We start from the raw sequence: 57,509 nt of genomic DNA, 5'->3' as shown, positions 1-57,509 counted from the left end.
GAATGCGCAAACCACACAGCGTCCAATTCGAAAACCCGTGCGCACACATATTGCGCCCACAAATGGTTCGTATCTGTGCGAAGTCCCGATAGTTGGCTAAGGTCGTGGGCAACAAGAGTCGCGTCACGCAATTGGGGAGGGCGCTGCTCATCACAGGGGAAGCCACAAGGCCATGAGAGAACTCTTCCAAACCGCGACGCGCATTGTCGCGTTCATCGCCCTTGCATTCGGCATGGGACTTACTTCGGCTGCCAGCGCGCAGGACAATGAAAAAAGTGCGCTTTCATCGCTTCCCTTGCGATTGATCGGGCCGGGCTATGTCTCGGGGCGGATTTCGGACTTTGCCTTCTTTGAAGGCGGCTCGCACCATTACATTGTCGCCACCGCTTCGGGTGGCCTCTGGATGACGAAGGATGCCGGCACTACCTGGACTCCGATTTTCGATCGAGAGGGATCGTATTCCATCGGTGTTGTCGAAATTGCCCCTTCAGATGAAAATGTCATCTGGGTCGGCACAGGCGAAAACAACGCTCAGCGTTCGGTCGCCTTTGGTGACGGCGTTTACAAATCGACCGATGGCGGAAAATCGTGGACCAACATGGGGCTGAAAGAATCAGGCCACATCTCGCAGATATGGATCAATCCCGAAGACGCAGACCACGTTCTTGTCGCAGCACAAGGCCCGCTGTGGTCGGCAGGCGGAGATCGCGGGCTTTATAAGACAAAAAATGGTGGGGAGAGCTGGGAGCTGATCCTCGAGATCGACGAGCACACCGGTATCAACGAATTCGTCGTTCACCCCGACAATTACGACAAGATCACCGCATCGTCGTATCAGCGTCGCCGCCATGTTTGGGTTCTGATCAATGGTGGACCGGGCTCTGGCATTCACCGTTCCAGCGACGGCGGCGAAAGCTGGAAAAAGGTGACGGCGGGCTTGCCCGGTAAAGACGATGTGGGCCGCATCGGATTGGCTATGGCGCCATCAGCGCCAAACACCCTTTATGCAATTATCGAAGCGCAGGACGATGAGAAAGGCGTCTATCGCTCTACCGATTTCGGGCAAAGCTGGACCAAGCGGTCCTCGCACATGACCACTAGCCCGCAATATTATAACGAGATCGTGGTCGATCCGAAGAACCCCGATATCCTCTATTCGCTCGATACGTTTTCAAAGCGCTCGACCGACGGAGGAAAGACCTTCTCGGATATGAGCAATGCGACCCGCCACGTCGATGACCACGCGCTGTGGATTGATGAGAACAACACGAGCCACATGATCATCGGCGGCGATGGCGGGGTTTATGAAACATGGGATGGTGGCCAGAAATGGCGCCACTTCCAGAACCTGCCGATTGTGCAGTTCTATCGCGTACAGCCCGATAATGCCGCGCCGTTCTATAACGTGTGCGGGGGGACGCAGGACAACAACTCGCTGTGCGGTCCGTCGCGCACCACCGTTGTCCACGGCATAACCAATTCCGATTGGCACATCGTGCTGGGCGGGGATGGCTACAAACCACAGATTGACCCGCGCGACCCCAATATCGTCTATACGCAGTATCAGTATGGCGGCCTTGCGCGTTACGACCGGCGCACTCAGGAGCGGGTGTTCCTCACCCCGCAACCCGAAGCTGGCGAACCCGCTTACAAATGGAACTGGAACACGCCGCTGCTCATCAGTCCGCACAATCCCGACCGCATTTACTATGCGGCGGAATACCTCTTCGCCTCTAACGACCGCGGCAATTCGTGGGAGAAGATCAGCCCAGATCTCACCCGCCAGATTGACCGCAACGCCTTGGAGGTGATGGGCCGTGTGTGGAGCGTGGATGCGATTGCGAAGAACGATTCCACCTCGATTTACGGCGCAGCCATTGCGCTGAGCGAGAGCCCGCTTGTCGAAGGGCTTATCTATGTCGGCACCGATGACGGGGTCATTTCGGTCACTGAAAACAACGGCGCGAACTGGCGCAGGCTGACAAGCGTTCGCGGTGTGCCGGATATGACGCTGGTTGAAGACATCGTCTCCTCCAACCACAACCCAGACGTCGCCTATGCCGTGTTCGACAACCATAAGCGCGGCGATGATGCGCCTTACGTCTACCGCACGAATGACCGTGGCCGCACGTGGCAATCCATCTCGGGCAATCTGCCTTCGAAGGGGTCGGCTCACACTATCGCCGAAGATCATGTTGATCCAAATCTCTTGTTCGTGGGCACAGAGTTTGGCCTGTTCTATTCGCAAAACGGCGGAGGCAGTTGGCATCAGCTGAAGGCGAATTTCCCAACCATCAACGTGCGCGATCTGGAGATCCAGCGGCGTGAAAACGACCTGGTCGTGGGCACCTTCGGGCGCGGCGTCTATATTCTCGACGACTATTCGGCGCTTCGAACGAACGCCGCGAGCGTTGCTGCGAACGAGGCAACGCTGTTCCCCGTGCGCGATCCCTGGTTGTATATTGAAGGCGATCTTTGGGGCACTTATGGCAGCGCGCAGGCGTCCAATGGAGACAACTTCTGGTACGCGGAAAACCCGCCCTTTGGCGCGGTTTTCACCTATACCCTTCGCGACGGTCTCGAAACGCGCGCTCAGGCCCGACGCCAGGCTGAGCGCGAGATTGAAAAGCAAGGGGGCGATACGCCGTATCCATCATGGGAGGCGCTTCGTGCAGAGGACCGCGAGGATGCGCCCGCGATCGTATTCACTATCACTGATGCAAGCGGCCAGATCGTGCGCCGCATGACCGGTCCGCACACCAAGGGCCTGCACCGGGTCGCTTGGGACCTGCGCTATCCTGCGCCGAACCCTGCGAGCCTCGCTCCGCCCAGCTCCAGCATCTTTTCGAGCGCGCCAACGGGTCCGCTGGTGCTTCCGGGTGAGTACACTGTGCAGATGGGCAAGCGGGTGAACGGGGTTTTGACACCACTGGGCAACCCGCAAAGCTTTACCGTCAAGGAGCTCGACAACAGCCCTGAGATCGCAGACGATCGCGCCGCTGTACTCGCTTTCCAAAACGAAACCGCCGAACTGTCCAAAGCGGTATCCGGCGCAAGCGCGGCCTCAAGAGAGCTTCGCAACCGGGTGGAACTGATGAAGGTCGCAGTTGAGGCCCTGCCTCAGCCAAACGATGCGCAGCGAAGCTCGATCCAGCAGATCGAAAGCCTGCTCGACAATGCCGATATGGCGTTGTTTGGCGACCGCACGGTGGCTGGCCGCGACGAACCGGCACCGTTCTCCATCAACCAGCGGATCGGGCAAATCCGTGGCTGGGGCTGGAGCCATCAGTCGCCGGTCACGGGCTCGGACAAAACAGCGTTCGAAATCGCCAAGTCCGAGTTCCAAGAGGTCCTTGGCCAGCTTCGCGATGTCGAACTTCGCGTAGAGGCGCTGGAAGATGAACTGGCCGCGATGGGCGCACCTTATACGCCGGGGAGCGGGGTTCCCGTTTACCCGGGCTAAACGCCGGTCACCCGCAAAAAAGGGGCGGACAGGTTGAACCCATCCGCCCCTTTTTGTTTCTCTGCTACTTGGCTTACGCCTCGGCAAGTGATCCCGGATCACCGGCCGCCACTGCCATCCGTTTGCGTGTCCTGATCGAACCGCCACGACGCGAAACATAGTCCATCGTCTTGTATTCGGTCGTCCATTGGTCACGCGTCACCTCGCAGATGGAATACCCGCGCTGTGCATTGTGCCATTTCAGGCAGTCGTTCTCTTTCTGGATCAAGGCGGTGTCGGATCGCTCGTCAACCCCGTCCCCGCCCGAGGTGATCGAGGTGGTTACGAATTCGGTCGCAATCGGCCTTGCGCCGGGGCGTTGCCCATCAAGATGAAGCTGGCCCGCATAGTTCTGGTGCTCATCACCGGTCAGCACGATAACGCTGTCTTTGCCAAGTTCCTGCACCTGCGCCAGCACGCGGTCGCGCGGCGTTTCATAACCGCCCCAGCTATCGACATTGCGCCCTTCGCCTTCGCCAATGCGGCGGTCGAGGTCCATCATCATGATTTGCTGAGCAAGCACCTGCCACTGCGCTTTGGAGGATTTCAGCTTGTCGAACAGCCAGTCCTCCTGAACTTTGCCGAGAACCTGAGCATCGCGGCTCTTTACTTCATCGCACATCTGCGCCCAGCGGTCATCGCATGGCTGATCGGTGCGGTATTGGCGCGTGTCGAGAAGGTTCAGATCGAGCAAATCGCCAAAGCGTTGCTGACGGTAAATTTGCATCCGATTGCCCAGCGGCATGGATGAAGCCCGCAGCGGCATATGCTCGTAATATGCCTGCATCGCCATCTGCTGTCGAAGCGCAAAAATGGAGGCTGGCGTGCCGTCCTGATCAAGATCGCTGACCCAGTTGTTGTCGATCTCATGGTCGTCCCACGTCACGAACCACGGCGCAGAGGCGTGGGCCGCCTGAAGGTCGGGGTCCATTTTATACTGCGCATACCGGCGGCGGTAATCCTCGATAGTTTGGACTTCCTGCCCATAGTGCGGGCGGACATTTTCGGTGACTTCGCCGTTCCATTGGGCGCGCATCCGGTCGCCGCGGTATTCATAAATGTAATCGCCGTAGCAGAAGATGAAGTCAGCCTCTTCCGCTGCTAGATAACGGTGCGCGGTGTAAAAGCCTTCTTCGTAGTTCTGGCAGCCAGCCACGCCGAACCGAAGTTTGTCAATCGGTTGACCCAGGGCAGGGGTTGTTTTCGCACGGCCAATGCCGCTTCTCTCGCGACCGGAATAGAAGCGGTAGAAATAAGGGCGATTGGGTTCCAGTCCTGCGACCTCGACGTGGACTGCATGGCCAAGCTCGGGGCGGGCAATCGCGGTTCCTTCGGCAACCTTGTTTTGCATCCGCTCATCACTTGCCACCTCCCAGCGCACTTCGACAGGCGCCGGCAACATGCCATAACCAGGCTCGAAGGGCTGCGGGGCGAGCCTTGTCCAAATGACGAAGCCGTCTGCCTCCGGCTCCCCTGATGCGATGCCCAGCTGAAACGGATATTGGCGGAATACGGGCGATGCGATCGCGCCGCCGGCACTCAATAGAGAGAGGCCGGTGATCGCCGATGCACCAAAGGATTTGAGAGCAAAGCGCCGGCTGAGTTCAAGGCGCCGTGATCGGGTGTCTGTCATTTGTGATCGGTTCCGTGTGGTTAAGCTGATCGCCCTTTTGCGATGGCTGTGTGTCAGCTTGATTGCGTAGCGAGAAGCCTTTTACACCAGACAAAAGAAAAGGGCAGACCCTGTGACAAGGGCCTGCCCGTTTTCCGCGACGCTCGAAGCGTTGCTGTCAGGTCGGGATCAGAAGCGGTAGCCCACTTCTACCCCGACCAAACGCCGTGCACCCGGCGAAATGAAAGAACCGCCAAACTCGATCGCCGGAATAACCTCGTTCAGATATTCGCGGTTCAACGCGTTTTCGGCAAAGACGGCAGCGGTGAAGTTACCAACTTCTACTCCGGCGCGAAGGTTCAGAACGCCGAAGGCTTCGCGCTCCGCGACGCTGTAGTCGGCATTGCCGACTTCCGCCGGAAGCGCGAGCGCGGAGATCGGGAGGAGCCCGGAAAACAGAGTTGGCGATGTTTGATCCTGGAAGGAGTGGAACCACGTTGGTCCGGTGATCCGATAGTCTGCCCGAAGGATCAGATCCATGCTGTCATTCAGAGGTGTGTCGATCTCTGTCCCGAGGTTGATCGTATAGTCGGCGGTGTATGGCGACTTGTTACCAACTGTCGATGGACGCGAGCTGTTCGCCTTGATCTCGCTTTCGGTGATGTTCACCGCGCCAAAGATTTTCCACCCATCAACGATTTCCGCCGCTGTGTTGAACTCAAGGCCGTAGACCTCGACTTCGTCGATATTGGAAACGACGCGCAGCAATCCGAACGAGCCCACGAAGAACTCGAAGAACTGCATATCGTCGATTTCGGTGTAGTAGCCTGCGAGATCGAATGTGATAGCGCCGTTCGCAATCTCGCCTTTCAGACCCACTTCAAAGGCGGAGGAGACTTCCTTGTCATAAACATCGGCAATGGTCACATCCGCGCCCAGCGCCTGAACGAAGTTGGCGTCGATGATCGCGGCGGAACCCTGATTGTTGAAGCCGCCCGACTTAAACCCGATGCCCCAGTTGGCGTAGAGGTTGAAATCGGGTGACGGCTGCCAGCTGAAGCTCAACTTGGGTTGCAGCTGCTTGAAGGTTTCCGAAACGGGCGTAAACGCGCCAAACGCGAGGCCCGGATTGATCGGTCCGCCGGTGAAAGGGTCAAGCGCATCTGTCGGGACGAGTGAGGTGGACGAACGATCCTCGATGTCATAGCGCAGTGCCAGGCCGAGCGTGACGGTGTCGAATTCATATTCCGCATTGCCAAAAATGGCATAGACCGAGGTGTCGAATTCATCGTTCAAAAGCAGGCTGGTCGGGTTGGAACTGTCCGGTGCGTTGAACAACGCCTCTGAAACGCCAGCACCCGTGTCACCGCCGATAGAGACGCCCGTTTCACGGTCGATATTGAGGAAATAGCCACCCAGCTGCCAGCTCAACGGACCGCCATCATTGGACGCAAGCCGGATTTCCGCACTGATGTCGGATTGTTTGCGGATTTGTAGCTGAGTGCCGTCGCAGGTGGTCGGGCTGTACGCGCCAAATGTGGAGCCATTGGCAGGCGCAAAGATAAATGGCACCGGAATTTCGCCGATAAAGCCGGGCTGCGCGACGGGGAAGCCGGTCAACTGCGCGGTGGTGGCAAAGCAGCTATCGACGACGCCTTGTGCAGCCGGATCAGCGGCGCCGATAAAGCGAGCGAAATCGGCGCTGGTCCCGTCGGCGGTCAGCAATTGGTCAACGTCGGAATAAAGTGCCCAAGCGGTAAGCGTGACGCCGTCGAAATCATGCTCGATCTTGGCGGAGATGTCGAAGCTGTCTTGTTCGTTCGTGGGACGGATATTGCCGTTGTAGACGAAGGGGTGCTCGTTCACGTCCTCGAAAAAGGCGGGGTTGGTCGCGCCAAATGCGGGGATGTGGAAAGAGGAGTTGAAGTTGATCGACGCACCACGAAGCTGTGAATAGCGTGCCTTTACATCAAGTTCGGTCGCCTCGCCCAAACCGACGACGAGGCGGCCGTCCACTGACCAGACCTCCTGATCATCGACGACGTCGTCGTTGAGAAATTCGTTGAAGAAGAACCCATCTGTGGTGCGGTAATAGCCGGATGCAACGATGCCAAGGTTCTCGCCAAGCGGGCTGGAGACATAGCCGGTGGCCTCGAAAGTGCTCTCGTTGGCGTAAGAGGCGCGCACCGCCCCTTCGACAATATCACTTGGTTTGGCGGTTTGCAGGACGATTGCGCCAGCAGCCGCGTTGCGGCCATAGAGCGCGCCTTGCGGGCCCTTGAGGATTTCTACTTGGCGCAGCGTGCCCTGGTTCTGGTTGAGCTGGGCGGTGTTGGTTTTAAGGATGCCATCGACCACCAGCGCGACCGAGCTTTCCGCATCGCGCGCGCCATTGATGCCGCGGATGTTGATCTGCGTATCACCAGCCTCGGCCGTACCGGTTACGATGGTGACACCGGGGGTAAGCTGTGAAAAATCGGAAGCGTTTGTCGCGCCCGTTTTCTGAAGTGCGTCGGCTGTCAGAACGGAGACTGAGGCGGGCACATCTTGCAAACGTTCATTCTGGCGACGCGCGGTCACGATGATCGCTGTATCGTCTTCTTGCGCCTCATCAGCCGTCGTGACTGTCTGGGCGTGGGATGGAGCTGCAACCGCTAGCGCGATGAATGAAGCCGCACTCAACATAGAAACGTGACGCATGTGAATTCCCTTTTCTGGATCGCGCGCCAATTGCCGAACGATCGTCTCTTCCATCTGTTGGTCTGCACGCGGCCCGAAAACACCAGACTGACCATCACAGTCCATTGCCTTGCAGCCCGGTGGATCCCGCCACTGTCACCCAAGCCGACTCTTTTCTTCGTCTTGCGTTGGCTGAGCTTTATTGTATACAATTAATCCAAGTCAAGGGGCGTGCCCCCGGTCCCAATTTTTGAGAAGCCAGCCATGACCAAAGCGTCTGACCGCGCCTATGATACAATCAGGAGTATGATCCTCTCCGGCGAGCTTTCCTCGGGTGATGCCCTGCGTGAGGAGGCTTTGGCGCAAGTTTGCGGCGTGTCACGCACTCCGGTTCGCGAGGCGTTGAGGCAGCTTGAGGCTGACCTTCTCGTGCGCCGGACCGAGTCGCAAAGAAGTTATGTCGCCGATTGGTCGCTGGACGATGTCTCTGACGCGTTTGAGCTTCGCGCAATGCTCGAAGGGCACGCCGCGAAACGGGCGGCAGAGCGAATGACGGATGAGGTAATCCGCGAGCTTACGTCCTGTAATAAAGCGATTTTTGCGGCAATTTCGAAGTCTCCTCCTGATGTGGCGACTTTCCTCGACCGTAACCGGGAATTTCACGCATTGGTGCTCGACACTGCGGGGTCGCGCCGGCTGACGGGACTTTTGACAGCGCTCATCGAGCAGCCCGTGGTGTGGCGCACCGCGCAGCATTATGACCCCGAAGCTTTCGAGTGTTCGTACCGCGAGCATGCCGATCTCGTGGCGGCGTTTGAGCGGCGCGATGGTGCTTGGGCCCAGAGCGTGATGGCCGGTCACATCAGGCGCGCATTTCACGCCTATGCCGATGCTCACAAGGGGTTGAACAAGGGGCAGGCCGAGCCTGAAAGGGGTGCGGCTTAATGGCAGCAGTGTATACAAAAACGGTCGAGATCGTCGAAGTTAGCCCCCGCGACGGGCTCCAGAACGAGAAGGTGGAGGTGAGTACGGCAGAAAAGCTGGAGCTCATTTCCAAGGCAATCGATGCTGGCGTCAGGCGCATCGAGGTAACAAGTTTCGTCAATCCGCGCGCAGTGCCACAGATGGCGGATGCAGATGCGGTTTGCGAAAGGTTGCCGGAACGAGACGATGTGACTTTCATCGGGCTCGTAATGAATCAGCGCGGCGCCGATCGCGCTCTTGCGACGGGCCGGATCGACCAGCTGGGCGCAGTGTGTGTTGCCACAGATACATTCGCCATGCGTAATCAGGGTCAGACTTCGGACGGCTCGGTCGAAGCGGCCAAGGCGATTATCGAGACAGCAAAAGCGGCTGGCAAGACCGCGCAAGCGACAATTGCGGCAAGCTTTGGTTGCCCGTTTGAAGGCGAGGTCAGTGAAGCGCGCGTCATAGAGATGGCGAAGGCCGTGGCTGAGGCCGGTCCGGTCGAGATCGCGCTTGCCGATACCATCGGGGTGGGCAATCCTGCGCATGTCACCCGCCTGATTGAGGGTGTGAGAGATGCGGTGGGCAACGTGCCGATCAGGATGCATTTTCATAACACGCGCGGCACCGGACTTGCCAATGTCTGGGCCGCGATTGAGGCGGGCGCTTCGACTATTGACGCTTCTATCGGCGGGCTGGGCGGTTGTCCCTTCGCGCCGGGGGCGGCGGGCAATGTTGCCACCGAAGACGTCGCCTACATGCTGGAGCGTGCCGGCATCAATACCGGTCTATCGCTCTCGAAACTCATTGATACCAACGCGTGGCTCAGCCCAATCATGGGCAAGGATTTGCCTGCGATGGTTGCCAAATCGGGCGGATTTCCCGCCCCTCAATCAGAGAAAAAGGAACTCGCCTGATGCGCTATCGTCTTGGAGTGGACGTCGGGGGGACGTTCACCGACCTACTGTTGTTTGATCAGACAAGCGGTGCATTCTGGCGGCACAAGACGCCTTCGACCCCGCATGACAGCTCGGAAGGCATCCTGAATGGTGTGCTGGCGATTACCAAAGAGGCCGAAGTCGATCCCGGCGATATCGAGTTTTTCCTTCACGGCACGACGGTTGCGACCAATGCGGTGTTGCAAAACAAGGGTGCACGGGTCGGCCTTATTACGACCGAAGGCTACCGGGACATCATGCAGATCGCGCGTAGTTTTGTGCCGGGAGGCCTCGCTGCCTGGATCGTCTGGCCAAAACCTCAGCCTCTGGCCGCGCTCGAGGACACGCTCACCGTCGGCGGGCGGATGGATGCCGATGGCAACGAAGTGCGCCCAGTCGACGAGGCGGGAGCACGAGAAGCTCTCGAAAAGCTCAAAAAACAAGGCGTCGAAGCGATCACGATTAGCCTCATCAATGCCTATGTAAACGGCGCGCATGAAAAGCAGATCGGCGCGATTGCCGAAAAAGTGTTTGGCGCAGATGTGCCCATCTCGCTCAGCCACGAAGTGCTGCCCGAAATGCAGGAATATGAGCGCACGCTCTCGACCGTCGCCAACGCCGCCGTGCGTCCGGTGGTTGGCAATTACGTCTCGAAACTTCGCGACAAGCTCAAGGCAGCGGGCGTGAAGGGCAAGCTTTCGCTGCTGCGATCGGATGGCGGCCTGATGAGCAGCCAGAAGGCGGAAGAGCATCCGGTGAATATCCTGATGTCGGGCCCTGCTGGCGGGGTGACGGGCGCTGTTTGGGTGGCGAAAAACGCCGGGCTCAAGAACATTCTCACACTTGATGTGGGCGGAACCTCAACCGACGTTGCGCTCATCGAGAACTTGGAGCCGCGCCGCGTGCGCACCACCGAAGTTGGCCACTTGTCGGTGCGTGCTTCGGCTTTGGACGTAAAGACCGTTGGCGCAGGCGGGGGCTCTATCGCCCACGTGCCAGAGCTTACCGGCGCGCTTCGCGTCGGGCCGGAAAGCGCGGGTGCTGTGCCGGGGCCGGTGGCCTATTCCAAGGGTGGCGAACTCCCCACGGTGACCGATGCCAATGTGGTCCTGGGCTATCTTCCCGAAGATCTGCTTGGCGGCTCGTTCAAGCTGGACCGCGAGGGCGCAAAGAATGCGGTGCAGACCATCGCCGATGCGCTTGGCGTTTCACTTATGGATGCAGCGCGCGGGATCATCGATATCGTCAATGAAAACATGTTTGGCGCGCTTCGCATGATCAGTGTCCAGCAAGGATATGACCCGCGTCACTTTGCGCTCATGGGATTTGGCGGCGCAGGGCCGCTTCATGTGAATGCGGTTGCGAAGCTCATGGGGTCATGGCCTGCCGTGTCGCCGGTTTCACCAGGCGTTCTTTGCGCACTTGGCGATGCGACAACGCGGATGCGGACGGAAACTGCGCGGTCTTTCAGCAAGCTTGCTGATCAGACCGATGTGAATGACCTCGTCGCACTGCTCGATGAAATGGCAGCGCAAACCCGCGCCGAGCTTGAGGCTGATGGCATTCCCTCTGACACCATTACAAGCGAGTTCGAAGTCGATGTGCGCTATGCAGGGCAAGCCTTTGAAGTCCCTCTGACAATCGATCAGGCCACGCTGCGCGAAAAGGGTATCGAAGGTATCCTTGCACGGTTTGATGAAGAGCACCGCCGCCTCTTCACGTTTAACATGGACACGCCCCACGAAATTGTGAACCTGCGGGCGGTGGCGCTCGGGGAGTCGCTTGAACTCGAAGCCGCCGAGCTTGCCAAGGGCAATGGCGATCCGTCCCATGCCAAGATCAAGGATCACACGCTTTGGATGGATGGGGAAGAGCGCGCAGCCGTCATCTACGACCGCGCAAAACTCCTTCAGGGAGACACCATTCCGGGTCCAGCCATCATCACCGAGATGGATTCGACCACACTCGTCGAACACGATTGCACCGCGACTATTGATGCGGTGGGCAATATCCTCATCAACCCGAAGGTGGAGGGCTAAACGATGCCAGCACAAATCATCGAAACCAACACAACGCCCTTTAACAAGCTCGACCTTGATCCGGTAACGCTCGACATCATCGAGAACGCTCTGAGGAACGCCCGGATCGAGATGGACGCGACCCTCGTGCGCACAGCCATGAGCCCCGGCATCCGCGAACAGGGCGATGCCTTCCCGCTGATTGCCGACCCGTCTGGGAAAATGATCGTGGGCCAGTTCGGCAGCTTTATCGGCGGCTTTCTGAAAAGCTTTGATGGCACGATTGAGGACGGAGACATGATCTTCCTGTCCGATCCGTATTCCTGCGAAGGCGCGATCAGTCACTCGAACGACTGGCTTGTCATGCTACCCGTGTTCAAGGATGGTCGCCTCATCGCTTACACCGCCATGTTCGGGCATCAGTCCGATATTGGCGGGATGGTGCCCGGCTCGATGCCGATTGAGGCGACTTCGATTTTTCAGGAAGGCGTGCGCATTCCGCCCGTCAAGATCTGGAAAAAAGGTGAATATAATGACGACCTGATGAAGCTTGTCATGCATCAGACGCGCAAACCCGATTGGTGTCAGGCCGACCTGAACGCCCTTATCGCCAGCTGCCGCGTCGCCTCCAATCGCCTCGTCGAAATGGCCGAGCGCTTTGGCGATGATGTCTATTACTCCGCCACGCAAGAACTCCTCGCCCGCAACCACCGTGCGATGAAAGCTCTCATCAGTCAGGCAATCCCTGAGGCGAAAGCAAGCTTTGAAGATTTCATCTGCGACGATGGCAAGGGCTATGGCCCTTATAAGATAAAATGCACAATGTGGCGCGATGGCGATAAGGTCATTCTCGACTTCGACGGCACCGATCCGCAATCGGCGGCCTCGATCAATTTCTACTTGAACGAAAACATGTTCAAGATGTTCTTCGGCATCTACATGATCATGGTCTTCGACCCGCAGATACTCTTCAACGATGGCTTTTATGACCTGATCGAGGTGCGGATTCCTGAAGGCTCTCTGCTCAAGCCCAAATTCCCCGCTGCATTGTCAGGGCGTACCCACGCGCTGGGGCGCATCTTCGACATCCTTGGCGGTTTGCTGGGGCAGGGCACGCCTGAGTTCCTGAACGCCGCTGGCTTCTCCTCTTCGCCCCACCTGTTCTACTCGGGCTGGGACAACAGAGAGGGCAAGAAGGCGGACTGGTTCCAGCTGTTCCAGATCGGCTTTGGCGGCATTCCGGGTCGCCCATTGGGAGACGGTCCCGATGGACACTCGCTCTGGCCCGGCTTTACCAATGTGCCAAACGAGTTTCTGGAGCGTTATTTTCCGCTGCGGATCGAGCGATATGAGACCGAGAAAGACTCAGGTGGCGCAGGGCTTCACCGGGGCGGTAATGGCATTCACATGACCTATCGCTTCCTCGCGGACGGCGCGATTGCAATCCACGATGACCGCTGGTTCGTGCCCCCTTGGGGCGTCAATGGCGGCCGCCCGGGCAAGCGCGCGACAAAGCTGATCGAGCGGCTTGACGGCACCACCGAAATCGTTGGCAACAAGGTCGAGGACATCGAGGTCAAAGCGGGCGAACAATTGCACTTCATCACGTGGGGCGGCGGAGGCTGGGGCGACCCGCTTGAACGGGACCCCGAACTCGTCGCGCTCGAAGTTCGCCAGGGCCTCGTCACGATCGAAGGGGCAAGCGAATACGGCGTTGTAATCGGTGACGATCACACGGTGGACACAGGCGCAACCGACGCCTTGCGGGCACAGATCAAGGAGCGCCGCGGCGACTTGGCTCTCTTTGATTATGGTCCCGGGATCGAAGCCCTTCGCGAAAGGTGCGAAGAGGAAACCGGTCTCCCTGCACCAATTCAACCTTCATGGGATGCTGCACGTCATGGTTGATCCAACAAACACAGGCGCTCTTAAAGGCCTTCGCGTGGTGGAGATGGGCCAGCTTCTTGCAGGTCCTTTCTGCGGCCAATTGCTCGGCGATATGGGCGCGGACATCATCAAGATTGAACCGCCCGGAAAAGGCGACCCCATGCGTGATTGGGGGCAGGGCGAGGAAAAGGTCCAGTGGGAAGTCATTGCGCGCAACAAGCGTTCGGTCACCTGTAACCTTCGCGTGCCAGAGGGGCAGGAAATCGCCCGCCAATTGATCGCGAAGGCTGACATTCTGGTTGAGAATTTCAAGCCCGGCACGCTTGAGAAATGGGGTCTTGGTCCTGAAGAACTGCACAAGACCAACCCCGGCCTTATCATTGCGCGCATGTCGGGTTACGGCCAGACGGGCCCTTATTCGACGCGGGCCGGTTTTGGCGGCATTGGCGAAGCGATGGGTGGCTGGCGTTATATTGTCGGCGATCCTGACCGTCCTCCTGCGCGGATGGGCGTCTCCATCGGCGACACACTATGCGCGACCTACGGCACGATGGGCGTGCTCGCCGCGCTTCACCACCGCGAAAAGACGGGCGAGGGGCAGGTCATCGACACTGCCCTTTACGAAGCCGTTCTTCAGGTCATGGAGGGCCTCGTTCCCGAATATGACTACAACGGCTTTATCCGAGAACGCTCTGGCTCGATCCTGCCCGGTATCGCCCCCAGCAATGTCTATCTTTGCGCGGACGGTCCATTCATGATCGGCGCGAACAACGATGCGATCTTCGCGCGGCTATGCGAGGCGATGGAGCAGCCTGAGCTAGCCGAAGACGAACGCTATGCGACGCACCTTGCGCGCGGTGAAAATCAGACCGAGCTCGATATACTGATCAATCGATGGACGGGCACGCTGACGGTCGATGAGCTGGATGCACTGATGATCAAGCATTCTATCCCGGCAGGGCGCGTTTACACCGCGAAGGACATGCTCGCCGATCCGCATTTCAAGGACCGCGAGGCGATCATCGAGGTCGATACCGAGGGCCACGGGCCCCTCAAGATGCAGAACGCTTTTCCAAGGTTCTCAAAAAGTCAAAGTGGTGTCAGGCGCACCGCCCCGGTCACGCCGGGACAACACAACGCGGAAGTCATGGCCGAGCTTTTGGGCTGGGACGAGGCAGAGCTTGCTGCAAAGAAAGAGAAAGGCCTGATGTAGCCAACTGGCCTAGAACGACATGAAAACGTTTACATTGGCCACGTGGTCCATGCGGTTTTCCTGGCCGTCGCGAAACACCGTCTGGTTAAGATAGCCCGGCACCATGGTGACATTGTCGCCAAGCGGCACGGTTACGCCGACAAAGTTACGCCAAACGCTAAGGCCGCCACTTTGGAACTGGGTGTCGTTCAATTCGATGAACGGCTCGGTATAGAGGTTGAGCTTGTTGTTTTCAGTAATCGGCACGCGCAGCTGTACGAAATTTCGAAAGCGCCAGGAGGTGCCATCGCCCACTTCGAAGGTGCGCTGTTCAAGGCGGGTGCGCGAGTCCAGTGTCACGCCGTCGCGCTCAATCAGGCGCACGTTCAATTCCTGGTAGAAACGGTACTCATTGGTCTTCACCGGGCCAACAGGATCGGTGAGGATGTAGGCATAACCCCCGCCAATGTTAACCTTGTCGGTGATGCGATAGCCGACGAAACCACGCAATAGCAGCTGGCCCAACCGGTCTGCGTCATTGGTGAAACGCTCCTGCGCCTCGCCGCGCAGATACCAATCGCTGTCTTCGCCAAGGTCAATCGTGACAAATTGCCCCGCCCATACGTTCAAGTCATCCTCGGTCGCAGCCGCCGGGGTTGCTAGCGGCAGGCCGATTGCAGCGGTCAAAAGAGCCAGTTTCATGCTTTGCATCGGAAGGGGTCTCGCAAATGTTCAATTTGAAAAAAATTGGCGAGCGACACTCCAATATGAAATGCCGCCCGCCTCAAGGATTGGAACAGGACATATTCCCGTTCTCGGGGGGGAAGTTGCACGCAGCTCTCAAGTGACAAACTGGTGCGGGAGGGGTCTTAATCACTCATGAGTTCGACGAAGGCCCGGTCGGAGACAACCGGCCGGGCTGCTTCAGGAGGGTCAGTCATCGTTTTTTCTCCTGCTGCAAAGGCTTGGGCGCGCTGGTGGAGGGAATGCATCCCGCCTGATAACCTGCCCGGCCATCCGGCCACGCCGAACGGGAACTGAGATACGCAACGCAGATGCTCGCCAAATCTGCCGACTGGCGATCTTCTCGGCTTACGCCGCCTGGCCTATGCGGTTTTCGCTCGCTGCACTATGTTGGGCTGAATGCGAGACTCACTTTCCTCTCTGCCGTCCGATGGTGAAACTGTCGCTGAGCTGCGCGAGCTTTATCGCGCCGCCGAAGCCCGCGCTGCTCGGTTGCGGCTTTTGTCGGCGTCCGCGCGCGAGCTTGCAGCGGCGACGAGCGAAACATTGGATGACGTTATCAATCGCTGTGCGGTGAGGCTGGCTTTCTTTGTCGGATGCCGGGGCGGCTCGGTCTCGCACGGAGCCCGACGGCCCGGTGACAACGTGGGAATTCCAATTCAGGCGCCAGGGCCAGACGATAAGACGCTTGCATGGCTTGTGCTTGAGGGCCTTGGCTCCATCGACGATATCCCCGATGCAGAGGACCGTGAGGCGTTCCGCATGGAGCTTGACCAGATGGGGCTCACCATCGACCGGATCAAACGTGAGCGCGAGCGGGCCGATCTGGTGGCAAAGCTGCAAAGCCGCGAGAAGACGCTGGCGACCTTGCTTGAGCGGATTTTTACTGCTCAGGAGGAAGAGCGCCGCCGCGTCAGCCATGAACTCCACGATGGCGTCGCGCAAACTGCGACCGCTCTGGTGCGAATTCTGGAAAGCCCGGTTGAAAGCGCGAAGCTTACCAATGTGCCTGATAAGGGCGGTATAAATCCCGCCGAGGTTGCACGCTCTCTCGTCTCCGAACTGCGCCGTGTGATCGCTGGCCTTCGCCCGACCTTGCTCGACGATCTCGGGCTCCTCCCCGCTCTTCAAGCGCTTGGCGAAGGGCTTGCAGCCGAAGGCTATAGCGTCAGCCAGTCGCTTACCGAAGGAACAAAGCGTGTGTCGCCCTTGGTGGAAACGGCGGTATTCCGGGTCGCGCAAGAAGCGGTGGCCAATATCCGCAAACACGCAGGAGAACCGTGCAAAGTGACCATCGATGCGCGTTTTGACCTCGACCCGCTTCTGCTTCGCATAGAAGACCACGGTGTGGGCCCATCTGACGAAACGCGTAAAACCGGCACGCTGAGCGGGAACAATGTGGGAATTGAAGTGATGAAAGAACGCATGAGCGCCATTGGCGGCTCGCTTGAATGGGGCGCTGGTCCCAAGCGCGGCGTGGTTGTCGAAGCGCGTTTCCCCGCCGAAATCTGAGATCTGGAAAGCCGATTGAATGTCCTCTGATAATGTCTCCCCCACCATTCTGATCGTTGACGATCACCAATTGGCCCGCGAGGGGCTTCGCGCGGTGCTGGCGGGCGACGGATTTGGAGAAATTCATCTCGCCTCTACCGGCGAGGAAGCCGTCGAAATGGTGCGAGATATCGAACCGGATATCGTTTTGATGGATGTGCGCCTTGGCGATGGTATCGACGGGCTTGAGGCCACTCGCCAGATTGCAAGCCTTGGCCTTTCGACCAAGGTCATCATGCTCACCCTTCATGATATGCCGGGATATGTGCGCACCGCTCTGTCGGCGGGGGCTGCGGGTTACGTGCTCAAAGATACCGAAATCGGCGACCTTCGCAGCGCAATTTCGCAGGTGATGGAAGGACGCTCTGCCGTTCCGCTCGACCTCGTCAGCGCGGCGATGAGCAGCGATCCGGTTTCCGCCGCTTCTGGTGAGTTAGGCAAAATCCTGACCGTGCGCGAGCAAGAGGTCGTCGAGCACGTGGCAGAAGGGCTGACCAACAAAGAGATTGCGCGCAAACTCGAAATCAGTCCCGCGACGGTGAAAGTCCATGTGGAGCGTTTGATTTCGAAGCTGGGTGTTGCCGACCGTACGCAGGCTGCCGTGCTTGCGACGAAGCTTAAATCGTCTGGTTCCGACCGCGTGTGAGCAGGCGGTCGACCCTTTTCTGGACTGACCGTCCGCTCGCGTTCAAGGGGCTTGTCGTTGTCGCCTTGCCGCTCGCGGTGCTGCTGGGATCGCTCGTCTCGCTCTATCTCGCGTCAAGCGCGGAAACCCGCGCCGAGGACGATGTGCGCCGCGCCTTTGCCATCCAGCGCGACGTGTATCAGGTGCATGCGCTTCTGGCCGAAGCAGCCGCAGGTGTGCGCGGCTATGCCCTGACCCGGGAAGATCGTTTCCTAGAGCCCTATTACACCGCCGAGCGGGACCTGCCCGCAACGATGGAACGGCTTGATGGGGCGATTGAAGATAGGGACGTACGCCCGCGTTTCCTTGAGCTTTTGCAGGTCACGCAGGCAAAGCGCGACGGCTTGAGCGCAACGATCGCCCTTGCACAAAGCGCCGATGGGGAAAGCGTGGATCAGATCGAGCAATCGCTTGTCGCGAACAAGCTTGCGCTTGATGCCGTGCGTCAGGAGATCGAGAATATTCAGCAGCTTGAAGGCGTGGTTCTCGACCGGCGACGTGCCCTGGTCGATGATGTGCGCACTCGGTTTCTGACACTGACTGCGGTGAGTGCGATTATCGGCCTACTCGGCAGCTTTGCGGCTGTTTATCTGTTTTCGACCGGCATCGTGCGCCGTGTCGGCAAACTTGAAGGCGATGCCGAACTCCTCGCTCGCGGAGAGCGTCTGGACGACCCTCCCGAAGAGGCCGATGAGCTTGGGCGACTGGCGCAGAGATTGTCGCGGGCAAGCGCGTTGTTGCGCAGGCGCGAGGATGACCTCAAGGCGAGCGAGGAACGCTTCCGTCTCGTGATTGAGCGGGTGCGCGATTACGGCATATTCACGCTCGACAACAAAGGGATCGTAACCAGTTGGAACCTTGGCGCGGAGCGGATCAAGGGCTGGCGCACCGATGAGATCGTAGGCGAGCATTTCAGCCGCTTTTATCCCGCTGACACGCGTGACACCTTGCCAACTTCCATGCTTGAACGAGCGCGGGTGGAAGGCGCCGCCGAAGACGAGGGCTGGCGCATCCGCAAAGACGGATCACGCTTTTGGGCTAACGTTGTGATCACCGCGCTGCGTGATGAGGCTGGCGAATTGCAAGGCTTTGCCAAGGTCACCCGTGACATGACCGAACGCCGTCGCAGCGAAGAGGAGCTTCGTCTGGCTCGCGAAGAGGCGGTTGCGGCAAACCTTGCAAAGTCCGAATTTCTATCGCGCACGAGCCACGAATTGCGCACGCCTTTAAATGCCATCCTCGGATTTGGACAACTGCTTGAAATCGACGAAGAGGATTTTGCAAACCCCCACCGCGACGCGGTGCGACAGATCACCAAGGCGGGGCGCCATTTGCTCTCATTGATTAACGACCTGCTCGATATCTCAAGCATTGAGGCGGGTGCTGAAGAGGTCGAAATGGAGACGGTCAATATCGCTGAACTGCTCGAAGAAGTGCGCAGCCTTGCCGATCCGATCGTGCGTGCTGCGTCCCTGCGATTTGATATCTACCTTCCGGATAAACACACCTTGGTAGAGGCCGACCAGCGCCGCACTACCCAGGTGATCCTCAACCTTGTGGGCAATGCGGCCAAATACAATGTCGACGGTGAGTTCGTGCGATTGGGGGCTGAGGCTTCAGGCGACCACGTGACAGTCTTTGTCGAAGACGATGGCCCCGGCGTTGCGGCTGCTGACCGTTCGCGCCTGTTCACTGCGTTTGATCGTCTCGGCCAGCAAAAGCTCTCTCGCAGCGAAGGCACGGGCCTTGGTCTTGCGCTTTCCAAATCGCTGGTGGAATCGATGGGCGGAACGCTCGACTACGCGCCGCGCGACCCGGGCGGTGAAGGAAGCGGCGCGCGTTTCTGTTTCACGCTCTCCGCCAAACCCGTCTCAGCCAGCGCCCAACACGGCGCCCAATAGGACGCATCATGCCAGCACAGCTAATCGACCCCAAACAGATCCTCGCCCGTCGCATCCTCGTGATCGACGATGAGGAGGCAAACGTCATGCTCTTGCGCAGTATCTTGCAGCGAGAGGGGTACACAGACATTCACTGCTTGACGCAGTCAAAAGACGCTCTCTCGACCTATATCGATCTTGAACCTGACCTTGTGCTGCTTGACCTCATGATGCCCGAAGTGGACGGCTTTCAACTGCTTGAAGCTTTTTCGCGCCATGATGCAGCCGATGAGTTTCGCCCCGTGCTCGTGCTGACCGCGGACACTACGATCCAGGCGCGGCGCAAGGCACTTGCCCTTGGCGCAAAGGATTTTGTCGCCAAACCTTTCGATGTGATCGAGGTTGGCTTGCGGATTTCCAATCTGCTGGAAACGCGGTTGCTGTATGACCGCCTGCGCGCTTCAACCCCGTCGGCGATTTAACCGGCGAGCGCGGCGGCGTGCCGCGCGTTTGCGTTGATCTCTTCAAGGCTTGCGCCATCAGGAACAATCCAGCTTCCGCCCACGCACAGCACTTGTGGAAGAGCCAGCCATTCGGGTGCGGTTTCCAACGTGATCCCGCCCGTGGGACAGAATTTCGCCTGACCAAATGGCCCGGACAGTGCCTTCAATGCGGGGATGCCGCCTGCTGCCATGGCGGGGAAGAACTTGAAGTGGGTGAGCCCCATGTCGAGGCCCAGCATAATATCGCCTGCATTGGCGATACCGGGCAGGAAGGGCAGGCCGCTGGTAAGCGCTGCATCGCCCAAAGCAGGGGTGAGGCCGGGCGATACGATAAATTCGGAGCCTGCCCCTTGCGCCTCTTCCAATTGGCGCGCGTTGACCACCGTGCCTGCGCCGACAATCGCGCCGGGGACCAAATTCATGCGTTTGATCGCTTCCAGCGCTGCATCTGTGCGCAGCGTTACCTCGAGAACCTTGAGCCCGCCATCAACCAGTGCCTCGGCCTGTTCGCGTGCTTTTCCTGCGTCTTTGACAACCAGCACGGGGATCACCGGCGCCGATTTCATAACACGCTGAATTTCCAGGGGATCGAAGTTCGTGGTGTCGTTCATTGGCGTATCTCCGTTGGTATTTGGTCACGGTTATAGGCCCATCCAAGGTGCCGTGCGAGGGCAAAGTTGTCGGCTGAAATCGTATTCGCGAACCGGCTCGGATTGCCGATACCTGCCTCGCGCCCCCTCATGATTAACCCAATGCTTAGCATTCTTTTCTAAGCCGCTTGGTGACTAACGCGTTCACCATGACGGACAAGGAAAGCGCCGGTTTCAAGATGGCTGCGATGAATTCACATGGGCTGCAATCGGGCCTTATCGGTGCCACCGGCTTTGTCGGCAGCGCACTGCTGCGTCAGACAGATTTCGATGCCTGTTTTGACAGCCGCAACGTAGGCGAGATCGAGGGGCAGAGTTTTGGCACGGTGGTGTGTGCAGCGGCGCCCGGTTCGATGATCGAGGCCAACACCGCACCCGAACGCGACCGTGCAGCAATTCACGGCCTGATCGGACAATTGTCGAAGGTTGATGCGAGGCGATTTATTCTCATCTCCTCGATTGCCGTGCTCGATGACTTTGCGGGTACGGACGACGAAACAACCGCAAGCTTTCAGGAAAACCTCGCTTATGGCCGCCACCGGCGCGAGCTTGAGGCCTTTGTCGAAGAGCATTTCGCCCAGCATCTGATCGTGCGCCTGCCGGCTCTGTTCGGGAAGGGGCTTCGCAAGAATTTCATCTTTGACTTGATGAACCCGGTGCCCTCGATGCTAACCGCTGAAAAGCTTGATGCCTTGCGCAGCGGATTGGATGACGCTTTATCGCGATGGGTTGGCGACCTTTACGCCGAAGACGCAGCGACCGGACTTCTGAAGCTGGATCGCGAGGCACTGAACCACGACGCGCGGCGGGCGGCACTGAGTGAGGCGGTAAGCGACCTCGGGTTATCAGCGACGCAGTTCCACAACCGCGAGACGACCTACCAATATTACGAGATCGACCGGCTCTGGCGCGATATCGGTGTGGCTTTGGAGGCAGGGATTACGCACCTGCACCTCACAAGCGAACCGTTGAAGGCGGCTGTTATTCACGAGCTGCTCACAGGCGTTCCAATGCCGCAGACATCCGCGCGCCTGCATCGCGAAGACATGCACTCGGCGCATGGGAGCCTCTGGGGAGCGAGCGGGCCCTATATTTACAGTGGTGACGCAACGCTAAACCGGCTGGAGCAATTTTTCGCCGGCGAAAGGGCACCGGCGTGATCTTGTCGATGTCAAATATCGCATGGGCGCCGGAAGAGCGCCTCGAAGCCTATGCCGCGATGGCGGACGCGGGCTTTACGGGGCTTGAAATTGCGCCTGGATTGTTTTTTCATTCCAGCAAGGATGCCTTCGTCCCTGGCGAACTGGAGGCGCGCGACGCCCTTGCAGAGATCGCCGATCACGGGCTCCGCCTCGTCTCGATGCAGTCGCTCCTTTTTGGAGTTGAGGGGGCGGGATTGTTCGACGGTGAAATGGCGCGCGCTGCTCTCGTCGAAGGCATGCAACGCGCAATTGATCTGGCGGGCCGCTTTGGCATTCCTAATCTCGTGTTCGGTTCTCCCGCACAGCGCCGCGTGCCAGACGCAATGTCGATGGAACAGGCGCTGGGTGAAGCCGCAGAAGTCTTCCGCACGCTTGGCGACCGGGCTGCCAAGGCAGGCACGACAATCACCGTGGAGGCGAACCCGGCGGATTATGGCACTAACTTTCTGACCAGGTTGGACGAGGCGCTCAACTTCATCGACATGGTCGATCATCCGGCTGTCGCAGCGATCCTTGATCTGGGTGCGATGCATATGAACGGTGAGTTCGACGGGGTCGTGCAGACACTCCCAAAGCTCACCGCCAAGCTCAACCATGTCCACGTGAGCGAGCCAGATCTGGCGCCCGCTCCTGCCAATCCGACGCGTCTCGCTCCCGTTCTTTCTGGCCTTGCGAGCCAAGGCTACGCCAAGGCGGTTTCCATCGAAATGCGCCGCCCTGATAGCGGGCTTCAAGGCGTCCGCTCGTCTATCGCCGCGCTTGCGAAGGCCGCCGACACCGGGGAGAGCGTTCATGCATGAACCCGCCCCAAGAAGCTTTGCAAAACAACGCGAAGACACGGTCGTATCTGTCTGTTTCGCAACGCCCCGGCCAAACAGCACAACTTTCGAGACTATCCGCAAAGTTGTGCAAACGCTCGACACGACATTTCGCTTTCGCGAGATCATCCTTGTCGTTGAAACCCATGAGCGCGAGGCTTTTTTGCCGCTGGTCGAAGAGGTCAGCGATGTTCGCCTTTTTCTGGTGCGCAAGGGCACCGAATATTACGAACGCCGCGTCATCGCCGCCGAAGAGGCCATTGGCGATCTCGTGCTGATTGCGCAGGAAGACGAAGTGGCTGCAATCGACGTGCTCGCCTTCCTTGAGCGAGCCGAGAGCGCCAATGCCATCGCGATCGCCAGTCAGGATAAGCGCCGCCCGATCAAGACGTTTCTGAGCTGGCCCTTTGTCGCTTTGGGAAGGCTGGCCGGTTTCGCGGTTTACCCCAGCGATTGGCAGTCCATTGCCATGCCGCGCACGCTTCTTAATCACATCCTCGCGCATGACGAACCGCGTCTTGCATTGCGCTATCCGCCAAGAGATCCACGCCTGCCGCTCGCGGGGTTTACGGCAGAAACCAACGTGACCTCGCGCGGCGCGTTCAAGGATATCGGGCGACGGATGCAACTGCTGCAGACGCTTCTGGTCTTCCTCACCCCGATTATCCTGAGCGTGGTTGCGATTTCCTCCACTATTCTGACGCTCGTCGGTATCGCCTATGCCGCTTGGATTATCGGTGCGGTGATCATGGTCGACGCCCTCGCGCCCGGTTGGCTGACCACCAACACCATGCTCGCGGTGAGCGCCGTCTTCATGGGTGTTTCAACCCTTGGCCTAAGCCTCGGATTGCAACACGTCCTTCGCCAGAATGTGCGCGACCGGGGCGAGCGCGTGTCCGAAGAGGTGAACCGCATCGACCTCTTCGGCAAAGTCTCCGCCGACCTCAATGTCGAGCTGGAGAGCGAGGCCTGGGCGCAGAATACCACCAAGCCGCATGGTGAGTGATGAGGGGGCCTTCGACCACCCAATATGATTACGTTGTGATCGGTGGCGGCTTTTACGGCTGTTGCCTGGCGCTGTTCTTGCGCTCAATCTCCGACAAGGTCCTGCTGGTCGAAGCATCGGATGCACTGATGACCCGCGCAAGCCGCGTAAACCAGGCGCGCGTGCACACCGGATTTCATTACCCGCGCTCCGCCGTGACAGCGGTCAAATCCATGCTGCTGCACCGCAAATTCCTTGAGGATTTCCCCGAGGCAATCGTTGATGAGTTCCAGATGCTCTATGCGATTGCGCGGCGGCGCTCCAAAGTCACGGCAAAGAAATTCCACCGCATGTTCAGCGAGATGGGCGCGCCGATTGAAGTGGCTTCTCCCAATGATCGCGCGCTGTTTGACCGCGATATGGTCGATGAGGTGTTCGCCTGTTACGAAACCGCTTTCGACTACTCGGTGCTCGCCAAACAAATGGCCGGGCGCCTTGATGAGGCAGGTGTCGAGCTGCGCCTCAATACCAAAGTCGAGGCTCTTGAAAATAAGCGAGGTTACGTGATCGCGGGCCTGTCAGACGGACAGGAAATCACCGCAAGATACGCCTTCAATATAACTTACGCGCAGGTCAATTCAGTGCTTGAAATGGCAGATTTGCCCAAGGCCGCGCTCAAATACGAGGTTGCTGAACTTGCCTTGATCGAGCCGCCGCAAGAGCTTTCCACGCGCGGTGTCACGGTGATGGACGGTCCGTTCTTCTCGGCTATGCCTTACCCGTCGGAGGGGCTCTATTCGCTGACCCATGTGCGCTACACCCCGCACGAAAGCTGGAGCGATGGCGGGCCTGTCAGCGACCCATACGCCCATTTCGCCGCTCGACATTACGAGACGCGGTACGCCTTCATGCTGCGCGATGCCCAGCGATATCTGCCCTGTATTGGAGGCGCGACATACCGGCGTTCAATCTTCGATGTGAAGACCGTCCTTGTGAAGAACGAGGCCGATGACGGTCGCCCGATCCTCTATCAACAAAAGCCCGAGGGTACCCGCGTCATTTCGGTTCTTGGCGGCAAAATCGACAATATCTACGACCTTTTCGAGGCGGTGAAGAGCACAGCGCCCGAGTTTGGCGCGGCGCATTCCGGCTTTGTACTGGGAACACAATATGCCTGAGATCGCGGGCGTGAAGCAGCGCGGCTGGATGCTGCTCGCTGCCCTTGTGGTGGCGGTGATCGCCCTTCGCGGCTGGATACTGCTTTACGATCATAGCCTCAACTCGATCGACGGCGCGATGCAGACGTGGTTCGCGCTCGACAATTTCGCCGATGGAGCAAAGCTTGGCGAAGCGTTCCAATCCTATCTCGGGATCACGATGATCCTCTCGCTTCTGCCGATCTTCATGGCCTTTGGTGAGACGCTCTGGGCCTCGACTTTTGCCGCTTACGCGATGGTGATCGTGGGGAGTTTTGCGGGCGCCTTCGGCATTATCTGGTTGCTGCGTCCAGTTCCAAAGGCGCTGCGATGGGCGCTTACCATACTTCTGATATTCCTGTTCTATTACGCCGGAGGAGCGGCAGCGGGGCTCATCCAATATCGCTGGCCGGCGACCTTCGATCCTGGCGTATCCCTGAGACCCCTTCGCGGTGCGCTACCTTTCTTCGTGCTTCCGGTGTTCGTCTGGGCGGTGAGAGCCATGATCCGGGGCAGCAACTGGGCGCCAGCGGTCTGGCTGGGCCTTGCGGCAGGGGTTGCGCTGTTGTGGTCGAACGACGCTGGCATTCCGCTGTTGATCGCTGCGCTGATGGGGCTTTTCACCGCGCTGCATGACCAAATGGCGCTCCTTGCAAAGGCAATGGTTGCGTTCGCCGTCGGAGCCGCAGCGGCCGTATTTGCCATCCTCATGCTCGTCACTCACGGCGATCCTTCAGGTTGGCTCCAATACAATTTCGTCGATGTGGCGGGCGACCAGTTCTGGTATTTCGGCCCTTGGGGAGAGGAGGCGCGGGTGCTTTCCATCCTCGATCTGCCGCGCATCTTTTACGCAGGCGAGCCATTGACCGCGCTCAGCCTGATGATCCTGACGGCTTCGGTCCTGTTCGCTATCTGGAAGCGATTGAGGGGGCGGGGATCGCCTGTTCGGTTGGGCGCTTTTGTGTTCGTGGGAGCCGCACTCATCGGCACTGCAACCCTGCCTCAGATCGGGGGGCATATCGGTTCGGAATACAAGGCGATCGCCTTTGTCTTTGGCCTGTGCGCGCCTGTGATCCTGCTTCAGGGAAGGCTCCTTTTGTTATCAAAACACCTCCTGCGAAGGGGGAACAGAAAAATCGTGCCTGTCACGGCTGGCCTTGCCGCGCTGGCGATGATTGGCATGGACGCAAGCGCGCTTGTAAGTGTCAAGAGCAAGTCACAAGCCACTGTTTATATTGACGAAATAGGTTTCTATGTAACGCCCGCCAAGGCCGCAGACTTCAAGGCGATCAAGCGCTTTTCCAGCTATCTCGATGCTCGCGCGGTTCCAGAAGATGAGCGATTGCTCTCTGTCTACACCTCGACGCTCGACATTGCGGCTGGCACCAAAAGTCCAGCGCCTGTCGGATCGCTGATCCATGCACTGGGCCCGGACAATCGCGCAAGCTTCAACAAGCTGCTTTTCGGCGAAGCCATCGCGGTGAGCACGATTGCGCCCGATTACACGGGTTGGGAAGGGTGGAACACGCGCGCAAACTGGCCCTTCTTCAAGACCTTGCGCGAGCTCTACGATCCCATCGCCCGAAGCGACCAGAACATCCTCTGGGTCCGGCGCGGCGGCGGTTTGGTCAAGAACGCCGCGAATTGCGAGGTGATCCACCAGACGCTCGACCGGTTCGAAGTGGTGGTGACAAGCGATGTGAGCGGTCTTGCCTCGCTTTATATCGAGCGTGAGGCGTTTGACGCTGAACCGCGCACCGCGCTTTTGACGGTCACGGAAAATTCGCCCTTCACACGCTCGGTGAACGAGGCGCAGTGGAGCGATTTTCCGCGCTACGGCATCGCCAATGCCGAGGTGGTCGAGGTGCCTGCACCGGTAAAGGAAGGCGAAGAAACGCGGCTGTCTTTCAAAGTGCTCGACGGCTCGCCCATCGGGTTTGCACAGTGCGATGCGCAGGTGTTGCCGACGATTGATTTTGCCGCGCTGCCAAGCTTTCAAGAAGGCGTGGATCGCCTGATTGCGCGGTGGCAGTGATGGGCGAAATGCTGCGCTTCTTTACCGTCACCGTTCTGGGTGTGGTCGTCGATATCGCGATTGCCTATACCTTGCATGAGCTTGCCGGCGTGCCCTTGGCCCTTGCTGCTCTGATCGGCTTTGTCTGCGCGGCAAGCGCCAATTACGTGCTGCATCAGGTCTGGAGCTTTGGGGGCGGGATGCGCAGCCTTTCCGGTGCACGAGCGGCAAAATACGCCGTGGTCGCAGGGCTTACGCTGCTGGTGCGGGTGAGCGTTGTCGCCGTCCTCGACGCATGGCTTGTGGGCGGATTTGCGCTTCTTATCCTGATTTGCGGGGCCGGTGTCTCCTTCTTCGTCAATTTCGCGCTCAGCAAGCTTTTCGTTTTCGCGCAGGCGCCCGCAGGTGAGGGCACATTATGACCGTCGCCGTGCCTCTCCCCTTCGATGACAGCGATTGGCAATTGCCGTCGCATGAGGAGGCGATCTACGCCCCGAAGGCTCACAGATACGCGCTTGTCATCCCCGTCATCAACGAAGGGCAGCGCATCAGGGGGCAGCTTTCGCGGATCAAGGAGGCCCAGCTTCGCGTCGATGTGATCGTCGCGGACGGCGGTTCCACCGACGGGTCGCTCGATGCCGATTTCGTAAAGCCTGTGGGCGTTCGCGCGGTGTTGACCAAGACGGGGCCGGGCAAGCTGTCGGCGCAGCTTCGCATGGCTTACGCATGGGCGCTTCGCGAAGGCTACGAAGGCATTGTTACCATCGATGGCAATGGCAAGGACGGGGTCGAGGCGGTCACGCAGTTCGTTGCGAAGCTCGAAGAGGGCTGCGACTATGTTCAAGGTTCGCGATACCTGCCCGGAGGCGAGGCGGAGAACACCCCGCTGGAGCGCACGATTGCAAATCGGCTTATCCATGCACCGCTTTTGAGCCTTGCGGGAAAGCACGGGTTCACCGACACGACCAACGGGTTCCGGGCCTATTCCGCGCGCTATCTGACGCATCCCGATGTCGCGCCATTCCGCGCCGAATTCGAGGTTTACAATCTTCTGTTCTACCTCACGGTGAGGGCAGGGCAGTTGGCCCTGAAGGTCGATCACGTGCCCGTCGTGCGCCGCTATCCGCAGGACGGCAAAGTGCCCACCAAGATCGGCGGGCTCGCCTCAAAGCTGGCGCTGTTGGGCGAGACGGTGCGCGCGGCAACGGGTGGTTACACACCCGACCACGCTGCGCGGCCAAACCCGTCGTTCCTGTGGCCCGCTATATTCGCCGCCGCGGTGCTCTTGCCGCTTTTCCTGAGCGTTGTCGTCGCCCCCGACTATTCGCCTGACAGCTGGGCATTGTATGAGCTCGGCAAGACGGTCTTTGGCGATTTCTACCGCTTTACCCATTTTCGCAGTTACGCCAGCGCATCGGAATATTCAGCGGCCTTCGCGCCGCTTTGGCCAAGCTTGATCGCGATTGTCGATGCGGCGCTGGGGACGGGCGCGCGAACGGGGCTGTATCTGGCGTTTGTTGCCTATTTCGCCTTTGTGCTGGTTTCCGAACAGATCGGTCGGCGTGTCACGGGCGCACCGTGGGTTGGGACGGCTGCGGCTCTGATCCCGCTGCTTGGCCCCAGCATGGTTTGGGACGAGCTTGGCGCAGGACGGACGATCCCCCTGCAAATGCTGCTTTATGCGCTCATTTTGCGCGGGGCGTTGGCGGGGCGGGGAATGACCGTCGCCGGCGCTGGTCTTATCGGTCTTCTTGCAGGGCTGGCCGTGATGAACCGCTTTGATGCAGCGCTCCTGCCGGTGCTTGCCGCGATGCTCGTTCGCTGGTTCACCCGCAGCCCGGCGCGCGTGATTGCAGCGCTTGCGGCATCTGCCGTCGCTGTTTCGCCTTGGGTGGCCTATTCGCTTGGCACATTCGGAACAGTGTTTGCCACCGACAATGCAGGGATTGCGACCGCGCTCGACCCGCGCGCGTTTGTCACCGATTGGTGGCCGCAAGCGCAGCCGTCTCTTGCCGATGACCCCGGCGCATGGGCGCTCAAAGTCATGGGAGGTGCAGGTCAGTGGGCGGTGAATGCCATCGCCATTCTCGCAGGCCCCCTTGGCGCTGCGTGGGCTTTCGGCCTGCTGGGGCTGGGCGGTGTGCACTGGCTCGGCCAGAAAGCGCCCAGTGTCGAGGCGCGGGCCATCGGATTTAGCGGGCGCCACGATATCCTGTTCGCGTTCACGGCAATGATTGCTCTTTTGATGGTGCCGCAGATCGTCACGGGCTACCTTGAATACCGGTATTATTCGGCGCTTGTGTGGGCCTTTGTCCTTCTGCCTTCGACATGGCTCATCTCCCAAGCTGTCAGCATGGCGCAAGCTCGCTCCTATGCGACGATCCTTTCGGCCTTGATCCTTCCCTGGCTTGCGCTGTTTGCGTGGGTGACCCTGTTCGCAGCATCGCAGGATGGGCGCGTTGATCTGGAGAAATGGTCCGATTTCGAAAGCCCTCGCGATGTGGCCGTTCTACAGGACTGTCTTGAGGACGAGCCCGGTGCGCGGATCCTCGTGATGGAAGACGATTTATTCGCGGCGAAGGCGGGGGCTCTGGGCTCGCTTCGAACGATGATGGAGCCGCGCAATATCGCAGAGCAAAGGGCCGGCGCGCCCAGCCATGATGCTTTCATCGAGGCATGGGACGTTGATTATCTGCTGCTTCGCGATCCCTGGCGCATTGGCGATGCCGAAGCCATTCGCGGGGCTGCCCTCAAGAACGCCTGTCCGCTCCTGCTTTTCAACGTTGCGGGTGATCGCTGACCGCTTTGCGATCAAGCCAGAGTCAGGCCAAGCGAATTGGTGACATCACCCCTTTGATAGCTGGTGTCGGTTGCCCAGGCGTGGATGATGGCAAGGCCGATCCCGCCACCCGTCGTCGGGTTGGGCGCCTTTACCGGCGGCACGCACAGCGGGTTGAAGGCGATACCATTGTCCTCCATCCGCAGGGTGATTGAGCCATTGTGTTCGGCCAGCTCCAGCGAGAGGGAAAAATCCTGCCCCTTGCCGCCATGACAAAGCGCATTGGTGACCAGTTCTTCGACCACAATCGCAAGTTTCACCTGAAGGCGCGGCTGAAAATCATGCGATGCCAGAAAGTCGCGCGCAAATTGTAGCGATTGGCGGATCACCGGGGCAAAATTACAATCTTTTGCAACAAATGCCGAAAATCGCCTCCTGTGCCCCATAATTCTATGCTAACACACCTCTGGCTGGGGAGTATATATGCGAAATGTAACCATTTTTATCGCAGCGCTATTCGCGATTATAGCGCAACCTGCTGTCGCAAATGAAATCGGGCGGATCAAGAATGTCACCGCTGGCGGGATCGAAGTGATCCGCGCCGGGGCGAAGCTGACGGGCCGGTCCGGTTTCAAGCTGCGCGAAGGCGACATCGTCGTGACCAATGCGCGCCAGCGCGCCGGCATCACATTCGTCGACAACACCCGCCTTGTGGTCGCTCCGGGAAGCCGGATGATCATCTCGCGCTATCGGTTTGACCGGGCGCGCCGGACGGGCGAATCCTCGATGAGGATTGAACGGGGCAAGGTCGGGGTCGATTCCGGCGAGCTTTCCCGCTCGGGCCGTATGAAATTCAGAACACCGACATCGACGCTTGGCGTTCGGGGAACCACATTTGTGATTGAGGTGGACGAATAATGCAAAGAACACTTGGATTGATTGCGCTGGGGGGCGCTCTTGCATTGGCAGGGTGCGCGTCTTCCAAGGAGCGGGTCACGCTGTTGTCGTCGGCGGTGCCCGGTAAGGACACAGGCGCGGTTGTGATCGAATATGCGGATGGCAGCGAGGCGTATCTGACCGCTGCGAACCAGCAGGCAAAGCTCAGGGGCGAGAAAGAGCCGCGGCTCAAACAGTTTGACGAGGTTGATCCTGTCCACGCCGAGATCATGACCGACTTGCCGAAGAGGTTTGCGCGCGACAATTTCTATTTCGCGACCGGTGAGGGAACCCTCAGCGATGCGGAAATGGACCGGCTTCAGGCGTTCCTTGCTCAGAATATCGAGAACCGGCCCGGGGTCGAGATTGAAATCGCCGCGCACACCGATGCAACGGGCAGTGAAGAGGTCAACAACCGCGTCTCGCAACAACGCGCGATGACAGTCCTTGGACAGGTGCGCAAACGCGTAAACGATGCCGACCTTCCGATCGAGGAAGGTGACATCGACGCTGTGGCAAGCTCTTGGCACTGGGCACGCTCTGCACTTGCGCCCGGTCAAGCGGGTCAACCCGATCCTGCTTACCGCGTGGTGGTTGTCACCGTCCGCTAACGGCCCGCCTCGCAGCCGAGGTAGCGCAGCGCCAGTATTGTCAGATCGTCAGCCGGATCCATCCCGCGCTCGAATTCACGCACTCTGGCCGCGATATGTCTGGCGCGCTCTGCGGCACTGGCTTGAGGGTCTTCACCAATGGCGCCGATCACGCGCTCGAGGCCAAAGCGGTCCTCTTTCATGTTCATTGCATCGGTCGCCCCGTCGGTGATGATGACGAGGCTTTCTCCGGGTTTCAACTGCAAGGTTTCGACGCTGTAGGGAAAATCGTCGAGGGTCCGAAGGCGAAGCCCGCCGACCATTTTGACGACGTCGACCCTGCCATCGGCGCGCACGAGCATGGGGTCTTCGTGGCCCGCATTGACCATTTCCACCTTGCCGCTCGAACAATCGATGATCCCCACCAACATGGTGAGGTCCATTTCCTCATCCTCTTCGGCCATAAGGTCGGCGTTGACCTGGCGCACGGCTGTTTCGAGGTCGCCGCTCGAGCGCATGAGGTTGTTCTTCGACACTGATTTGGACAGCGCCATGAAAAGCGCTGCACGAAGCCCTTTGCCGCTGACATCGCCCACAAGGAAAGCGAGGCGATTGCCCTCCAACTCCATCGCATCGTAAAAATCGCCGCCCACCGATTTTGCCGGCTCGAGGACCGCGCCGATTTCGGTGCGGGTGCCCAATCGCGCAAGCCGCGTGGCGCTTGGCACCATGGTCATCTGGAGCTTGCGCGCGCTTTCGTTTTCCTTCTCCTGCTTGGCGGTGACAATGCGCTTTTCAACAAGCTCGCGAAAGGCGAGGGCATACCGCACGCCAACCAGTGCGATTGCAGCGAAAATTGCGATGATCAAAGGGCGCGCAGGATCGAACAATATGCCGCTTGCGTCATAGGCGAAATAGGAAGCGGCAGGCAGCACCGCGGCGCTCGCCAACACCGGCACGATCAGCCATTTGGCAATCCCCACACCAGCGATCACCAGCATGACCACAAGGCCAAAAGCAACCGCCCATTCAAGCGCCTTGGCCCACGCAGGCCGCGACAACCAATAGCCGTTCAAAATCGCATCGACCGCTTGCGCTTGCACGAGGGTCCCCTGCATTCTGCTGGCAACCGGCGTTGCGAAGATGTCGGTTGTTCCCGTTGCGCCAAAGCCGACGAGCACGATCTTGTCCTGCAATTCATCGACGCCGACGAAGTCACCTTCGAGCACGTTGATCGCTGAAATCGCCTTTTCGTCCCATCCGGGCGCCATCTTGAATTCGAAATTGCCCTTGGCATCGGAAGGCACGACCCGCTCGCCCACCGCCATGCCGCCGTCTGTCCACGCCAGCATCTCCCCGCCAGCTGCGATATTGGCAAGTTGAACCGCAAATCCCGGAGCCGACACGTCGCCCGCTTTGACCGCAAGAGGAACGCGGCGCACGATCCCGTCGCGATCAGGTGGGCCGATAACCACCCCGCGGGCAAGCGCGAGGTCATCGAGCAGCGCAATACTGGTCAGCATCCGCGGCGTTGTGACGATCCCGGAAGGCGGCTCGCCCTCAACGCCGTCAAAGGTCAGCTCGCCAAGCGGACGGCCGCCCGAATTGGTGGTGACCCAAGGCATGACCGTCGGGGCGCTTTCGATCACGCTCGCAAGGTATTGGTCGCCATAGGGCAGGGTGAGGAGCTTGTTGCGCGTAGCTGCATCAAGCGCCTCCTCGGTGTAAAGATCGGCGAAGTTTTCAGGCCGCATCCGGTCAGGTTCGGTGAAGTATATGTCGATGCCGATTGCTCTGGGTCCGGTTTGCGCGATGTTTTCAAGCAGCGCTGCGACATCGGTGCGCCGCCATGGCCATTGGCCTTTTGCCGCAACGCTCGCATCGTCGATCATCACGACCACGACATCATCGCTTCCGCCTTCGCGCGGGGCGAGGTTTTGCCAGCTGTCGAACACGAGACGGCGCTGGAACTCGCCGCCAAAAAGGCTCACCAGAAGGCCGATCACGGCGCCCGCCAGAACAGCAGCGACAATAAGGCGTTTGGATTTCGCAGGCATCAGCTGCCTCTAGAGCTCAAGGCAATAGCCATCGAAAGAGCACAATACCTCGATCGGCGCGCTGTCTTCACGCAAAAGCTCTTCGTACCGCATTGTTTCGGCGTGCATGCGCGCAATATCAGCATCGGAATAGGTCGGTTCGTGGTGGAACAGGGCAAGCCGTTTCGCGCCCGCTTTGCGGCACAGATCCACCGCGACAATGTTGGAGGAGTGGCCCCAATCCTCTTTCATCGTCACACTGTCAGCGAGCGAATACATCGTGTCCGCGATCACGAGGTCTGCGCCCGACATGAACTCGGCCATGTCGTCTTCTTCGCCCATCTTGTCGATCTTGTATTCGGCATCGGTTGAATAAACCGCGCTGCGCCCGTTTGCGTCGGTAAAGCGATAGCCATAGCTGTCGTGGCTGTGTTCTTGCCGGGTGAGGCCAACGGTAAGCTCCCCGATCCTGTATTCTTCGCCCGGCGTCAGAGTGCGAAATTCGATATCGGCCTTGAGCCAGTCGAACGGCACGGGGAAGGAGATTTCCTCCTGCTGGCGGCGAAGGGCGGTTTCCGCGTCGGTGTGCCCTGCGTGAATGATGACCTTCGCGCCTTCGACAAAGGCGGGGACGAAGAACGGGAAGCCCATGATATGGTCCCAGTGAAGGTGCGAAAGGAAGAAATGCCACTCCTTATCGCGGCCTCCCTCTGACAAGCGCCTAAGCGTGTCGAGGCCCAGTTCGCGAAGGCCCGAACCCATGTCGCAGATGACAAAGGCGCCTTTTCCGACGTCAATTTCAACGCAGCTTGTCGCCCCGCCATACCCTTGCCCGACAGCGAAGGGCAGCGCGTCGCGCGCATATTGAAGAGCGGCCTGTTTGTCCGGAAACTTTTGGCCCTGCGCCTGAAACAGCGCGTCAGCGACCTTGTCAGAAATGGTTGAAGCATGCGGCGCAACGGGGAGTGACCCGCGTGTTCCCCAAAATCTGACCTGCATGTGTCCCCCCTAAAGCAGTGCTGCTAATTCCCCAATGCAGCCTCTACCGTTTCGGTTACGGTGAAAATCGTATCGTACCGGCTTATCTGCAGAATTTCGCGCAGAGTATCATTGGGAGCGGCAAGCACAATAGTTGTTCCGTTTTGCGTGGCCGCCCGCTGTGCCAGCGTAAATCCGCGAAGCCCGCGCGAGGACATGTAATCAATACCGGACAGATCGAGGATGGCCTTGTCCGGGCCGTTTTGCATGGTTGCGACCATGTGATCCTTGAACGCATCGGCGGTGGCTTCGTCCACTCTGCCCTTGGGCGAGAGCACGAGAGCGTTGCCACGCTCTTCATGGCTCCATTTCAGTTCGTTAGCCGACATCTGGTTTGCATAGCGCGAGTTAGTCGGATTGCCAAATGATGCGCGAGGCGGCCTTGGGCCATGGCTTTTGGGCATGACCTTGGGGAGCGATGGGCTCCCGGCGTATGCCCCGAGGATGGGGGCGATCTGGGCAAGCGAGTGCATAAGCGACCTATTGGTTTGTTTCGCGCATGGAATAGATCACGTGATTATGAATTTTTCCCTATCCCCGCCCCTGGCCTTCCACCCCGGATAGGTGAACCTTCGCGCTTGCCCGTGCCCGCGAAACCTGCTTTCTCTTGGTCGCAGGCAAGGCTGTGCCAACGGCATGGCCCGGGATTTGGGGGGATCATAAATGGCGGGTGAAAACCCTCACAAGAAGCGCAGCGGCGCATTGGTTCGCAATGTCAGGGGACTGCGCGAAGCGGGCATGGTGCAGCTTGTCGGGATGGTCATATTTGTGGCCTTCTCGATATTCATCGCGCGCTACAGCTGGGCCTTGCCAGGGGGAGGGGAGCCGACACCTCTTACCAATGATGCAGAGCGCGCCCTTTATGATACGCGCGCCTATCTGGCCGCCGATCTGGTCGAACAGGATGAGCGTATTGTCCTTGTCGTGTTTGACGATCAGGCGCTCATCAATCTTGAAAAACGCTCGCCCTTGCCACGAGACGCCATTGCCGAGGCGCTGCGAAATCTCGATGGCATGGGTGCAAAAGCCATCGGGATCGATATTCTTTTCGATCAACCGCAAGCCGAAGATATCGACCTTGTCGAAACCCTGCGCGCGATGGAGACGCCAACATCGGTTGCCTATGCAACGCTTGCCACGAACGAGGCCGACATCGTTTATCAGCAGCAGGAATTCCTCAACGAATTCATGGCCGCAATAGAGGAAGGCGACACCAATGTAAGGCGCGCGAGTATCCGCCTTGACGACGAATTTGGGGCGACCCGTGTGTGGCCTGATATCATACCGGATTTGCCGCCCTTGCTGGGCCGGGCGATGCTCGAAGATGCAGGCGGACCTCATCAGGAATTTGCAGGGTATGAAGGCGCGATTGAATATCGCCGCGCTTTGAAGGCCGATTTTGATGATGACGCGGACCCTGATGCGCCGACGCAAGGGCAGGTGGAAGAACCGTTGTTCCTGACCTTGTCGATCGAGCTTTTTCTCGATCTTGACCCGGCGGTGGCCGAATTTGTCGCTCAGGAGATCGAGGGCAAATATGTCCTCATCGGGGGCGATATTCTCGATTACGACCGGGTGGCGACCCCGTTCACCTCATGGACGGGATTTGAACCATCCGGGCTATCCGTCCACGGCGAATTGATCGCGCAAATGCTCGATGGAAAGCGACTTGCGCAAATTCCATCGTGGAGCCTGTGGGTGATGGCCCTTGTCGTGGTCGGCAGCGCGGTTCTGGTCGCCCTGCTTGAATCGCCTGCGCAAAGGCTCGTGCCCATGCTGGCAGGGCTGGGCGCGATCTACTTTGGCTTGCCGTTTGCGCTGCATTTCAATGAAGTGGACACCTACGGCCTGCCCGCCGTGGGCTGGCTGGTCGCCTGGATCATCACCTTCACCGTGGTCACAGCAGCGGCGCGCTCGGCAGGATCGGCGCAGCGGTCTTTCGCGCAAGGGGCGCTTGGCAAATACATCCCGCGCGACATCGCAGAGGCGATTATCGATGAGCCGGACCTTTTGTCGCTGGGCGGTGAGAAGCGCGAGATCTACGTGATGTTCTCCGACCTTGAGGGCTTTACCAAGATGAGCCACGCGATCGAGCCGGAGATGGTCGCAAAACTATTGAACCGCTATCTCGAAATGCTGAGCAAGGTGGTGCTCGATCATGGCGGTGTGATCGACAAATATGTGGGCGATGCGGTGGTCGCATTCTGGGGTGCGCCGATTGCCCGCGAAGACGATGCACAACGCGCTCTCAAAGCAGGCTACGCGATCTGGCAGGCGGGCGAGGAGTTCCGTGCAGAAGTCGCCGCGATGGACCCCGACCTTCCCAAGATCGGTAAAACGCGCGTCGGCCTTCACTATGGCGAGGCGGTGGTCGGCAATTTTGGCGGCGAAACCCGCATCCAATACACCGCGCTTGGCGATTCCATGAACACCGCAGCGAGGCTTGAGGCGGCAAACAAACCGCTCAAATCCAGTGTTTCGGCAAGCCTTGAGATCATCGAGCAAGCCGATCCCGACTGGTGGGCCCCGATGGGGCGCATCGTGCTGCGCGGCCGTGCGCAGCCGGTGAACATCTATCAGCCAATGCCCGACCTTCCAGCCGAAGACCGCAGGAAACTTGAAGAGGTCGTTCAGCTTACAGATAGCAACTATGAACTAGCGGTGCAGCTGATAGATCAAGTGGTCGCTGGTCATCCCGAGGATTCGGCGCTAGAAAACTACGCATACCGAATTCGCAATTTGAATGATGGGGGAGCATATGTTCTCGGTTAAATCCAAGGCTCGCATCGCGGGCCTCGCAGCCGCCATGGCTGCTGTTTCAATTCCAGGTGCAGCGGCCGCGGGCGTGGTCGTGAAATCCGCAGGGCCTTCTGCCGCAACCTATCCGGTTGGCAAAAAGGTCGCTGACAGTTCTACGATCACTCTTCGCGCAGGCGACAAGATCACCGTGCTCGTCAATGGCGGCACCAAGGTGATGCAAGGGCCCGGCACGTTCCGTGTGGGCGAGGGCGCGACCCGCACCCGTGCACGCTTTGCACGGCTTACCCGCCAGGGTGCATCCAACCGGGCACGCACCGGGGCAGTGCGCGGCGGTGGTGGCGCTTCTGTCACCATGCCGAACCTGTGGATGGTCAATGTCGCAGCCGCCGGCACGACGTGTCTTTACGACCTCGAAAATGTGCGCTTGTGGCGTCCAGAGCCGAGCGAGGGCCAAACCTATTCAATCGCCCAGCAAGACGGTGACGGCGCGCTTGATGTGACCTTTGTCGAGACAGAGAGCATGCGTGCACTCGACCCCGAAGGGCTGAAGCTTGCTGACGGTGCGACATATACGATCACCGGACCTGCTGGTGAAGGCGACAGCGCCGCATCGGTCGATGTGAAAATCGTCGCGCTCACCGAAACCTATCGCCAGCCTGACGCGCTGGCGGGGGCGCTTGCCGAAAACGGATGTACGGGCCAGTTGACGGTTCTTGGTGATATTGCTGAGGCCGAAGCATCCTGAAGAGCGGTTCGTTAGCCGAACACTTAAAACGAACTTTAGAAACGCGTCCGCGCCTCTCACGGTGCGGGCGCGTTTTGCTTTGCACAGGCCCTTCGAGGAACTTGCGGCCAATGCGCGCATTGATCCAGCATGGACCAGGCACCGTCTCCCCGCTCCCCCGAAACGTCCCGCGTAAAAGTGTGGTTCGATGGCGCCTGCCCGCTGTGCATTCGCGAAATATCGCTGATGCGGCGGCTCGATACAAACGGTGCAATCGACTTTGTCGATGTGTCGGACAATGCCGATCCCTCGTGCCCGATCAATCAGGAAGAATTGCTCGCCCGTTTTCACGCTGAGGAAAATGGCAAGGTGCTGAGCGGCGCGGCGGCTTTTGCGGCGATGTGGCGCGCAATCCCGGCTCTGCGACCGCTCGGGGCTCTTGCAAAAAATCGCTTTGTGCTGGTGGTGCTTGAGCGGCTCTACATCCTGTTTTTGCGCGTGCGTCCGCGCCTCCAGAAGCTATTGAGCTGAAGCGCAGTCACAAAAGACTTGCCCCCGCGCGGCACATAAGGTCTTTTCCCGAACAACACGGACAAGGGAGAGAGAGGCCCGATGCACAATTTTGGCGGGATGCAAAACGAGATCTACAACGCTGGCTTGCAGGGAATTTTGCCCGATTATCCGGTGGATTTCGCAACGCTTGAAAAGCGCGGCCAACAGGCGCTGGGTGAAATGCTCACCAATTATGTCGCGGGCGGTTGCGGGGATGAGCATACGCAGGACAGCAATTCGGGCGCATTCCATCACTGGGGCATGGTGCCGCGCATGATGGTCGATTGCACCGAGCGCGATCTGTCGATCGACCTGTTCGGGATGAAGCTTAAAAGCCCGCTGTTCATGGCCCCCATCGGCCTTAACGGAGAGGCGACACAGGATCGCCACGGCGATATGGCCGCCGCGCGCGCGTCTGCCCAATCGGGGGTTCCGTTCTGCGTCTCGACCCTTGGCAACGATCCGATGGAGGACGTGTTCGAGCAATGCGGCGATACGCCCGCCTTCTTCCAGCTTTACACCCCGCGCAATCGCGAACTGGCGCAAAGCCTCATCAAACGGGCGGAGGCCTCGGGCGCTAAAGCGATTGTGGTGACGCTCGACACCTGGCTCACCGGTTGGCGACCGCGCGATCTCAACGCATCCAACTTTCCACAATTGCGCGGCAAGGTGATGCAGAACTACTTCACCGATCCGGTCTTTCGCAGCCTTCTGGAAAAACCGCCCGAGGAAGACCCCAAGGCCGCGATCATGATGTTTGCAGCGATCTTCGGGCAGGTCCTTACGTGGGAAGATATGGAATGGTTCAAATTGGTCACGGACCTGCCGATTGTGCTTAAAGGAATTTGCCATCCCGATGATGCGCGCAAAGCCATCGATCACGGCGCGGATGCAATTTATTGCTCGAACCACGGCGGGCGGCAGGCCAACGGCGGGATCGCGACGATCGACCTGCTCGCCGATGTGGTGGCCGCATCGGGCGACACGCCGGTCCTCTTCGACAGCGGCATCCGTTCCGGTTCTGATGCGGTAAAGGCATTGGCCCTCGGCGCGACAGCAGTGGGGGTAGGGCGGCCTTACACCTACGGGCTCGCGATTGGCGGAGCCGAGGGCGCGGCATGGGTGCTTCGCTGTATTCTGGCCGAGGCCGATTTGATGATGGCGGTCAACGGTTATCCCGACCTGGCGGCTGTTCGCGAAGCGGGGGCACAGCGCACCGACGGTGCATAAGTGTTCGTACCTATGACGTGCTGACTTGACAAACGTTGTAAAAATTTTGCGCGGGCGTCAATTTCCGACTCAGTTTTGCGCAGGACAGGTGTTGACTTACCCCGAAATCAACAACGCGACTCGGGGACGCGAAACAAATGGAACGACCAACGATTATCTCGTCTGGCCCGGACGCCATGGGCCGCACGGTGTGTTTCGGTAATGAAAGCTCACGCCGTGCGCGTTACGGACGCATTCGTCCAATGACGCCCAAGAGTGCGCTCGCACGCTTTAACTCCAGCGTTCTGGGCACACGCTGACCCAACGAGGGTCGAACGCTCTGCATCAAATATCCGTTGGCTTTGAATGGCTCACGGCGCCGATTTGGCGACCGTGACCAATTTCGTCTCGGTATAGCCGAGATATCCCTCGACCCCGCTTTCGGAACCAAACCCGCTGTCGCCGGTCCCGCCAAACGGGGTTTCGGGCGAGCCCACCGCAAAGTGGTTGATCGCAACCATACCTGCCCGCAGCGAATTGCCGAGGTAGTGGCTTTCATCGAGCGAGCTGGTGAAAGCGTAAGCAGCGAGCCCGTAGCGCAGGGAATTGGCGATCCCTACGGCCTCTTCGATGCTGTCATAGGGCACGATCCCTGCAACCGGGCCAAAGGGTTCCTCGGTCATCATCCGGCTGTCGGGCGATGGCGCGGCAATGATGGTCGGCGCAAAGAAATGGCCCGGCCCTTCAATCGCTGAGCCGCCCGAGACAATCTCACCTTGCGCGCCGCCCATGGACGACATGAGATCCTCCATCGCGGCAACCCGGCCAGCGTGGGCGAGCGGGCCCATGTCGACGCTGTCATCCTTGCTCGCATCGCCGACCTTGAGTTTTTGTGATCTTGCGGAAAATTCGGCGACGAATTTGTCGTAAATGCCGCGCGCCACGAGGAAGCGGGTGGGGCTGACGCACACTTGCCCGGCATTGCGGAACTTGGTCGCAGCACAGGCCGCGACAGTGCGCTCGAAATCTGCGCTTTCGCCAATCACAACAGGCGCATGGCCGCCAAGCTCGGGCGTGTAACGCTTGAGCCCTTGCGCGGCGAGCGCGCCCAAATGGCGGCCCACCGCGGTGGAGCCGGTGAAGCTCACTTTACGCGGGATGGGCGAGGCAATGAGATGCTCTGAAATCATCGCAGGATCGCCGTAAACAACGTTGAGGACGCCTGATGGAAGACCCGCATCGACAAAGCACTCGGCGAGCATTTGCGCACAGGCAGGTGTTGTCTCGGCAGGTTTCAGGATCGCGCTGCACCCGGCGGAAAGCGCGCCCGCGATTTTCTTGGCAGGCAGATTGATCGGGAAGTTCCACGGCGTCAGCAGGATCGCCGGACCCACGGGTTCCTGCGTCACGCGTTGTTCAAGCAGGTTGTTGCTGCGCACCGGCACAAGCCGCCCGCCCTGACGCTTTGCTTCTTCTGCAAGGAAGTCGATGAGATCAGCCGCGCCCTTCGTCTCGCCCAGAGCTTGCGCGTGCGGTTTGCCCATTTCGAGCGTCATGACCCGCGCAATCACCTCCGCGCGCTCGCGCAGCAGATCGGCGGCGCGGCGAATGATGCGATAGCGTTCAATCGCAGGAGTGTTCGACCAGACCGGGAAAGCTTCTCCCGCCGCGGCGAGCGCTGCATCCAGTTGCTCTTTCGATGCCTTTGGCGCGCTCCCGACCTTTTGCTCGTCGGCAGGGTTGATGATCGGCATCGACCCTTCGCCGCCATCCGCAACCCAGTCAGAACCGATAAGCATCTTGATTGTGGGATAGGCGGTCATAGGATTTCCTTCGAAGGGTTTGGTTGCAGTCGTAACCAAGTTAGCATTGCGCTCGCTCGTTTCAATCCTGCCATCCGGGCGGGAGGCGTCTTTCGACCACTTTGCGAAGGACAAATCCGGTCTCCATCCGCGAGACGCCAGGCAGCTTGGACAATTCCTCGCGGTGGATTTCCTCAAAGTGTTCGAGCGAACTGACGAGCACGGTGACGTAGTAATCGTCCGCCCCCGACATAAGCTCGCATTGTATGACAGAGGGGCTTTTGCGGATGGCGTCTTCAAAAGCACTCAAGACCTCATTGCTTTGCGAGGCGAGCGTGATCTTGAGATGAACCGTCACGCCAAAGCCGAGCGAGCCCATATTGATATCAGCGCCATATCCGCGAATAACGCCCGTCTCTTCAAGCTGGCGTTGTCGCCGCGCAATCGAAGTGGGCGAGCGGCCAATTTCTTCGCTCAATTGCTGATGGCTGGCGCGCCCTTCGTTGGCGAGCGCCTGAAGCAGCTTGCGGTCGACTGTGTCAAATTCCATGCAGGATTCCATTGTTTGGTATGAATACGGCGCTCGATAGCTGCAAGAAGTGGCATTTTCAATTCAAACTTCGCCGGGATTTTCCGTGCAGCTGCTTATATTATGCGTGGCACCGTTTGCGAATGGAGAGAACAATGCTTGTCGGTGTCCCCAAGGAAATCAAGAACCACGAATACCGCGTCGGCCTGACGCCAGAATCTGCACGCGAATATATCGCGGCCGGCCATCAGGTGATGGTGCAAACCGGCGCTGGCCTCGGCATCAGCAAGACCGACGATGACTACCGCGCAATTGGCGCTCAAATCGTCGACACCGCCGAAGAAGTGTTCGCCAGCGCCCAGATGATCGTAAAGGTGAAAGAGCCGCAGCCATCCGAATGGGTGCAGCTTCGCGAAGACCAGATCCTCTTCACCTATCTCCACCTCGCGCCCGATCCCGATCAGGCGCGCGGCCTTATGGAAAGCGGCGTATCGGCTGTTGCCTACGAGACTGTCACCGGTCCGCGTGGCGGCCTTCCTTTGCTTGCTCCGATGAGCGAGGTCGCGGGCAGGCTGTCGATCGAAGCGGGCGCTCATGCCTTGCGTGCGCACAACGGCGGACGCGGGACCCTGATGGGCGGAGTTCCCGGAGTTCTGCCTGCAAAGGTCGTCATCCTCGGCGGCGGTGTCGTCGGGACACAAGCGGCCCGCATGGCCGTGGGATTGGGCGCGAATGTCGAGATATTCGACCGTTCCCTGCCCCGGCTGCGTGAACTGGACGAGATGTTCCAGGGCCGCGTCAGCACGCGGTATTCGACTGCGGGCACGATCGAACAGGCGCTGACCGATGCCGATGTCGTGATCGGCGCGGTGCTGATCCCCGGAGCAAGCGCGCCAAGCCTTGTCCCGCGCGAAGACCTGAAGATCATGAAGCCGCGCGCCGTGCTCGTCGACGTGGCGATCGACCAGGGCGGATGCTTCGAGACATCAAAGCCCACAACGCATGAAGAGCCGACCTATGAGGTCGACGGGATCATCCATTACTGCGTTGCCAATATGCCCGGCGCGGTGCCGCTTACCTCGAGCTATGCGCTCAATAATGCGACGCTTCCCTTCGGATTGGAGCTTGCAAACAAGGGCGTGGAAAAGGCCTGCGCCGACGACCCGCACCTTGCGCTTGGCCTGAATGTGCACAAGGGCAAGATTGCAAACGAAGTGGTCTCGCAAAGCCTCGGCTTCTGAACCAATGGGCGCACGCCTCCTTGACCCTGTCTCTTGCTTTGTCCAATGCAGGGACAAACGAGGAGAACATCAATGAAGACCAGAGCCGCCGTCGCCTTTGAAGCCAAGAAACCGCTTGAGATCGTTGAACTTGATCTTGAAGGGCCAAAGGCTGGCGAGGTTCTGGTTGAATTGATGGCAACCGGCATTTGCCACACCGACGCCTACACTCTGGACGGCCTCGATAGCGAAGGCATTTTCCCGAGCGTTCTTGGCCATGAAGGGTGCGGCGTGGTGCGCGAAGTGGGCCCGGGCGTTACCTCGGTTGCGCCCGATGATCACGTCATCCCGCTTTACACGCCGGAATGCGGCAAGTGTAAGTTCTGCCTCTCGGGCAAGACCAATCTGTGCCAGGCGATCCGCGTGACGCAAGGCCAGGGCCTGATGCCCGATGGTACCTCGCGCATGAGCTACAAGGGGGAGACGATCTACCACTACATGGGGTGTTCGACCTTCTCGAACTTTATCGTTCTGCCCGAGATTGCCGTTGCGAAAATCCGTGAGGACGCGCCTTTTGATACGACATGCTATGTCGGGTGCGGTGTTACGACCGGCGTTGGCGCGGTGACCAACACCGCGAAGGTTCAGCCCGGCGACAATGTGGTGGTGTTCGGCCTTGGCGGGATTGGCCTTAACGTCATCCAGGGCGCGAAGATGGCGGGCGCGAACCGTATTGTCGGCGTCGATATCAACAATTCGAAACGCGAATGGGGCGAGAAATTCGGCATGACCGATTTCGTCAACCCCAAGGAAACCTCCGATGTGGTCGCGCATCTGGTCGAGATGCTCGATGGCGGTGCGGATTATTCCTTCGATTGCACGGGCAATACCGATGTCATGCGCGATGCGCTGGAGTGTTGTCACAAGGGGTGGGGCACCAGCATCATCATCGGCGTTGCCGAGGCGGGCAAGGAAATCTCGACCCGGCCCTTCCAACTGGTGACGGGCCGCAATTGGCGCGGGACCGCGTTTGGCGGGGCAAAGGGACGCACCGACGTGCCAAAGATCGTCGACTGGTACATGAACGGCAAGATCGAGATCGACCCGATGATTACCCACCGCCTGAGCCTTGAAGAGATCAACAAGGGTTTTGACCTGATGCACGCAGGCGAGAGTATCCGCAGCGTCGTTGTTTTTTGATGGAGACGATTTCAAAAACGCGCTCGCATGGCGGCACCCAGTGGGTCTGTTCGCACGCGTCCGAGGCGACGGGCACGGACATGACCTTTGCGGTGTTCGTGCCCGACCATAAGCCGGACGAGCGGCTGCCTGTGCTTACCTATCTGTCGGGTCTTACCTGCACCCATGCCAATGTCATGGAAAAGGGCGAATACCGCGCCGCTTGCGCCAAGCACGGGATCATCCTTGTCGCCCCTGATACAAGCCCGCGCGGCGACGACGTGCCCGATGCCGAGGATGAGTATGACTTTGGCAAGGGCGCCGGCTTCTACGTCGATGCGACGCAGGAGCCGTGGGCGCAACATTACCGGATGCGCAGCTATATCGAGAATGAGCTTCCTGCGCTCATCGCTGCGAATTTCCCGGTCGACACTGCGCGCCAGAGCATAACGGGCCATTCCATGGGCGGACACGGCGCGCTTACGATTGCGCTTCGCAATCCAGACCGCTTCCGATCAGTCAGTGCGTTTGCGCCGATTGTTGCGCCGATTGAGGTTCCGTGGGGCAAGAAGGCGCTGGGTCGTTATCTGGGCGATGATGAGGGCGCATGGCGCGAGTATGATGCGGTCGCCCTGATCGAGGATGGCGCACGCGTGCCCGAACTCTTGGTGGATCAGGGGACGGCGGACAATTTCCTCGAGGAACAGCTTCAAACCCACCGGCTTGAACAGGCTTGCGCTTCGGCTGGCATCAATACCGAGATCCGGATGCAGGAGGGGTATGACCACTCCTATTTCTTCATCTCCAGCTTCCTGGCCGATCACATCGCATGGCACGCGGCGCGGCTAAAAGGCTGATGGCGGCGGACCCGGAAGAAAAGCTTTACGCCGACTGCCGCACGTTAGGCATTGCTTACGAGGTTTTTGAACACGAGGTCGTTTTCACGGTCGAGGAAAGCCGCGCGATCAAGACCGATATTGCGTGCCTGCATACGAAGAACCTGTTTCTGAAGGATGCAGGCGGGGCGTTCTTTCTTCTGACTGTTCCGGCTGAGGCGCGCATTGATCTAAAGCGCGTGCACCCGATCCTTCATTGCCGCCGCCTGAGCTTTGGCAAGGCAGAGGCGATGGAGGAGCTTATCGGGGTCACGCCCGGCTCTGTCACACCGCTGGCCATGATTAACGCCGAACCCGGCGCGATTACACTTGTGCTTGACCAAAGCCTCGCGGGTGATGAGCCGGTCGGCGTTCACCCCTTGCGCAACACGGCGACGGTGACGCTCAACGGCACCGATATTCTGAGGCTCGCGCGCCACTGGGGACACGAGCCTCAGATCGCTGATCTGCCGAAGCTTTAGGCTTCAACCACCGTCTGCTCGATCGCGCCGAAGATCGAGTGGTTGTCTTTATCGCGCATCTCGACCTTCACCGTATCGCCCGGCGACATGAAGGGCGTGGTGGGTTCTCCATTGGCAATCGTCTCGATCATGCGGATTTCGGCGATGCAGGAATAGCCAAGGCCGCCTTCGGAGACAGGCTTGCCCGGGCCGCCATCGCTGCCCTTGTTCGAAATCGTGCCAGAGCCGATGATTGAACCTGCACACAAAGGCCGCGTCTTGGCGGCGTGCGCCACAAGCTGCGCCATGTTGAACGTCGCATCGACGCCCGCCTCGGCGCGCCCGAAAGGTTCGCCGCGATAGTCCACCATCAGTGGCAGGTGGATGAGATTGTCTTTCCACGCATCGCCCAGCTCGTCGGGAGTGACAGCGACGGGGCTAAAGGCGCTTGACGGCTTCGACTGGAAAAAGCCGAAGCCCTTGGCAAGCTCGCCCGGGATAAGGCCGCGCAAGGACACATCGTTCACCAGCATGATAAGCTTGATGTGGCTCGCTGCATCTTCGACCGAGACGCCCATCGGCACGTCATCGACGATCACGGCCACTTCGCCTTCCATATCGCAGCCCCACTTGGTGTCGCCCAAGGGGATATCGGCACGCGGGGGCAGGAAGCTGTCCGAGCCGCCCTGATACATCAGCGGATCGTGGTAAAAGCTTTCGGGCACCTCGGCATTGCGAGCTTTGCGTACCAGTTCGACGTGGTTGATATAGGCGCTGCCATCGGCCCATTGATAAGCGCGGGGCAAAGGCGAGTGCGCCTGGCGTTCGTGGAAACGCTCACACGGCACCGCTTCGTGTTCGACATCGGTGGCGAGCAATTCAAGTTCAGGCGCAACCCGCGCCCAATTGTCGAGCGCCGCCTGCATGGTGGGCGCGATATAGCCCGCCGCACAGCAGCGGGTGAGGTCTTTGGAAACCACCACCAGTTTGCCGTCGCGTGTGCCATCATTCAGGGTTGCAAGCTTCATTGAGCGGTCCTCTCAGGATTGTCGATTTGATTGTCAGGATGGGCGCGCTGGAACTCTGGAAGAGCAAGGCACGCCGCCTCGATACGGGTGATATGCGGGCTGTCGCCAAGGTCAAAAGCGAAACGCCGCGCGTTATAGAGTTGGGGGAGCAGCACGACCTCGAAAAGGCCGGGCGCATCGAACAGGAAATCGCCCGTGCCAAGTTGCGACAGGCGCTGTTCAACCGGCGCAAGCGTGCGGGCGAGCCAGTGGCGATACCAGATGTCGATCTCGTCCTGCGATTTGCCGTATTCGTTCCTGAGATATTTCAGAACGGGCAGGTTCAGGGGCGCGTGAAGCTCGGTCGCGATGGCGTAGGTAAGCTCGCGCGCGGTGAAGCGATCTTCGATATTGGCAGGCAGGAGCGGGCGATCGGGATAGGCTTCATCGAGCCACTCGATCTGCGCCATGCTCTGCGCGCGGTCGCGGCCATCGGCTTGCAGCAGGGGAACGCTGCCAAACGGGTTGTGCGATGTGTAGCTTGCATCCTTCTGCTCGGATTTGAGCAGGTTTACCGGCACATTCTCATATTCGAGGCCCTTGAGCTCCAGAGCGATGCGCAAGCGGTAACTTGTCGAACTGCGGAAATAGCCGTGAACTTTCAACCGTCTCGCTCCCCTTTGCGGCGCGTTTCGGACAGTTGAGATACCGTCCATGAAACTCAGCGGGTATGTAGGATAGCGACAGGTTGGTTTCAATTGAAACCGCGTCGATCGCCCGCGATCACTGCGGGTCTAGCGCCTCTTCCACCGCATTGAGCATGCTCGTGGGAGGACACGGCTTGATGCGGACGACCGCCTCGGGAAAGCGGGCCGCGATCTCTTTCTGGGAAAGACTGCCAGTGTGAAAGACCACAGGCACATCTTCGTCTTTCAGCTTGCGGGCAAAGGAAAACACGTTTCCATCGCTCAGCTCCACATCAAGGATTGCAAGGTCAGGCTTCTCTTTCTGAAACGCCAGCATCGCATCCGAAACGCCCGGATGCGGCCCCTCGACACGGAAGCCCGCTGCCTCAAAGGTTTCAGCAAGATCATAAGCCAGAATGGCTTCGTCTTCGGCAATCAAAATCCTTTGGCCCATTGTGCGCCTTCCTTTCCGATTCTGACCCCTGACATGTGAAGCGTAACAGAAAATTGACGCTTGACCTAAATCAAAATCAAGAAGGGCACCTTACCCATTGTTTCCAAACGTTTTACTGAACCCGCTTTCGTCCCCGGCGCTAAGCAGTTTTGCTTGCTCGACCCATTGATCGCGCACGATCCGCCCGCTGAACCGTCCCAGAGTCGCATCGACGCGCTGGACATCGGCATCGGTCCACGCCGCGATCTGGGCAAAGGTGGTGATGCCTTGCTCATTGAGCATCGTCACAAGCTTCGGACCAACGCCTTTGATGCGCTTCAGGTCATCTCCCTCAGTCGAGGGCGCAGGAGCAGGCTTGACCTCTTCGGGGGCCTCTTTCGTCGGAGCGATTGCCGGTCCTGCCTCTGCGTCGGCTGATGCTGGCGCTGCGGCGATTGTATCCGAATTGGCAACGGCTGACGTTTCGCCGGTCGTAATCTCAACCGAGCGCGGCGCATCGATCAGCGCCTGGTTGCGTGCCGCCGGACTCGACCCCTCGTCGAGCACATCGCCTTCGGTCTTATCGACGATTCTGGTCTTGCGCGACGCTCTGATCAGGCCCCAGACTACGATCAGGAACGCGATCGCGAGCAGGATAAGGGGAAGGGCTTCTTGGAAAGTCGCAGGCATGGTCATGGATGTTCATTCCTGTAAGGCTAGAAAAAAATTGATTTCCGGCGCCTTAGCAGGATGAACCATGCAAGGGGTAGTCCCCAAGGTGACGAGCCCGGTTTGTGACCGGTTTACCCCCCGCCGCGTGCGCTCGAGCTGGCAGCACCTGCGAGCGCGTTGAGTTCAAGGAACTCCTGCCGCCAGAAGTTCGCCTGACGCCCGGCGAGCGTGCCGACATCATCGTGGCTAAAGTCCATCATAAGCTCATCCCCGCGCAAAAGTTGACCATAAGCGGCAACCGCAGCGGCAAAGGCAAAGTCACCGCGCGGGGCCCGCGCGGAGGTGAAAGCGTCGGCCATCACCTGTTTTTCAATCAGGCGCGAGCGCGAGCCTGTGGGCAGTTTATACCGCAGCTTCACGTTGGCCGCCTCAACAATCCGGTCTGTCGCAGCGCGTGCGGGTTGGTCTTCATAGCGGCGCGGGGCGATCCAACCCTTTGTGCCTGTGGGCACGACTTCGTAAATGGCGGTCACCTGATGCCCTGCGCCAATGTCGCCTGCATCGACCTTGTCATTGTCGAAATCCTCTTCGCGCAGCGCGCGGTTCTCGTATCCGACTAGGCGATACTGGCTGATGACAGCGGGATTGAACTCGACCTGTATTTTGACGTCCTTGGCGATGGTGAAAAGCGTTGAACTCATTTCATCGCCCAGCACCTTTTTCGCCTCCAGCGCGCTGTCGATATAGGCGTAATTGCCGTTCCCGTGATTGGCGATCTGCTCCATCAGCGCTTCGTTGTAATTGCCCGTGCCAAAGCCAAGCGTTGTAAGCGTGATGCCGCGGTCGCGGTTTTTCTCGACCATCTCGACCAAAGCGTCCCGGTCCGACAGGCCGACATTGAAATCACCATCGGTTGCAAGGATCACGCGGTTGACGCCGCCTTCGATGAAATTGTCTTCGGCAATGTTGTAGGCAAGCTGGATCCCGGCGCCGCCAGCGGTTGAACCACCAGCGTTCAGGCTGTCGAGCGCGCGGCGGATTTTCGCGGTTGAATTGGTGGGTTCAAGCACGAGGCCAGCGGCTCCTGCATAAACCACGATGGAGACCCTGTCGTTCTCGCCAAGCTCGCCGGCAAGCCCCGACAGCGCAGTTTTGACGAGGGGCAACTTGTCAGCCTGGCCCATCGAGCCCGACACATCCATCAGGAATACAAGGTTGGCCGCCGGGCGTTCTTCTCGCGCAATGTCATAACCGCGAAGCCCGACGCGCATGAGATAGGTGTCGTCATTCCACGGCGTTCGGGCGACATCGATATTGGTGGTGAAGGGCGTCGATTTGTCCGACGGCCGGTCGTAATCATAGCGGAAATAATTGACCAATTCCTCGGTCCGCACCGCATCGCGCGGGGGCAGGTTGCCTTGCCGCAAAAAGCGCCGCGTATTGGCATAGGCGCCTGTATCGACATCGACGCTGAAAGTGCTCACGGGCTCTGCGTTGGTGAGTTTGACGGGCGATACTTCTTCACCGTCATAGCGTTCGCGGCCCGGGTCCTGCGGGACCATCACAGGCGGTGCGTAATAGGCGTCGGCGCTTTCCATCATGGCACGAGACCCGGTCACCACGACCTTTTGCGGCGAAGCCATCGCTGGCGGAGGGGGCGGCGGTGGAGGAGCTATGGCAACATCGTCCGATCCATCGCTGCAAGCGGCGAGCAGCCCGACATGGGCAAATACGACGCTGCCCAATATTACTACCTTACGCCCACGCCGCGTTTCTTGCCCAAATCCGTCTCGGTTATTCGTTGGCATCTTTCAGTCCTCCATTCCCACCCGAAAGGTGTGGCGCCTGATGCCTGTTGCAAACGCTGTGCCTTGCAACTTGCTGATTTTCCCCGGCATCGGACCACCCTCCATCTCGGGCCAAAACCCTGCTTGCCCCGCTTTGCAAGGTCACATTCGTTAGATGAACGGTGCATGAGTTGCGATGGACAACGACCGTGAAAGGGGAACAGGAAGGCTCGTCAAGCCGCAGAAATGTGCGCTATTTGGGCTGTGGTGAAGGCGGGTCTTCGTCGATGTCTGGAACGACCTTCTTGCGGAAAAGCACCTTGTCCGATTCGTCAAAGCCCCTTTTCCAGATGACCCACATATAGGTCGCCATGATCGCCGGACCGCCAATGGCCAGTTCCACCCATTCAGGGGTGTAGCGGGTGAAGAGGAAGCCCACGATGACCGCCGGTGCCGCCGCCCAGACAAGCGCCCAGCGAAGGTTCGACACCGGCGCTTTCAAGAGTGATTTGAGCACCGCTGCCTTGATAAAACTGGCCGCGCCCAGTGATATGAACAGAGCCGCCGCCGCGCCCGCTGCCTGAAAGCCTTCGGGATAGCCCATGCGCTGTGCCAGAAGGATGAACCCCACCGTCAGCGCGCCTTGCAGGGTAATAACGCCAACCGAGATCGCGAGGTTTCGCTTGCGCGCGATATAGACGAGCACGCTTTCCGAGACGACCGCCATCGAGGCGATAACTTCCGCTGCGAGCAGGATCGCAAGCGCGCCCGTTCCCCCGACAATCGCTGGCCCGCCAAGACCCATCACGCCTTCGCCCGGAATTGCCAGAGTGAGCGCGATGCCGAACTGCAAGGCGATGATCCAGAAACCGACCTGGCGCACCTGCGAGGCGATGGCTTCCATGTGTCCGGTCTTGAGGTTCTTTGTGATGACCGGGGCAAGGATGGGCTCGAAACTGGTTTTGAGCTTTTGCGGCAGGCTGACAACTTCCTTTGCAAACCAGTAGATGCCGACCGTCCCGGAGGATGTGGCCTGGCCCAGCAGGAATACGTCGAGCAGCCGCGTGCCGCGCTCGATCACATCGGCCCCGATGAGAGGCATGGCGCGCGATGTCATCCTGCCCAGATAACGCGGGCGCGGTCGCCACCCCTTGGGAAGGCCATAGGTTTTTAGAAACGACCAGAGCGCGGTGAAAAACGCGGCGTAAATCGCGCCGATAAAGGCAAGCGCAATTCCGCCACTCGAAAGCGCGGGGATAAAGAAAAGCGCGGCGACGAGGATCGATTTGACCCATGGTTCAACCAGTGCGCGCGCTCTGACCGTGGTTGCGATGTCGTATTTGAATGCTTGCGCTGCCAGCAGGATTTCAGTGAGCGCAAAGGCCGGGATTGCCGCAATCATCCACATGTCGAACGCGCTGCTGACCCCGCTGGGGAAGATTATCACCGGAAAGGCGATCAGGAGGAGGCAGGCAATGGCGGAGAATACCAGCGAGACCAGCATCGCATCGAACACCAGATTGGTCGGCGTTTCCTCGTGATCCTGAATGCCTTCGGTCAGCCGCTGTGCAAGGCCGCGTTTTTCCCCCAGCGCGCAGACGAGTGCGAAAATTTCCACCACCACAAAAGCAGCGGCGAATTTTCCCATCTCCTCAACGCCGTAAAGGCGAAAGCCGACGAAAAGAAACGGAAGCCCCCCGAGAAGCCGCAGCACGAAGCCGAGCGTGTTTGTTCGCCCGCCCTTGGCAAGCGTTGCCATATCGTCGCCGCCCTTTTCAGGGGGGAGAGCAGGAGGCTCGACGCTGGAAGGCGGAAGGGTGCTCAATCCCGGTCTGCCTAGCCCAGGTGCGTCTGATCGCCGGTCATTTCGGCGGTGAGGGGACGGGCAAGGAGCCGCGCCACGACGTCGCGAGGCGCTTCGCCTTCGAGGATGGCATTCACCGCGGCGGTGATCGGCATGGCAATCTGGCGCTCGCTCGCAAGCCCGGCGAGCACCGGCGCGGTGTGCGCGCCTTCTGCGACAGTGGTGCGGTCAGCCATGAGCTCTTTGGCCGAGCCACCTTCGCCCAACGCCTTGCCGAGCGAGAAATTGCGGCTTGAGGTTGAGGAGCAGGTCAGCACCAGATCGCCGAGGCCGCAAAGCCCCGCAAGCGTTTCGGCCTGCGCGCCAAGCGCCTCGCCAAAGCGCAGCATCTCGGCATAGCCGCGCGCAATCAGGGAGGCGCGCGCGTTCTGGCCAAGGCCAAGCCCGTCGACCACGCCGCAGGCAATAGCGAGCACGTTCTTGATCGAACCGCCGATTTCTGCGCCGGTCACATCGTCGGAATAATAGGGGCGGAAAGTGGCCCTCGCGATAGCGGGGGACAGCCGCTCCCACTGCGCGCGGCCACCTTCGCAGGCAAGCGTGACTGCGGTGGGAAGGCCGTCTGCCACTTCATGCGCGAAAGTCGGACCGGACAGAACCGCAATCTGGCTTCCGGGAGAAGCTGCGCGCGCGACATCGTTCATCAATCGCTGCGTGCCTGCCTCGATCCCTTTGGAGCACAGCACGAGGTCTTGCGGAGCCTTGGACAGTCCTTCGAGGACGCGGCCAAGAACCTGTGCAGGTGTCACCGCAAGAACGATATCGATCTCGGCAAATTCGGCGAGGTCGCCTGTTGCGCGAATGGTGGGGGACAGTTCGGCACCGGGCAGATAGCGCGGGTTGCGGTGCGAAGTGTTGACCGCATCGACCACATCGCTCTCATAAGCCCACAAAAGCACATCGCGCCCGTCGCTGCTTAACATCTGGGCAAGCGCCGTTCCCCAGGCGCCAGCGCCGATCACGCCGATCATTGATTTTGCGCTCATGCCTTCACTCCTGCCCCGCGCACCGCCTCTGCCTCGGGGTCAAGCGGCCAGCGCGGCCTTGCCTTGAGGTCCAGCGGATCGCCTTCAAAACTAGGCTCTGCGGTGAGGCGCTCGCAACCCGCCCATGCGATCATCGCCGCATTATCGGTGCATAGTTTCAAGGGCGGGGCGACAAATTGCATCTCGTGCCAGCTCGCAAGTTCCTCCAGCGCGCCGCGCACGGCCTTGTTTGCAGCAACGCCCCCTGCAACGACGAGAGCCGGATGCGCGCCTGCGATCGAGAGCGCCTTTTCGAGCCGGTCGATAAGGCAATCAATCGCCGCCTGCTGGAAACTGGCGGCGATATCGGCAGATGCGTGATCGCCGCTGTCATAGGCGCGCAGCACTGCGCTTTTGAGGCCGGCAAACGAGAAATGCGGTTCCTTTGAACCTTTAAGCGGGCGGGGCAGGGGCACGGCCTTCGCATCCCCTTCCAAGGCCAGTTTCTCGACCTGCGGCCCACCGGGATAGCCCAGCCCCAAAATCTTGGCGGTCTTGTCAAACGCCTCGCCCAGCGCATCATCAATCGTCGTCGCCAGGCGGCGGTATTTGCCAACGCCTTCAACGCTCAAAATCTGACAATGCCCGCCCGAAACAAGCAGCAGGAGATAGGGAAACCCGAGGCGCTCCTCCGCCAGACGCGGTGAAAGGGCGTGGCCCTCAAGGTGGTTCACCGCGACCAGCGGCTTGCCAGATGCCATTGCGAGCGCCTTGCCGCTTACAAGCCCGACCATCACCCCGCCGATGAGGCCCGGGCCGGCGGTCGCGGCAATGGCATCCACTTGGTCAAGTTTCATTCCGGCATCGCCCAGCACCGCCTCAATCATCGGGGCAAGCCGTTCTGCGTGGGCTCTGGCGGCAATTTCGGGCACCACGCCGCCATAGGGCGCGTGCTCTTCTTCCTGGCTCGCAATCCGTTCCGCCAGAATACGCCGGTCCGACGTGACCAGCGCAACCGCAGTTTCATCGCAGGAGGATTCGATCCCCAATACTATGTGTGGGCGAGAGCTCATGGCGCTTCCATCTAGTGTGTGCGCGCGCTAGAGCAAGCGTGACGGGAGACTGGACTGGTGAGTAATAGGCAGGAAGGCGCGGTAAAACTGCGCCTCGGCACACGCAATTCGCCGCTTGCAATGGCGCAGGCCTACGAGACGCGGGCGAGATTGTGCGCGGCGCATGGATGGACCGAGGACGAGGTCGAACTGGTCCCTGTTCTGGCAAGCGGTGACAAGGTCCTCGACCGCCCTCTGGCCGAAATCGGTGGCAAGGCGCTGTGGACCAAGGAACTTGACGTGTGGCTTGCCGAAGGGCGGATCGATGTCTCGGTCCACTCGGCCAAGGATGTCGAGACGATCCGGCCCGATGTGTTTGAATTCGGCGCCGTTCTGCCGCGCGCGGACCGACGCGATTGCCTTGTCGGCGCATCCAGCATTGCCGCAATCCCTGAAGGCGCGGTTGTGGGCACATCGGCTCCGCGCCGCGCATCGCAACTGCTCAACCTGCGCCCTGATTGCACGGTCGTCACCTTTCGCGGGAATGTAGCGACAAGGCTTGGCAGGCTTGAGGCGGGCGAGGCGGATGTGACGTTCCTTGCGGCGGCCGGGCTTGAGCGTCTGGGGCAAAGCGAAGTGGGCGCGCCTCTGGAAGCCGACGAATGGATCCCCGCCGCAGCGCAAGGGGCGATCACCCTCGAATGCCGCGCGGATGACGCATCGACCAAGGCGGCGCTGGCGGCAATCGACGACCACGGCACGCGGGCAGAGCTTGAGGCCGAACGCGCGCTTTTGGCTGAGCTGGGCGGCACGTGTCATTCACCGGTGGCTGTTTTGTGCCAGCCCGGTGGTGAGGGGCTGACCATGCGCGCCGCTCTGTTCAGCCCCGATGGCACCGAGCGGATCGAGGGCGAGGCGATGTTCGACGCGCTGGATCTGGCTCCGGTGAGGGCTCTGGCAAAGGACCTTCTCGCCCGTGCCACTCCCGGTATCCGGCCCCATTTTAGCGGCGCGGATTAGGGCTGCGTTGATGGGCGGCATGATCCTTGTGGTTCGCCCTGAGCCCGGTCTTGGCGCAACGCTTCGTGCAGCTGAGGAGATGGGGCTCAACGCGGTTGGCTATCCTTTGTTCGAAATCCGCGCGGTTCGCTGGGAATGTCCCGACCCGGCCCAGGTCGACGCGCTTCTCATCGGTAGCGCCAATGTCTTTCGCCATGCGGGCGAGGCTCTTTCTAAGCTCACCGGCAAACCCGTCTATGCCGTTGGCGCCACCACAGCAGACGCAGCGCGCGCGGCGGGGTTTGCAGTCGCCGATGTTGGCACGGGCGGATTGCAAAATGTGCTGGGCGACGTGCCTTCCGGAACGCGGCTCCTGCGGCTGGCGGGCGCGGAACACGTGCCGCTTCACGCTCCCGAAGGCGTCACCGTCCTGACCGCCGTCACCTATGAAGCGGTCCCTCTCGAACTTCCCGAACCCATGCGCGCGCTTCAGGATCTGGGGCTTACCGTGCTCCTCCATTCGGCCGCCGCAGCGCGCCAGTTTGATGCCGAAGCGAGGCGCCTCGCGCTCCACCGTGCGCGCATCGACCTCGTCGTGATTGGCCCACGTGTGGCCGATGCTGCGGGTACAGGGTGGGCGAATATCCACGTTTCTCCTGCCCCAAATGACCGTGCAATGTTGGAATTGGCGCAAGCCATGTGCATATAGATGTAACAAACCCGCATGTTCTCCGTGAGGGTAGGAGAAATCGTAAGAACGGGCACGCAAGGTAATCTTGGTATGGACTCAAAATTTGGCAGCCGCAGAAAACCAGCCTCGACGGGGCGGTTTTTGTTCGCTGCAATGGCCTCTTTCGGATTTGGCGGCGCGCTTGTCGGCTATGTTGTTTGGTACAACTACCAGTCGGACGAGCCTGCGGCTGTCGCTGCGCCCGCCGTGCCCGAACTGCCCGCTGCACAGCAGGTTGACGGAGAGCCGCCCGCAACCCCTGCCGCGTCGGCATCACCTACGCCGTTGGCCGAAGCGGTCGCTGCTCTCGAAGACGGCGACACCGAGGGCGCAGCCGAAGTTGTGCGCGGCGTTGTCGATCAACAAGGCGGCATAGACCAGCGCCTCGCTGCGGCCGAACAGCGCCTCGCGCGTCTCGACCTTCAAGCGCAGGCGGCCGCCGGTAACGCGGCGCGCGCGGAAGGTTTGCTGATCGCTTTCGCCACACGGCGCGCGGTCGAACGCGGCGCGGAGCTTGGCTATCTCGCCGATCAATTGCGCCTGCGATTTGCCGACCAATGGCCCAATGCGGTGAGCACAATCATCAGCTTCAGCCGCGATCCCTTGCGCATCGACAACCTTACGGCGCGGCTCGACGGATTGGGACCGCAATTGGTGAAGCAGGAAGAAGGCGTCAGCTGGGACCGGATCCAGCGCGAGTTCAGCGAATTATTCGTCGTACGGCGCGAAAGCACCCCTTCGCCTCAGCCCGAATTGCGGCTGGAAAGGGCGCGCATCGCCTTGGAACAGGGGCGCTATCAAAACGCGATTGACGAGATCAAGGGTATGCCGGGCGCAGCGCAAGCGCAGGCGTGGATTGCCGATGCCGAGCGTTACAAATCCGCGATGGAAGCGCTTGAGGTGATCGAAACCGCCGCCGTGCTGGACCAGAGCGGGCTTCGCGATGGCGCTGGCAATGTGGTGGGTCAGCCAAGCCCGATTGACCGCGAGCAATAGGCTTTACGCCTTCAGCAGTTCCGGCAAATCGCCAGAAACGCCGCGCGCTTCATCCATGAAGAAGGTCTTGAGAAGCGGCGTGCGCTGTACTGCCGCCATGCCAAGGCGCCGCACCGCGCTCGCCGCACCAGTGGGCACGCCGAAAAGCCGTGTAAGGCCATCGGTGGCCAATGCGACCATGAAACTGTCGAGCCCGCGCCATGTCTCATACCGCTTGAGCAGCTCCGGATCGCCCGGATCAAGCCCGATCCGCGCCCCTTCGACAAGCACTTGCACAAGCGCGCCCACATCGCGCAGGCCCAGGTTGAGCCCCTGGCCTGCGATCGGGTGAATACCGTGCGCCGCATCGCCGATCAGAGCCAAACGCTCGCCGGTGATTTTCGCGGTGTGGTGAAAGCCCAAAGGCCAGCTTGAGCGCGCGCCCACGCTGGTCACTTCGCCCAGAATATCGCCCATGCGCTTTTGCACCTCGGCGATGAAGGCGCGCTCGCCAAGCTTGGTGACGCCCCGGCCGTCTTGCTCCGACACCGTCCAGACAAGGCTGGAGCGGTGGGTGCCGTCGGCATCGTCGTTCATCGGCAGCAGCGCGAATGGCCCTGCGGGATA

General features: G+C 59.7%; 50 protein-coding genes (1 of these 50 running past the window's edge). 31 read left to right on the top strand and 19 right to left on the bottom strand.

Annotated elements, in window-relative coordinates; genetic code table 11:
- Positions 1-172 precede the first annotated feature (172 nt).
- Positions 173-3,463: a glycosyl hydrolase gene (locus tag MWU38_RS02455; RefSeq protein ID WP_247270243.1), complete on the top strand. Its 3,291-nt coding sequence runs from the start codon at positions 173-175 to the stop codon at positions 3,461-3,463.
- A 73-nt stretch (positions 3,464-3,536) separates the two neighbouring features.
- On the opposite strand, the gene MWU38_RS02450 is transcribed toward MWU38_RS02455, so the two are convergent.
- Together MWU38_RS02450 and MWU38_RS02445 are read right to left on the bottom strand one after the other, a co-directional pair.
- A complete protein-coding gene (locus MWU38_RS02450) occupies positions 3,537-5,135 on the bottom strand; it encodes an alkaline phosphatase D family protein (RefSeq protein ID WP_247270242.1) in 1,599 nt (532 codons plus the stop codon).
- 168 nt (positions 5,136-5,303) lie between these two features.
- Positions 5,304-7,814 carry a TonB-dependent receptor gene (locus MWU38_RS02445; protein ID WP_247270241.1) on the bottom strand — a complete coding sequence of 837 codons (2,511 nt, stop codon included), beginning with the start codon at positions 7,812-7,814 and terminating at the stop codon, positions 5,304-5,306.
- A 243-nt stretch (positions 7,815-8,057) separates the two neighbouring features.
- Between MWU38_RS02445 and MWU38_RS02440 the strand changes: the two genes are divergently transcribed.
- From MWU38_RS02440 to MWU38_RS02420, 5 genes are read left to right on the top strand one after another with little or no spacing between them, the layout of a single operon-like run.
- Positions 8,058-8,738: a GntR family transcriptional regulator gene (locus tag MWU38_RS02440; RefSeq protein ID WP_247270240.1), complete on the top strand. Its 681-nt coding sequence runs from the start codon at positions 8,058-8,060 to the stop codon at positions 8,736-8,738.
- Positions 8,738-9,676 (top strand): hydroxymethylglutaryl-CoA lyase, encoded by a 939-nt coding sequence (locus MWU38_RS02435; protein WP_247270239.1) that lies wholly within the window; start codon positions 8,738-8,740, stop codon positions 9,674-9,676. Before MWU38_RS02440 ends, MWU38_RS02435 begins: the two co-directional genes overlap by 1 nt.
- A complete protein-coding gene (locus tag MWU38_RS02430) occupies positions 9,676-11,736 on the top strand; it encodes a hydantoinase/oxoprolinase family protein (RefSeq protein ID WP_247270238.1) in 2,061 nt (686 codons plus the stop codon). Before MWU38_RS02435 ends, MWU38_RS02430 begins: the two co-directional genes overlap by 1 nt.
- 3 nt (positions 11,737-11,739) lie before the next feature.
- Positions 11,740-13,623 (top strand): hydantoinase B/oxoprolinase family protein, encoded by a 1,884-nt coding sequence (locus tag MWU38_RS02425; protein WP_247270237.1) that lies wholly within the window; start codon positions 11,740-11,742, stop codon positions 13,621-13,623.
- On the top strand, positions 13,616-14,815 hold the full coding sequence (locus MWU38_RS02420) for a CoA transferase (protein ID WP_247270236.1): 1,200 nt from the start codon (positions 13,616-13,618) through the stop codon (positions 14,813-14,815). Before MWU38_RS02425 ends, MWU38_RS02420 begins: the two co-directional genes overlap by 8 nt.
- A gap of 9 nt (positions 14,816-14,824) precedes the next feature.
- On the opposite strand, the gene MWU38_RS02415 is transcribed toward MWU38_RS02420, so the two are convergent.
- A complete protein-coding gene (locus MWU38_RS02415) occupies positions 14,825-15,496 on the bottom strand; it encodes a DUF2490 domain-containing protein (protein ID WP_247270235.1) in 672 nt (223 codons plus the stop codon).
- A gap of 441 nt (positions 15,497-15,937) precedes the next feature.
- Between MWU38_RS02415 and MWU38_RS02410 the strand changes: the two genes are divergently transcribed.
- From MWU38_RS02410 to MWU38_RS02395, 4 genes are read left to right on the top strand one after another with little or no spacing between them, the layout of a single operon-like run.
- Complete coding sequence (locus tag MWU38_RS02410) at positions 15,938-17,050, top strand: ATP-binding protein (RefSeq protein ID WP_247270234.1); 1,113 nt, start codon at positions 15,938-15,940, stop codon at positions 17,048-17,050.
- Between the two features lie 19 nt (positions 17,051-17,069).
- Positions 17,070-17,735, top strand: a complete 666-nt coding sequence (locus MWU38_RS02405) for a response regulator transcription factor (protein ID WP_247270233.1) — start codon at positions 17,070-17,072, stop codon at positions 17,733-17,735.
- The gene (locus MWU38_RS02400) at positions 17,732-19,675 is read left to right on the top strand and encodes an ATP-binding protein (protein WP_247270232.1); all 1,944 of its coding nucleotides are present in this window, start codon (positions 17,732-17,734) and stop codon (positions 19,673-19,675) included. Before MWU38_RS02405 ends, MWU38_RS02400 begins: the two co-directional genes overlap by 4 nt.
- Before the next feature lie 8 nt (positions 19,676-19,683).
- Positions 19,684-20,136: a response regulator gene (locus tag MWU38_RS02395; RefSeq protein WP_247270231.1), complete on the top strand. Its 453-nt coding sequence runs from the start codon at positions 19,684-19,686 to the stop codon at positions 20,134-20,136.
- Here MWU38_RS02395 and eda read toward each other — a convergent pair.
- Positions 20,133-20,768: a bifunctional 4-hydroxy-2-oxoglutarate aldolase/2-dehydro-3-deoxy-phosphogluconate aldolase gene (eda, locus tag MWU38_RS02390; protein ID WP_247270230.1), complete on the bottom strand. Its 636-nt coding sequence runs from the start codon at positions 20,766-20,768 to the stop codon at positions 20,133-20,135. The two genes, MWU38_RS02395 and eda, sit on opposite strands and share 4 nt — an antisense overlap.
- Before the next feature lie 170 nt (positions 20,769-20,938).
- On the opposite strand from eda, the gene MWU38_RS02385 reads away from it, so the two are divergent.
- Genes MWU38_RS02385 through MWU38_RS02355 form a run of 7 tightly spaced genes read left to right on the top strand, consistent with a single transcriptional unit; the run spans position 20,939 to position 29,822 of the window.
- Positions 20,939-21,967, top strand: a complete 1,029-nt coding sequence (locus MWU38_RS02385; protein ID WP_247270229.1) for a hypothetical protein — start codon at positions 20,939-20,941, stop codon at positions 21,965-21,967.
- Between the two features lie 8 nt (positions 21,968-21,975).
- Complete coding sequence (locus MWU38_RS02380; RefSeq protein WP_247270228.1) at positions 21,976-22,809, top strand: sugar phosphate isomerase/epimerase family protein; 834 nt, start codon at positions 21,976-21,978, stop codon at positions 22,807-22,809.
- Complete coding sequence (locus MWU38_RS02375) at positions 22,802-23,833, top strand: hypothetical protein (protein ID WP_247270227.1); 1,032 nt, start codon at positions 22,802-22,804, stop codon at positions 23,831-23,833. The genes MWU38_RS02380 and MWU38_RS02375 overlap by 8 nt, the downstream gene beginning before the upstream one ends.
- Positions 23,833-24,990: an FAD-dependent oxidoreductase gene (locus tag MWU38_RS02370; RefSeq protein WP_247271226.1), complete on the top strand. Its 1,158-nt coding sequence runs from the start codon at positions 23,833-23,835 to the stop codon at positions 24,988-24,990. The genes MWU38_RS02375 and MWU38_RS02370 overlap by 1 nt, the downstream gene beginning before the upstream one ends.
- The gene (locus tag MWU38_RS02365; protein WP_247270226.1) at positions 24,983-27,043 is read left to right on the top strand and encodes a hypothetical protein; all 2,061 of its coding nucleotides are present in this window, start codon (positions 24,983-24,985) and stop codon (positions 27,041-27,043) included. Before MWU38_RS02370 ends, MWU38_RS02365 begins: the two co-directional genes overlap by 8 nt.
- Positions 27,043-27,444 (top strand): GtrA family protein, encoded by a 402-nt coding sequence (locus MWU38_RS02360; RefSeq protein WP_247270225.1) that lies wholly within the window; start codon positions 27,043-27,045, stop codon positions 27,442-27,444. Before MWU38_RS02365 ends, MWU38_RS02360 begins: the two co-directional genes overlap by 1 nt.
- On the top strand, positions 27,441-29,822 hold the full coding sequence (locus tag MWU38_RS02355; RefSeq protein ID WP_247270224.1) for a glycosyltransferase family 2 protein: 2,382 nt from the start codon (positions 27,441-27,443) through the stop codon (positions 29,820-29,822). The genes MWU38_RS02360 and MWU38_RS02355 overlap by 4 nt, the downstream gene beginning before the upstream one ends.
- 11 nt (positions 29,823-29,833) lie before the next feature.
- Here the strand turns inward: MWU38_RS02355 and MWU38_RS02350 are convergent, their stop codons facing one another.
- Complete coding sequence (locus tag MWU38_RS02350) at positions 29,834-30,190, bottom strand: ATP-binding protein (RefSeq protein ID WP_247270223.1); 357 nt, start codon at positions 30,188-30,190, stop codon at positions 29,834-29,836.
- Between the two features lie 94 nt (positions 30,191-30,284).
- Between MWU38_RS02350 and MWU38_RS02345 the strand changes: the two genes are divergently transcribed.
- On the top strand, positions 30,285-30,719 hold the full coding sequence (locus tag MWU38_RS02345) for a FecR domain-containing protein (protein WP_247270222.1): 435 nt from the start codon (positions 30,285-30,287) through the stop codon (positions 30,717-30,719).
- The gene (locus MWU38_RS02340; protein WP_247270221.1) at positions 30,719-31,348 is read left to right on the top strand and encodes an OmpA family protein; all 630 of its coding nucleotides are present in this window, start codon (positions 30,719-30,721) and stop codon (positions 31,346-31,348) included. Before MWU38_RS02345 ends, MWU38_RS02340 begins: the two co-directional genes overlap by 1 nt.
- Here MWU38_RS02340 and MWU38_RS02335 read toward each other — a convergent pair.
- The 3 genes from MWU38_RS02335 to MWU38_RS02325 are packed head-to-tail and all read right to left on the bottom strand — an operon-like array spanning position 31,345 to position 34,730.
- Complete coding sequence (locus tag MWU38_RS02335) at positions 31,345-33,384, bottom strand: CHASE2 domain-containing protein (protein ID WP_247270220.1); 2,040 nt, start codon at positions 33,382-33,384, stop codon at positions 31,345-31,347. The genes MWU38_RS02340 and MWU38_RS02335 overlap by 4 nt on opposite strands.
- 9 nt (positions 33,385-33,393) lie before the next feature.
- Positions 33,394-34,362 carry an MBL fold metallo-hydrolase gene (locus MWU38_RS02330; protein WP_247270219.1) on the bottom strand — a complete coding sequence of 323 codons (969 nt, stop codon included), beginning with the start codon at positions 34,360-34,362 and terminating at the stop codon, positions 33,394-33,396.
- 23 nt (positions 34,363-34,385) lie between these two features.
- On the bottom strand, positions 34,386-34,730 hold the full coding sequence (locus tag MWU38_RS02325) for an STAS domain-containing protein (RefSeq protein WP_247270218.1): 345 nt from the start codon (positions 34,728-34,730) through the stop codon (positions 34,386-34,388).
- A gap of 334 nt (positions 34,731-35,064) precedes the next feature.
- On the opposite strand from MWU38_RS02325, the gene MWU38_RS02320 reads away from it, so the two are divergent.
- The 5 genes from MWU38_RS02320 (at position 35,065) to MWU38_RS02300 (ending at position 39,966) form a co-directional block, all read left to right on the top strand.
- On the top strand, positions 35,065-37,173 hold the full coding sequence (locus MWU38_RS02320; protein WP_247270217.1) for an adenylate/guanylate cyclase domain-containing protein: 2,109 nt from the start codon (positions 35,065-35,067) through the stop codon (positions 37,171-37,173).
- On the top strand, positions 37,160-37,906 hold the full coding sequence (locus MWU38_RS02315; protein ID WP_247270216.1) for a hypothetical protein: 747 nt from the start codon (positions 37,160-37,162) through the stop codon (positions 37,904-37,906). The genes MWU38_RS02320 and MWU38_RS02315 overlap by 14 nt, the downstream gene beginning before the upstream one ends.
- Before the next feature lie 129 nt (positions 37,907-38,035).
- Positions 38,036-38,416: a DUF393 domain-containing protein gene (locus MWU38_RS02310; protein ID WP_247270215.1), complete on the top strand. Its 381-nt coding sequence runs from the start codon at positions 38,036-38,038 to the stop codon at positions 38,414-38,416.
- 81 nt (positions 38,417-38,497) lie between these two features.
- Positions 38,498-39,667 carry an alpha-hydroxy-acid oxidizing protein gene (locus MWU38_RS02305; RefSeq protein ID WP_247270214.1) on the top strand — a complete coding sequence of 390 codons (1,170 nt, stop codon included), beginning with the start codon at positions 38,498-38,500 and terminating at the stop codon, positions 39,665-39,667.
- A gap of 137 nt (positions 39,668-39,804) precedes the next feature.
- The gene (locus MWU38_RS02300; protein ID WP_247270213.1) at positions 39,805-39,966 is read left to right on the top strand and encodes a hypothetical protein; all 162 of its coding nucleotides are present in this window, start codon (positions 39,805-39,807) and stop codon (positions 39,964-39,966) included.
- Positions 39,967-40,017: 51 nt separating this feature from the next.
- Here MWU38_RS02300 and MWU38_RS02295 read toward each other — a convergent pair whose 3' ends face one another.
- Positions 40,018-41,469, bottom strand: a complete 1,452-nt coding sequence (locus MWU38_RS02295; RefSeq protein WP_247270212.1) for an NAD-dependent succinate-semialdehyde dehydrogenase — start codon at positions 41,467-41,469, stop codon at positions 40,018-40,020.
- 61 nt (positions 41,470-41,530) lie between these two features.
- Positions 41,531-41,998: an Lrp/AsnC family transcriptional regulator gene (locus MWU38_RS02290; RefSeq protein WP_247270211.1), complete on the bottom strand. Its 468-nt coding sequence runs from the start codon at positions 41,996-41,998 to the stop codon at positions 41,531-41,533.
- A 134-nt stretch (positions 41,999-42,132) separates the two neighbouring features.
- Here MWU38_RS02290 and ald point away from each other — a divergent pair, with 134 nt between their 5' ends.
- From ald to MWU38_RS02270, 4 genes are all read left to right on the top strand, one after another.
- Positions 42,133-43,218, top strand: a complete 1,086-nt coding sequence (ald, locus tag MWU38_RS02285) for an alanine dehydrogenase (RefSeq protein ID WP_247270210.1) — start codon at positions 42,133-42,135, stop codon at positions 43,216-43,218.
- A gap of 72 nt (positions 43,219-43,290) precedes the next feature.
- On the top strand, positions 43,291-44,397 hold the full coding sequence (locus tag MWU38_RS02280) for an S-(hydroxymethyl)glutathione dehydrogenase/class III alcohol dehydrogenase (protein WP_247270209.1): 1,107 nt from the start codon (positions 43,291-43,293) through the stop codon (positions 44,395-44,397).
- Entirely contained in the window at positions 44,397-45,233 is an 837-nt protein-coding gene (gene fghA / locus MWU38_RS02275; protein WP_247270208.1) for an S-formylglutathione hydrolase, read from the top strand. The genes MWU38_RS02280 and fghA overlap by 1 nt, the downstream gene beginning before the upstream one ends.
- A complete protein-coding gene (locus tag MWU38_RS02270) occupies positions 45,233-45,733 on the top strand; it encodes a prolyl-tRNA synthetase associated domain-containing protein (RefSeq protein WP_247270207.1) in 501 nt (166 codons plus the stop codon). Before fghA ends, MWU38_RS02270 begins: the two co-directional genes overlap by 1 nt.
- On the opposite strand, the gene MWU38_RS02265 is transcribed toward MWU38_RS02270, so the two are convergent.
- From MWU38_RS02265 to tsaD, 8 genes are all read right to left on the bottom strand, one after another.
- Entirely contained in the window at positions 45,730-46,740 is a 1,011-nt protein-coding gene (locus MWU38_RS02265; RefSeq protein ID WP_247270206.1) for a fumarylacetoacetate hydrolase family protein, read from the bottom strand. The two genes, MWU38_RS02270 and MWU38_RS02265, sit on opposite strands and share 4 nt — an antisense overlap.
- Positions 46,737-47,384, bottom strand: coding sequence for a maleylacetoacetate isomerase (maiA, locus tag MWU38_RS02260; protein WP_247271225.1), 648 nt, complete (start codon positions 47,382-47,384; stop codon positions 46,737-46,739). The genes MWU38_RS02265 and maiA overlap by 4 nt, the downstream gene beginning before the upstream one ends.
- A gap of 118 nt (positions 47,385-47,502) precedes the next feature.
- A complete protein-coding gene (locus MWU38_RS02255) occupies positions 47,503-47,859 on the bottom strand; it encodes a response regulator (RefSeq protein WP_247270205.1) in 357 nt (118 codons plus the stop codon).
- Positions 47,860-47,949: 90 nt separating this feature from the next.
- On the bottom strand, positions 47,950-48,534 hold the full coding sequence (locus MWU38_RS02250) for a helix-hairpin-helix domain-containing protein (RefSeq protein ID WP_247270204.1): 585 nt from the start codon (positions 48,532-48,534) through the stop codon (positions 47,950-47,952).
- A 107-nt stretch (positions 48,535-48,641) separates the two neighbouring features.
- Entirely contained in the window at positions 48,642-50,255 is a 1,614-nt protein-coding gene (locus MWU38_RS02245; RefSeq protein ID WP_348646858.1) for a von Willebrand factor type A domain-containing protein, read from the bottom strand.
- A 295-nt stretch (positions 50,256-50,550) separates the two neighbouring features.
- Positions 50,551-52,122 (bottom strand): lipopolysaccharide biosynthesis protein, encoded by a 1,572-nt coding sequence (locus MWU38_RS02240; protein ID WP_348646857.1) that lies wholly within the window; start codon positions 52,120-52,122, stop codon positions 50,551-50,553.
- 11 nt (positions 52,123-52,133) lie between these two features.
- Entirely contained in the window at positions 52,134-53,147 is a 1,014-nt protein-coding gene (locus tag MWU38_RS02235) for an NAD(P)H-dependent glycerol-3-phosphate dehydrogenase (protein WP_247270203.1), read from the bottom strand.
- On the bottom strand, positions 53,144-54,199 hold the full coding sequence (gene tsaD, locus MWU38_RS02230) for a tRNA (adenosine(37)-N6)-threonylcarbamoyltransferase complex transferase subunit TsaD (protein ID WP_247270202.1): 1,056 nt from the start codon (positions 54,197-54,199) through the stop codon (positions 53,144-53,146). The genes MWU38_RS02235 and tsaD overlap by 4 nt, the downstream gene beginning before the upstream one ends.
- A gap of 87 nt (positions 54,200-54,286) precedes the next feature.
- Here tsaD and hemC point away from each other — a divergent pair, with 87 nt between their 5' ends.
- From hemC to MWU38_RS02215, 3 genes are all read left to right on the top strand, one after another.
- Positions 54,287-55,198 carry a hydroxymethylbilane synthase gene (hemC, locus tag MWU38_RS02225; RefSeq protein ID WP_281494578.1) on the top strand — a complete coding sequence of 304 codons (912 nt, stop codon included), beginning with the start codon at positions 54,287-54,289 and terminating at the stop codon, positions 55,196-55,198.
- 10 nt (positions 55,199-55,208) lie between these two features.
- A complete protein-coding gene (locus MWU38_RS02220; protein ID WP_247270201.1) occupies positions 55,209-55,886 on the top strand; it encodes a uroporphyrinogen-III synthase in 678 nt (225 codons plus the stop codon).
- A 72-nt stretch (positions 55,887-55,958) separates the two neighbouring features.
- Positions 55,959-56,903, top strand: coding sequence for a hypothetical protein (locus MWU38_RS02215; protein ID WP_247270200.1), 945 nt, complete (start codon positions 55,959-55,961; stop codon positions 56,901-56,903).
- A gap of 3 nt (positions 56,904-56,906) precedes the next feature.
- Here the strand turns inward: MWU38_RS02215 and MWU38_RS02210 are convergent, their stop codons facing one another.
- Positions 56,907-57,509, bottom strand: partial view of an FAD-dependent monooxygenase gene (locus MWU38_RS02210; RefSeq protein ID WP_247270199.1) — the 3' portion only. It continues 627 nt past the right edge of the window; the window shows 603 of its 1,230 coding nt (coding positions 628-1,230); its start codon lies beyond the right edge, outside the window; its stop codon occupies positions 56,907-56,909.

The sequence above is a fragment of the Qipengyuania sp. S6317L1 genome (assembly GCF_023015615.1).
In the GTDB taxonomy this organism is placed as follows: Bacteria; Pseudomonadota; Alphaproteobacteria; order Sphingomonadales; family Sphingomonadaceae; genus Erythrobacter.
This window is presented reverse-complemented; position numbering and strand designations above follow the sequence as displayed.

Bases quoted from the DNA above. Each gene is read 5' to 3' on its own strand.
- MWU38_RS02440 (WP_247270240.1), top strand. From the start codon at position 8,058: ATGACCAAAGCGTCTGACCGCGCCTATGATACAATCAGGAGTATGATC.
- MWU38_RS02435 (WP_247270239.1), top strand. From the start codon at position 8,738: ATGGCAGCAGTGTATACAAAAACGGTCGAGATCGTCGAAGTTAGCCCC.
- MWU38_RS02235 (WP_247270203.1), bottom strand. From the start codon at position 53,147: ATGAGCGCAAAATCAATGATCGGCGTGATCGGCGCTGGCGCCTGGGGA.
- MWU38_RS02325 (WP_247270218.1), bottom strand. From the start codon at position 34,730: ATGTCGGCTAACGAACTGAAATGGAGCCATGAAGAGCGTGGCAACGCT.
- MWU38_RS02335 (WP_247270220.1), bottom strand. From the start codon at position 33,384: ATGCCTGCGAAATCCAAACGCCTTATTGTCGCTGCTGTTCTGGCGGGC.
- MWU38_RS02250 (WP_247270204.1), bottom strand. From the start codon at position 48,534: ATGACCATGCCTGCGACTTTCCAAGAAGCCCTTCCCCTTATCCTGCTC.
- MWU38_RS02415 (WP_247270235.1), bottom strand. From the start codon at position 15,496: ATGAAACTGGCTCTTTTGACCGCTGCAATCGGCCTGCCGCTAGCAACC.
- MWU38_RS02450 (WP_247270242.1), bottom strand. From the start codon at position 5,135: ATGACAGACACCCGATCACGGCGCCTTGAACTCAGCCGGCGCTTTGCT.
- MWU38_RS02345 (WP_247270222.1), top strand. From the start codon at position 30,285: ATGCGAAATGTAACCATTTTTATCGCAGCGCTATTCGCGATTATAGCG.
- MWU38_RS02310 (WP_247270215.1), top strand. From the start codon at position 38,036: ATGGACCAGGCACCGTCTCCCCGCTCCCCCGAAACGTCCCGCGTAAAA.
- MWU38_RS02395 (WP_247270231.1), top strand. From the start codon at position 19,684: ATGCCAGCACAGCTAATCGACCCCAAACAGATCCTCGCCCGTCGCATC.
- MWU38_RS02365 (WP_247270226.1), top strand. From the start codon at position 24,983: ATGCCTGAGATCGCGGGCGTGAAGCAGCGCGGCTGGATGCTGCTCGCT.
- MWU38_RS02270 (WP_247270207.1), top strand. From the start codon at position 45,233: ATGGCGGCGGACCCGGAAGAAAAGCTTTACGCCGACTGCCGCACGTTA.
- MWU38_RS02320 (WP_247270217.1), top strand. From the start codon at position 35,065: ATGGCGGGTGAAAACCCTCACAAGAAGCGCAGCGGCGCATTGGTTCGC.
- MWU38_RS02215 (WP_247270200.1), top strand. From the start codon at position 55,959: ATGGACTCAAAATTTGGCAGCCGCAGAAAACCAGCCTCGACGGGGCGG.
- MWU38_RS02355 (WP_247270224.1), top strand. From the start codon at position 27,441: ATGACCGTCGCCGTGCCTCTCCCCTTCGATGACAGCGATTGGCAATTG.
- MWU38_RS02455 (WP_247270243.1), top strand. From the start codon at position 173: ATGAGAGAACTCTTCCAAACCGCGACGCGCATTGTCGCGTTCATCGCC.
- MWU38_RS02425 (WP_247270237.1), top strand. From the start codon at position 11,740: ATGCCAGCACAAATCATCGAAACCAACACAACGCCCTTTAACAAGCTC.
- MWU38_RS02295 (WP_247270212.1), bottom strand. From the start codon at position 41,469: ATGACCGCCTATCCCACAATCAAGATGCTTATCGGTTCTGACTGGGTT.
- fghA (WP_247270208.1), top strand. From the start codon at position 44,397: ATGGAGACGATTTCAAAAACGCGCTCGCATGGCGGCACCCAGTGGGTC.
- MWU38_RS02420 (WP_247270236.1), top strand. From the start codon at position 13,616: ATGGTTGATCCAACAAACACAGGCGCTCTTAAAGGCCTTCGCGTGGTG.
- ald (WP_247270210.1), top strand. From the start codon at position 42,133: ATGCTTGTCGGTGTCCCCAAGGAAATCAAGAACCACGAATACCGCGTC.
- eda (WP_247270230.1), bottom strand. From the start codon at position 20,768: ATGAACGACACCACGAACTTCGATCCCCTGGAAATTCAGCGTGTTATG.
- MWU38_RS02375 (WP_247270227.1), top strand. From the start codon at position 22,802: ATGCATGAACCCGCCCCAAGAAGCTTTGCAAAACAACGCGAAGACACG.
- MWU38_RS02290 (WP_247270211.1), bottom strand. From the start codon at position 41,998: ATGGAATTTGACACAGTCGACCGCAAGCTGCTTCAGGCGCTCGCCAAC.
- MWU38_RS02370 (WP_247271226.1), top strand. From the start codon at position 23,833: ATGAGGGGGCCTTCGACCACCCAATATGATTACGTTGTGATCGGTGGC.
- MWU38_RS02300 (WP_247270213.1), top strand. From the start codon at position 39,805: ATGGAACGACCAACGATTATCTCGTCTGGCCCGGACGCCATGGGCCGC.
- MWU38_RS02315 (WP_247270216.1), top strand. From the start codon at position 37,160: ATGTTCTCGGTTAAATCCAAGGCTCGCATCGCGGGCCTCGCAGCCGCC.
- MWU38_RS02305 (WP_247270214.1), top strand. From the start codon at position 38,498: ATGCACAATTTTGGCGGGATGCAAAACGAGATCTACAACGCTGGCTTG.
- MWU38_RS02280 (WP_247270209.1), top strand. From the start codon at position 43,291: ATGAAGACCAGAGCCGCCGTCGCCTTTGAAGCCAAGAAACCGCTTGAG.
- MWU38_RS02380 (WP_247270228.1), top strand. From the start codon at position 21,976: ATGTCAAATATCGCATGGGCGCCGGAAGAGCGCCTCGAAGCCTATGCC.
- MWU38_RS02360 (WP_247270225.1), top strand. From the start codon at position 27,043: ATGGGCGAAATGCTGCGCTTCTTTACCGTCACCGTTCTGGGTGTGGTC.
- MWU38_RS02220 (WP_247270201.1), top strand. From the start codon at position 55,209: ATGGGCGGCATGATCCTTGTGGTTCGCCCTGAGCCCGGTCTTGGCGCA.
- MWU38_RS02430 (WP_247270238.1), top strand. From the start codon at position 9,676: ATGCGCTATCGTCTTGGAGTGGACGTCGGGGGGACGTTCACCGACCTA.
- MWU38_RS02255 (WP_247270205.1), bottom strand. From the start codon at position 47,859: ATGGGCCAAAGGATTTTGATTGCCGAAGACGAAGCCATTCTGGCTTAT.
- MWU38_RS02410 (WP_247270234.1), top strand. From the start codon at position 15,938: ATGCGAGACTCACTTTCCTCTCTGCCGTCCGATGGTGAAACTGTCGCT.
- MWU38_RS02330 (WP_247270219.1), bottom strand. From the start codon at position 34,362: ATGCAGGTCAGATTTTGGGGAACACGCGGGTCACTCCCCGTTGCGCCG.
- MWU38_RS02265 (WP_247270206.1), bottom strand. From the start codon at position 46,740: ATGAAGCTTGCAACCCTGAATGATGGCACACGCGACGGCAAACTGGTG.
- MWU38_RS02445 (WP_247270241.1), bottom strand. From the start codon at position 7,814: ATGCGTCACGTTTCTATGTTGAGTGCGGCTTCATTCATCGCGCTAGCG.
- MWU38_RS02405 (WP_247270233.1), top strand. From the start codon at position 17,070: ATGTCCTCTGATAATGTCTCCCCCACCATTCTGATCGTTGACGATCAC.
- MWU38_RS02340 (WP_247270221.1), top strand. From the start codon at position 30,719: ATGCAAAGAACACTTGGATTGATTGCGCTGGGGGGCGCTCTTGCATTG.
- tsaD (WP_247270202.1), bottom strand. From the start codon at position 54,199: ATGAGCTCTCGCCCACACATAGTATTGGGGATCGAATCCTCCTGCGAT.